Source organism: Roseovarius sp. EC-HK134, assembly GCF_902498815.1.
In the GTDB taxonomy this organism is placed as follows: domain Bacteria; phylum Pseudomonadota; class Alphaproteobacteria; order Rhodobacterales; family Rhodobacteraceae; genus Roseovarius; species Roseovarius mucosus_A.
This window is the reverse complement of sequence record NZ_LR701542.1, coordinates 228,999-275,463: the sequence shown is the minus strand read 5'-3', so window position 1 is coordinate 275,463 and position 46,465 is coordinate 228,999. Positions and strand designations below refer to the sequence as shown.

General features: G+C 58.9%; 43 protein-coding genes and 6 pseudogenes (1 of these 49 running past the window's edge). 29 read left to right on the top strand and 20 right to left on the bottom strand.

Annotated features, from left to right (window positions below; translation table 11 throughout):
* The 9 genes and pseudogenes from GC127_RS02665 to istA form a co-directional block, all read right to left on the bottom strand.
* On the bottom strand, positions 1-268 hold a 268-nt coding region (locus GC127_RS02665), incomplete at its 3' end, for a TRAP transporter small permease subunit (protein WP_151976067.1).
* Between the two features lie 495 nt (positions 269-763).
* Positions 764-1,006 (bottom strand): transposase, encoded by a 243-nt coding sequence (locus tag GC127_RS02660; RefSeq protein WP_085976982.1) that lies wholly within the window; start codon positions 1,004-1,006, stop codon positions 764-766.
* A gap of 18 nt (positions 1,007-1,024) precedes the next feature.
* Positions 1,025-1,245, bottom strand: a pseudogene (locus tag GC127_RS23050) (transposase); the annotation flags it as partial.
* Positions 1,246-1,703: 458 nt separating this feature from the next.
* Positions 1,704-1,994: pseudogene (locus tag GC127_RS02650) on the bottom strand (transposase); the annotation flags it as partial.
* A 68-nt stretch (positions 1,995-2,062) separates the two neighbouring features.
* Positions 2,063-2,359: pseudogene (locus tag GC127_RS02645) on the bottom strand (transposase); the annotation flags it as partial.
* A 16-nt stretch (positions 2,360-2,375) separates the two neighbouring features.
* On the bottom strand, positions 2,376-3,452 hold the full coding sequence (locus GC127_RS02640) for an IS110 family transposase (RefSeq protein WP_151976278.1): 1,077 nt from the start codon (positions 3,450-3,452) through the stop codon (positions 2,376-2,378).
* A 286-nt stretch (positions 3,453-3,738) separates the two neighbouring features.
* Positions 3,739-3,905: pseudogene (locus GC127_RS02635) on the bottom strand (IS3 family transposase); the annotation flags it as partial.
* 354 nt (positions 3,906-4,259) lie between these two features.
* A complete protein-coding gene (gene istB / locus GC127_RS02630; RefSeq protein WP_151976068.1) occupies positions 4,260-5,024 on the bottom strand; it encodes an IS21-like element helper ATPase IstB in 765 nt (254 codons plus the stop codon).
* The gene (gene istA / locus GC127_RS02625) at positions 5,021-6,466 is read right to left on the bottom strand and encodes an IS21 family transposase (protein WP_254699957.1); all 1,446 of its coding nucleotides are present in this window, start codon (positions 6,464-6,466) and stop codon (positions 5,021-5,023) included. The genes istB and istA overlap by 4 nt, the downstream gene beginning before the upstream one ends.
* A 963-nt stretch (positions 6,467-7,429) precedes the next feature.
* On the opposite strand from istA, the gene GC127_RS02620 reads away from it, so the two are divergent.
* The 3 genes from GC127_RS02620 to GC127_RS02610 all read left to right on the top strand — a co-directional run bounded on the left by GC127_RS02620 (position 7,430) and on the right by GC127_RS02610 (position 9,746).
* Positions 7,430-7,882, top strand: coding sequence for a hypothetical protein (locus GC127_RS02620; protein ID WP_151976070.1), 453 nt, complete (start codon positions 7,430-7,432; stop codon positions 7,880-7,882).
* A gap of 48 nt (positions 7,883-7,930) precedes the next feature.
* Entirely contained in the window at positions 7,931-8,362 is a 432-nt protein-coding gene (gene rnk / locus GC127_RS02615; protein ID WP_151976071.1) for a nucleoside diphosphate kinase regulator, read from the top strand.
* A 124-nt stretch (positions 8,363-8,486) separates the two neighbouring features.
* Positions 8,487-9,746 (top strand): D-amino acid dehydrogenase, encoded by a 1,260-nt coding sequence (locus tag GC127_RS02610; RefSeq protein ID WP_151976072.1) that lies wholly within the window; start codon positions 8,487-8,489, stop codon positions 9,744-9,746.
* A 32-nt stretch (positions 9,747-9,778) separates the two neighbouring features.
* Here GC127_RS02610 and GC127_RS02605 read toward each other — a convergent pair.
* A pseudogene (locus tag GC127_RS02605) lies at positions 9,779-9,871 on the bottom strand (FAD-binding protein); the annotation flags it as partial.
* A gap of 736 nt (positions 9,872-10,607) precedes the next feature.
* Entirely contained in the window at positions 10,608-11,087 is a 480-nt protein-coding gene (locus GC127_RS02600) for a hypothetical protein (RefSeq protein WP_151976073.1), read from the bottom strand.
* A 1,502-nt stretch (positions 11,088-12,589) separates the two neighbouring features.
* Here GC127_RS02600 and GC127_RS02595 point away from each other — a divergent pair.
* The 3 genes from GC127_RS02595 to gdhA all read left to right on the top strand — a co-directional run bounded on the left by GC127_RS02595 (position 12,590) and on the right by gdhA (position 15,439).
* Positions 12,590-13,063: a hypothetical protein gene (locus GC127_RS02595; RefSeq protein WP_151976074.1), complete on the top strand. Its 474-nt coding sequence runs from the start codon at positions 12,590-12,592 to the stop codon at positions 13,061-13,063.
* 87 nt (positions 13,064-13,150) lie between these two features.
* The gene (gene rnk, locus GC127_RS02590; protein WP_254699958.1) at positions 13,151-13,591 is read left to right on the top strand and encodes a nucleoside diphosphate kinase regulator; all 441 of its coding nucleotides are present in this window, start codon (positions 13,151-13,153) and stop codon (positions 13,589-13,591) included.
* Positions 13,592-14,086: 495 nt separating this feature from the next.
* Positions 14,087-15,439 carry an NADP-specific glutamate dehydrogenase gene (gene gdhA, locus GC127_RS02585; RefSeq protein ID WP_151976075.1) on the top strand — a complete coding sequence of 451 codons (1,353 nt, stop codon included), beginning with the start codon at positions 14,087-14,089 and terminating at the stop codon, positions 15,437-15,439.
* 629 nt (positions 15,440-16,068) lie between these two features.
* Here the strand turns inward: gdhA and GC127_RS02580 are convergent.
* Positions 16,069-16,641 (bottom strand): LuxR C-terminal-related transcriptional regulator, encoded by a 573-nt coding sequence (locus GC127_RS02580; RefSeq protein WP_151976076.1) that lies wholly within the window; start codon positions 16,639-16,641, stop codon positions 16,069-16,071.
* Between the two features lie 112 nt (positions 16,642-16,753).
* Here GC127_RS02580 and GC127_RS02575 point away from each other — a divergent pair, with 112 nt between their 5' ends.
* Genes GC127_RS02575 through GC127_RS02550 form a run of 6 tightly spaced genes read left to right on the top strand, consistent with a single transcriptional unit; the run spans position 16,754 to position 23,341 of the window.
* Positions 16,754-17,926 (top strand): acetyl-CoA acetyltransferase, encoded by a 1,173-nt coding sequence (locus GC127_RS02575; RefSeq protein ID WP_151976077.1) that lies wholly within the window; start codon positions 16,754-16,756, stop codon positions 17,924-17,926.
* Positions 17,927-17,930: 4 nt separating this feature from the next.
* Positions 17,931-19,475 (top strand): class I adenylate-forming enzyme family protein, encoded by a 1,545-nt coding sequence (locus GC127_RS02570; protein WP_151976078.1) that lies wholly within the window; start codon positions 17,931-17,933, stop codon positions 19,473-19,475.
* A 41-nt stretch (positions 19,476-19,516) separates the two neighbouring features.
* Complete coding sequence (locus GC127_RS02565) at positions 19,517-20,602, top strand: C4-dicarboxylate TRAP transporter substrate-binding protein (protein ID WP_151976079.1); 1,086 nt, start codon at positions 19,517-19,519, stop codon at positions 20,600-20,602.
* Positions 20,603-20,643: 41 nt separating this feature from the next.
* A complete protein-coding gene (locus GC127_RS02560) occupies positions 20,644-21,159 on the top strand; it encodes a TRAP transporter small permease (RefSeq protein WP_151976080.1) in 516 nt (171 codons plus the stop codon).
* Between the two features lie 45 nt (positions 21,160-21,204).
* Entirely contained in the window at positions 21,205-22,524 is a 1,320-nt protein-coding gene (locus tag GC127_RS02555) for a TRAP transporter large permease (RefSeq protein ID WP_151976081.1), read from the top strand.
* 37 nt (positions 22,525-22,561) lie between these two features.
* Positions 22,562-23,341, top strand: coding sequence for an SDR family NAD(P)-dependent oxidoreductase (locus GC127_RS02550; RefSeq protein ID WP_151976082.1), 780 nt, complete (start codon positions 22,562-22,564; stop codon positions 23,339-23,341).
* 108 nt (positions 23,342-23,449) lie between these two features.
* Here the strand turns inward: GC127_RS02550 and GC127_RS02545 are convergent, their stop codons facing one another.
* From GC127_RS02545 to GC127_RS02535, 3 genes are all read right to left on the bottom strand, one after another.
* Positions 23,450-24,616 carry a helix-turn-helix domain-containing protein gene (locus GC127_RS02545; protein WP_151976083.1) on the bottom strand — a complete coding sequence of 389 codons (1,167 nt, stop codon included), beginning with the start codon at positions 24,614-24,616 and terminating at the stop codon, positions 23,450-23,452.
* 224 nt (positions 24,617-24,840) lie between these two features.
* Positions 24,841-25,500, bottom strand: a complete 660-nt coding sequence (locus GC127_RS02540) for a hypothetical protein (protein ID WP_151976084.1) — start codon at positions 25,498-25,500, stop codon at positions 24,841-24,843.
* A gap of 182 nt (positions 25,501-25,682) precedes the next feature.
* On the bottom strand, positions 25,683-26,321 hold the full coding sequence (locus tag GC127_RS02535; RefSeq protein WP_199861155.1) for an autoinducer binding domain-containing protein: 639 nt from the start codon (positions 26,319-26,321) through the stop codon (positions 25,683-25,685).
* Between the two features lie 261 nt (positions 26,322-26,582).
* On the opposite strand from GC127_RS02535, the gene GC127_RS02530 reads away from it, so the two are divergent.
* Both GC127_RS02530 and GC127_RS02525 read left to right on the top strand, forming a co-directional pair.
* Positions 26,583-27,248 carry an acyl-homoserine-lactone synthase gene (locus GC127_RS02530; protein WP_151976086.1) on the top strand — a complete coding sequence of 222 codons (666 nt, stop codon included), beginning with the start codon at positions 26,583-26,585 and terminating at the stop codon, positions 27,246-27,248.
* Positions 27,248-27,775, top strand: a complete 528-nt coding sequence (locus GC127_RS02525; RefSeq protein ID WP_151976087.1) for a hypothetical protein — start codon at positions 27,248-27,250, stop codon at positions 27,773-27,775. Before GC127_RS02530 ends, GC127_RS02525 begins: the two co-directional genes overlap by 1 nt.
* A 413-nt stretch (positions 27,776-28,188) precedes the next feature.
* Here GC127_RS02525 and GC127_RS02520 read toward each other — a convergent pair whose 3' ends face one another.
* Complete coding sequence (locus GC127_RS02520) at positions 28,189-28,767, bottom strand: hypothetical protein (RefSeq protein ID WP_151976088.1); 579 nt, start codon at positions 28,765-28,767, stop codon at positions 28,189-28,191.
* A gap of 129 nt (positions 28,768-28,896) precedes the next feature.
* Here GC127_RS02520 and GC127_RS02515 point away from each other — a divergent pair, with 129 nt between their 5' ends.
* The 12 genes from GC127_RS02515 to GC127_RS02455 all read left to right on the top strand — a co-directional run bounded on the left by GC127_RS02515 (position 28,897) and on the right by GC127_RS02455 (position 40,184).
* Complete coding sequence (locus GC127_RS02515) at positions 28,897-29,211, top strand: hypothetical protein (protein WP_151976089.1); 315 nt, start codon at positions 28,897-28,899, stop codon at positions 29,209-29,211.
* Positions 29,212-29,257: 46 nt separating this feature from the next.
* Positions 29,258-29,869, top strand: a complete 612-nt coding sequence (locus GC127_RS23215) for a lytic transglycosylase domain-containing protein (protein ID WP_302848646.1) — start codon at positions 29,258-29,260, stop codon at positions 29,867-29,869.
* A 14-nt stretch (positions 29,870-29,883) separates the two neighbouring features.
* Entirely contained in the window at positions 29,884-30,165 is a 282-nt protein-coding gene (locus tag GC127_RS02505; RefSeq protein WP_151976091.1) for a TrbC/VirB2 family protein, read from the top strand.
* On the top strand, positions 30,152-30,448 hold the full coding sequence (locus GC127_RS02500) for a type IV secretion system protein VirB3 (RefSeq protein WP_368372777.1): 297 nt from the start codon (positions 30,152-30,154) through the stop codon (positions 30,446-30,448). The genes GC127_RS02505 and GC127_RS02500 overlap by 14 nt, the downstream gene beginning before the upstream one ends.
* Positions 30,438-32,816, top strand: a complete 2,379-nt coding sequence (locus tag GC127_RS02495) for a type IV secretion system protein B4 (protein WP_151976093.1) — start codon at positions 30,438-30,440, stop codon at positions 32,814-32,816. Before GC127_RS02500 ends, GC127_RS02495 begins: the two co-directional genes overlap by 11 nt.
* Positions 32,817-33,018: 202 nt before the next feature.
* Positions 33,019-34,131, top strand: a complete 1,113-nt coding sequence (locus GC127_RS02485) for a lytic transglycosylase domain-containing protein (protein WP_151976095.1) — start codon at positions 33,019-33,021, stop codon at positions 34,129-34,131.
* Positions 34,128-34,895, top strand: a complete 768-nt coding sequence (locus GC127_RS02480) for a type IV secretion system protein (protein WP_151976096.1) — start codon at positions 34,128-34,130, stop codon at positions 34,893-34,895. The genes GC127_RS02485 and GC127_RS02480 overlap by 4 nt, the downstream gene beginning before the upstream one ends.
* Positions 34,896-35,328: 433 nt before the next feature.
* Positions 35,329-36,342, top strand: coding sequence for a type IV secretion system protein (locus GC127_RS02475; protein WP_151976097.1), 1,014 nt, complete (start codon positions 35,329-35,331; stop codon positions 36,340-36,342).
* A 17-nt stretch (positions 36,343-36,359) separates the two neighbouring features.
* Positions 36,360-37,040, top strand: a complete 681-nt coding sequence (locus tag GC127_RS02470) for a virB8 family protein (RefSeq protein WP_151976098.1) — start codon at positions 36,360-36,362, stop codon at positions 37,038-37,040.
* Positions 37,041-37,045: 5 nt separating this feature from the next.
* Positions 37,046-37,780: a TrbG/VirB9 family P-type conjugative transfer protein gene (locus GC127_RS02465; protein ID WP_151976099.1), complete on the top strand. Its 735-nt coding sequence runs from the start codon at positions 37,046-37,048 to the stop codon at positions 37,778-37,780.
* A 2-nt stretch (positions 37,781-37,782) separates the two neighbouring features.
* Positions 37,783-39,207 (top strand): TrbI/VirB10 family protein, encoded by a 1,425-nt coding sequence (locus tag GC127_RS02460; RefSeq protein WP_151976100.1) that lies wholly within the window; start codon positions 37,783-37,785, stop codon positions 39,205-39,207.
* The gene (locus GC127_RS02455; protein WP_151976101.1) at positions 39,207-40,184 is read left to right on the top strand and encodes an ATPase, T2SS/T4P/T4SS family; all 978 of its coding nucleotides are present in this window, start codon (positions 39,207-39,209) and stop codon (positions 40,182-40,184) included. Before GC127_RS02460 ends, GC127_RS02455 begins: the two co-directional genes overlap by 1 nt.
* 174 nt (positions 40,185-40,358) lie before the next feature.
* On the opposite strand, the gene GC127_RS02450 is transcribed toward GC127_RS02455, so the two are convergent.
* The 3 genes from GC127_RS02450 to GC127_RS02440 are packed head-to-tail and all read right to left on the bottom strand — an operon-like array spanning position 40,359 to position 42,139.
* A complete protein-coding gene (locus GC127_RS02450; protein WP_151976102.1) occupies positions 40,359-40,982 on the bottom strand; it encodes a transmembrane anchor protein in 624 nt (207 codons plus the stop codon).
* Positions 40,983-41,001: 19 nt separating this feature from the next.
* Positions 41,002-41,730 carry a HupE/UreJ family protein gene (locus GC127_RS02445; protein ID WP_151976103.1) on the bottom strand — a complete coding sequence of 243 codons (729 nt, stop codon included), beginning with the start codon at positions 41,728-41,730 and terminating at the stop codon, positions 41,002-41,004.
* Positions 41,731-41,785: 55 nt separating this feature from the next.
* Complete coding sequence (locus GC127_RS02440) at positions 41,786-42,139, bottom strand: hypothetical protein (protein WP_151976104.1); 354 nt, start codon at positions 42,137-42,139, stop codon at positions 41,786-41,788.
* 85 nt (positions 42,140-42,224) lie between these two features.
* Here GC127_RS02440 and GC127_RS02435 point away from each other — a divergent pair, with 85 nt between their 5' ends.
* From GC127_RS02435 to GC127_RS02425, 3 genes and pseudogenes are all read left to right on the top strand, one after another.
* Complete coding sequence (locus GC127_RS02435) at positions 42,225-42,485, top strand: metal-sensing transcriptional repressor (protein ID WP_009817898.1); 261 nt, start codon at positions 42,225-42,227, stop codon at positions 42,483-42,485.
* Positions 42,486-42,495: 10 nt separating this feature from the next.
* Positions 42,496-43,386, top strand: a pseudogene (locus GC127_RS02430) (MFS transporter); the annotation flags it as partial.
* A gap of 486 nt (positions 43,387-43,872) precedes the next feature.
* On the top strand, positions 43,873-44,979 hold the full coding sequence (locus GC127_RS02425; RefSeq protein WP_151976105.1) for an AI-2E family transporter: 1,107 nt from the start codon (positions 43,873-43,875) through the stop codon (positions 44,977-44,979).
* 552 nt (positions 44,980-45,531) lie between these two features.
* Here the strand turns inward: GC127_RS02425 and GC127_RS02420 are convergent.
* Positions 45,532-46,465, bottom strand: the 3' end of a protein-coding gene (locus GC127_RS02420) for a type IV secretory system conjugative DNA transfer family protein (RefSeq protein ID WP_151976106.1). 980 nt of this gene lie beyond the right edge of the window; only the last 934 of its 1,914 coding nucleotides appear in the window; the start codon falls outside the window, past its right edge — the gene reads right to left on this strand; the stop codon is at positions 45,532-45,534.

The window sequence follows — 46,465 nt, the reverse complement described above, 5'->3', positions numbered from 1 at the left end:
CATCGACAATACGGGCCGGGGTCTCGGACAGATTGGCGGTCAGCAGATCCACCCGCACATGCGCCTGATGCCGCAGCGCATAGCCGCCGAGCAGCACAAAGTAGAAGCCGAACATCTGCTTTGTGACGTCAAACGCCCAGCGGGTCGGATCGTTGAGCACGTAACGCATGAATACGTCATAGATGATGAATGCCGCGAACACGATCGCCACCACAGAGACGATTCTGCCGACGGTTTCGTTAAGCCCGTCAATGGCGCGAATGATCATGGTTTCCTCCGCCAGTATGTGTCAGCATACTATCCGGACACGGGCAGGATACAAGGCGAGGAATTGAGAAGAAGAACTATTTTAGGATTGCAGAAAGACACGGTAACTACTCACGGTTCGTTAAGCCGGTGAGCGTCACTCGGCTCGCTTGACGTTTTCAAGCGGCTTCGGTGCAGGCGAGTCGGGCTTTTGTATTAAACATCGGGCTGAACGCTCCACGAAGATAGAAGCCATAGCTTCATATCCAAGCAACCAAAAGGGTAGGTAAAGCACCCAATCATCAAGATCTTGATCGTGCCTAAAATCACTTGGACCCGCTAATCGTAAGTGGCGGAATTCCCCGCCATCCAGTCTTGTACTCTCCGTGGATATCGAGCAAAAAATGGCATTTACCTGAGTCCAGCCGAACGGTTCTCCATCGGCGTATGCACTTGGCACCTTTACCGGCGGACAGGAACTGTCAGGCCTCTGTGGGCGGTTCGGAAATCATCGTCCTCAGGTTTGTCTGTACCAGCGCCGCTCTTCCAGAAAGTGCAAGTTGTGGGTCGAACGCACCGCCAGCGCATAGGGCTGACCACGATCCTCCAGCATGTGCGGGAACCCATAGTCCGAGCTATAGACCACATGGGTGAGGACAAAGGCGCTTGGCGCCCCCTCACCCAGCAGCTTTTCTGTCATTTCGCAGGCCATGGCCGACTTTGTGGCAAATATAACGTTTTCCGGCACACGCGCCTTTATGCACCGCTACAACTCGTTGGCCCAGTCCTTCGGCAGGTAAAGCCGCCGATCAAGCAGTGCGTGATTCCCGCGGCTGGCATAGGCGGCGAATACACCGATCTGGCATTCTCAATCCGGTCTGCCGTACCGGAATACTGTCGACCAACACCGACGGAGTGAGCCTCCTTCTTCAGAAACCTGGTATCATCGATGACCAAAACCCCATCGAGATCACCGAGCGCCTTTAGGCGCGTAGCTTCGAACCCGCCCAATCCGAAACGGAAATGGCACAACCATCCGATCAGAGAGAGTTTAATCTGAGGTCGTTCAAAACGCAAATTCTGTGGTTGCCGCCCGTCAGGCAAGAAGTTTCTGACCCCAGGGGCGTGTGATCGAGTCGTCTAATCGCAGCCAGAATTGCAAGCATTTTCTTTGCACCACCGGGCGTTGGACGGCGGGAGGTCGGTCTTCAGGTCATGCGTGAGACCAATGCGCCTGAGGCTCCGAGTGCGCGTCGTCGAAACGTTTGCCGGGTCAGGGTCGTCTTCGCGGTCGACACGTCGGTCGCCGCATGATGGGTCTTCGCGGAGGAGCCTTCCAATGTGCGAAACGCACTCAGCTGTTTTAGCTGGTGCAACTCGATCAGCGGAATGGCTCGACCTACGTCCCGGCAGGGACGCCTTCGCGCGCTCGCGACTTGAGCGCTATTGGTGACGTGTCAGGTTGCGGCCTTTGCGACCCGCACGAACGGGGTGTCATCCCGGAGCATTGCATGCATTATGACTGCGAGTTTTCGAGCCACCACGACGGCAGCGCGTTTGAAGCCGATGCGTCCCTTGAGTTTCAGCCCCCATGTCCGCAGATCGCTGTCGGCAAGACTGCGGGTCAGAATGACCGTTGCCGCCTCATAGAGAAGGCTTCTCACATGGCGGTCGCCGCGCCGGGATGTGTGACCGTCGTAGTCGACTTCCCCGGATTGGTATCGCCGGGTGGTCAGGCCCAGCCAAGCCCGACAGAGAGGTGGTTCGGTTGATCTGAACAGGTTCCGGGCGTTTTCTAAGTGGTTTTCCGCCTTTTTTATGCCGCTACCGCCTCGGGCATTGGCTGGTTGAAGTAGGCCTGATCGGGGGTTTTCCCGTCAAGCGATGAATTCGGGCGTCGGCTGTTGTAGAAGGCGAGATACCGTCCGATTCCGGCCCGGGCCTCGGACACGCTGGCATAGGCCCGCAGGTGGACCTCCTCGTATTTGATGGTCCGCCAGAGCCGCTCGACGAAGACGTTGTCGCGCCAGGCGCCCTTGCCATCCATGCTGATCTTGATCTCACGGGCGGCCAGCACCTTGATGAAGTCGGTGGATGTGAACTGCGATCCCTGGACGCCCTTCTAAGTGTCAAGCCGCGATTTGAGCCTGATTGATCTGTTTGTGACGTCGCGCGATGATGTTGAAGACTTCACGTGCGATGTATCGTTTCAGGCACCGAATAGCTTCCAGCTTTGAATGGCCTTGAGCTATTCGTCGCGCAACGTATTCCTTTGTCTTCGAATCCAGCCGTAACCGCCCAATTGCGATGATGTGGAGTGCGCTGTTCGCGGCTCGGTCGCCACTCCGGTTCAATCGGTGTCGTGTTGTTTTCCCCGAGGATGCAGGAACTGAGCTGACGCCGCACAAAGCAGCGAAGCTGGCTTCGGATCTGAGCCGTTCAGGATTGTCGCCTGCGGTCAGCAACAATTGAGCCGCGCTGGTAAAGCCGATCCCGCTGCATGCAATCAGATATGGGGCAAGGTCAGTGACGATTGCTTCGATCATGTCGTCCAGATCGGCGACCTCATCGTGCAGCTCAAGGTATCGACGTGCTAGCGATTTGAGCGCAATCTTGTAAGATTCTTCGACATCCCGAAACCCTGTCAAATCCGGACGCCAAGCTGCCAGTGTCCTGATCAATTGCATGCGGGTCATATTGCGCAAAAGATCACGTAGACGGTCAGGTGCGCAGATGATTGTGGTTTGGATGATCTGCAATGCAACCCGCCGGGCTTGAACAGCCGTTTTGCGGCAAACCCTTAATACACGCAGGGATTCTACCATCCCATCCCGGCTGCGCGGGGTTACCGTGCGCCGCTCTGCGAAGGCCGCGTGGGCAGCGCTCTGTGCATCGAAGTCATCGTTCTTGCCACGCCGCCTTCGGTCCAATTTGTCCGGCGCGGTCACCTCCAAGACGTCCACACCAGCGACCTGCATATATCGCAAAAGCCCGGCACCATAGCTGCCGGTGCATTCAATGCCAATCCGCTGCAAGTCTCCGAATGAGCGTATCCATGTCAGCATCAGCTTGTAGCCCTGCCGTGTTGTGGCAAAGCTCTGCGTTCCCAGCACTTGATCATTGTCATCCACAACAGCTGCAACATGAAGGTCTTTGTGCGTATCAACCCCGCCAACAACTGGGGTGGTTTGTTTGGATCTGGCTATAGGATCATCCTTCCCGGCAGTGGCAGACTTGCTTCGTTGACAAAAATGCACGGACAGGACAGTCATGAGACCAAATGGTCAGGCCCTTCTTGGTTCACGCGGCATCTTTGAGACAAAGCCTCACCGCAAGGCGTTCCCGGGCGGTCGACAGATCCAGGGAAAGACACGTGTCTGGTCGGTCGCTGTTTGGGTCAGACCAAACCGGAAAGCCAAGCGGCACCAACCCAGCGAACGGTCGATCGGTGTTTGAGTCAAACCACCCGAGAACTGGTGACCATCATAGACTATCCGTGTTGAAGATCTCGGGCGTGCCGTGACGAGCCAGCGCCTCTTCCACAGCTTCTATGCAAATTCTATGCAAAAATCGGCCTCCAGCGTGATCGACACGCGCCGCGTGAGCCAATCGAGCACGGCCGCCAGATAGATGAACCCACGCGCCATGGGGATGTAGGTTCTTTAATTGATCATCTGCGCTCGTCGATATTGTCGAGTGTATCGGCCACCTGCAAGGTTCTTTTTGAAGTCATCCCATTTGGTGCTTCATCTCGGCATCCAAGGCGTCGACCTCCCGACGGTGATATTCGCGATGCGTAGGGCTCGCATGTAGATCGCTCGGGTTTTGTCGATTGCCTGCCGCTGTGGTCGATACGGCAACTTTTTGCGGGCGCGGTATGTCGCGGCTTGCGTTTGGTTTTAGGCCTCCTTTGCCTCAAATTCGGTGCCATCTTTCCAGATAGCGTGCGCTCCCCAAATAGCTGGCACGTGCCATGGCGCATTGGCCCGGAGGGCCAATTCTGTTAGGTGTGATCAGGTGGCGGATCGGGCCTTTCGAGCGCGGCTTTGGCTGAGGCGATAGCTGTCGCCGTTCATCTCGAGAATGTTTACGTGGTGTGTCAGTCTGTCGAGGAGAGCGCCGGTCAGGCGTTCGGTGCCGAAGGTTTCGGTCCATTCGTCGAAGGGCAGATTGCTGGTGATCAGCGTGGACCCGCGCTCATAGCGCTGCGAGATCAGTTCGAACAAGAGCTCGGCACCGGTCTTGGACAGTGGCACGAAGCCCAGTTCGTCAATGATCATCAATTTGACGCCGGCCAACTGCTTTTGCAGCCGTAGCAGACGGCGCTCGTCTCGGGCTTCCATCATCTCGTTGACCAGCGTCGCGGCGGTGGTGAAGCTGACCGAGAGGCCCTTCTGGCAGGCCGCCAGCCCCAGCCCGAGGGCAACATGGGTCTTGCCGGTGCCACTGGGCCCCAAGGCGATGACATTCTCGCGTCGCTCGATCCAGTTGCATCGCGCGAGTTCCAGTACCTGCATCTTGTTCAGCTTGGGGATCGCCTTGAAGTCGAAGCTGTCCAGGCTCTTGGTCGCCGGGAACTTCGCTGCCTTGATACGCCGCTCGATCATCCGCCGCTCGCGGTCGATCAATTCCAGCTCGACCAGACGTGCTAGGAACTGGACATGATCCAGCCCTTCGGCGGCGCATTGGCGGGCGAGCTTCTCGTATTCCCGCAGGAAGGTGGGCAGCTTCAGCGTCTTGAGATGATCCGCGAGCAGGATCTTCGGGGTGTCGGTCATGCCGCATCCTCCGACATCAGGGCCATATAACTGGCCGCGGACGTGGTCTCGACGTTCGCCCGCGGCAGGTATGGATAGACATCGAGATCCAGCTTCGGCGGCCGTTTCTCGACGTGGCAGAGGACAAGGTGCTTGACGGCATCGAAGCCGACCGCGCCCAGTTGCAGGGCCTTCTTCACCGCAGCGTGGAGATCGTCGATGTCGAAGGTCTCGAGCAGGCGCAGAACCTGAACATACTCGCGGCGTCCTGCCTTGATCATCCGCGCTTCCATCAGGCGGCGCAGGGTCGTGAACTCCGACGGCAGGTCCCATTCCGCCAGGGGTGCCGCCTGGTCCAGGGCATTGATCTTCTGCTCGATCAGCGGAAGGTAATGCACCGCATCGAAGACCATGTCCTCGCGGTCGTAGCAGCGGGGATGACGGGCGATCACCTCGCCACCGCAGCCGATCACGACCATGTCGACATAGCCCCTGATCCAGACGTCGCGATGGCCGTAGGCGACCGGCACTGAATAATCGTTGGTCTTGTAGCGCACCAGCGCCTGCGAACTGACCCGTCCGGTGGCCTGATCGCAGGCATCGAACGGCGCCGCAGGCAGGTCGGACATCGCGGCCAAATCCCGCTCGAGGCGTTGGCCAATCGTCTCAGACTGACCTCGCAGGACATCCGCCTGACGTTTGAGACACTGCGCCTCCAGGTAATCGTTGAACGCGTCCCAGGTCGCGAACCGCGGGATCGGCACCATGAAGTTGCGGCGGGAATAACCGACCAGCCCCTCCGCGTTGCCCTTGTCATTGCCCTTGCCGGGCCGCCCGTAACGATCACGGAACAGGTAATGCGACAGGAACCCGCTGAAAAGCGTGGCCCTTTGACGTGTCCCGTCCGGCAGGATCTTCGCAACCAGACAGCGGTCGTTGTCGTAGAGGACCGACACCGGCACCTTGCCGAAGAACGCGAAGGCGTGAACGTGGCCATCCACCCAGGCCTCGGCAGTGGCCGCCGGATAGGCACGGACATAACAGGCGTCGCTGTGGGGCAGATCCATCACGAAGAAATGCGCCTTCTGCTCAATGCCGCCGATGACGACCACCGCCTCGCCGAAGTCGGCCTGGGCATGACCGGGCGCATGCGCCAGCGGCACGAACATCTCCCGGCCGCGCCGTTCGCGCTGTCGTATGTAATCCTTCACGATCGTGTAGCCGCCGGTGAACCCGTGCTCGTCGCGAAGCCGCTCGAACACCCGCGTCGCCGTGTGCCGCTGCTTGCGATGGACCTCCCGATCGCCGTCCAGCCAACCGTCGATGATCCCGGTGAAGCCATCCAGCTTCGGTCGCTTAACCGGTGCCGACCGCCGATATCCAGGTGGAACCGAAAACGCCATCATCTTGGCTACGCTATCGCGCGAGATGTTGAAATGCCGCGCCGCCTCACGCTGGCTCATGCCCTCAGCACAGGCCAGCCGAACCTTCCGATACAAATCCACAGTGAAAATCCTCCCGCCCTCCCTGTGACCAGAAAGGGTAAAGGTGGACGACTTTTACGCCGCCCGCAGCAGGCTCATCCCGCCGCTACCGTGGCCTACTTTCGCACCGCCGTTCTCAAAAATGCAGGAGTCGACACCACAGTGGCTGTGTGAAATGCGCCTGATATGGCGACGTAGAATCCCGATGTCCCTGAGCCAGCGATCGTTTACGGGTTTGAAAGCCGGTATCGTTCCGAACCGTTTCCAGCTTTCATACGCCGCGCGTGTCCGGTGCCACATACCTCCGCCCTGCATGAGAACGGGATCGTCGTGCAGAGAGGTGTGGTTTTGGTGAAAGATCATGGGATGCATGTCATCTTCCAACAACAAGGTACTTGAAACAATAACGTCGGGTTCCTGCGCGCATCCGGAAATCGAACTTGCACACTATCACAATTTGATTTCGTCAGATGGAACGACCATCTCTAATTTAGAAGATCAGCGTGATCTTTAGCAGCCCCACTGCGTGAAGCGGCACAAAAATGCCAGCCCCGCCCGGGGCTAACGGCGGTTCAGTATCTGCCCTGCAAAGAGCACGAACCCCATATGACAGCGGATCATCATGTTTCTTGAGATGGGGGTATGACACGCGCTTTCAACGGTTAAAGCCCAACTCAACTCTGGTTCGAGCCGTCTTTCCAAAAAGTGGGTCATTTAGGGCACAAAAATGCTGATCCGCAATTATTCACAAGTCAGGATTGACGCGTAAGAGCTCCAGACCTACTTTCTACGCTATGTTGGAACATGTAGATCATTTTCGCTTTCTACTTCTAAACCGCCCGTTCCCCCGGGCGGTTTAGACGCGTTCGCGCCTGCCATACTTCCCGGGGCTCCTCACAGTCATGAAACCTGAACGCGGCGAAATTCGCCCGAGGAGAAGCTATGTTCGATGTCAATCAGCCCGATCCGTCAGATATCCAGACCCAATACCCGCTCAGAATGCTTCGCAACACTCCCGCAACCATGCCAACCGCGGACTATCAAAAGCTACAGGAGCACCTTGAGGACTGCGAATGTGCCAGTCGTGCCGGCACAAGATTGCTTGCTTATGTGCTGGCCAACAAGTTGATGAATACGCGGCCCGCTGACGATGTGCATTACACCGATCTGGTGATTGGAGGGTCGTGCGTCACCTATGTCATTGATGGGACGGCACCCCAGACACGTCTGCTTGTCCACCGTGCTAGAACTGGGCAGCCCAGCGGAGTCATCCCCGTGGCCTCACTGCTGGGGGCTACCTTAATCGGCATGAGGACCGGGCAGCGTGCTCCGCTACTGCTTGAAGACGGCAGTATCGGCAGGCTTTTTGTGAAAGACGTTAGAAGTTCGATTTAGGTCTCTGGGCAAAACCCAAGACCATCACCAAAATAGGGAGAGTTAAAGATGTCTAGATCTATTCAAACAGCAAAAAGGCCGAGCAGACGGAATCCCAAGATAGTTCTCAATTTAGATGATCTGACGCATCTGGAGAGTTTGGCCGACGGCATGATGAAGCGTCAACCTGCAGTCGCAGACCGCCTATTCGACGAGATCGGGCGTGCGCGTATCGTGCCATCCTCAAAGATGCCCCGAGGCGTCGTCAGCATGGGCAGCGCCGTGACCTACCGTGACGAAACCACGGGGCAGGAAAAATCCGTTACGCTGGTCTATCCCGAAGAGGCAGATATCGCCAAAATGCGCGTATCAGTCATGACACCTATTGGTGTCGCGCTCTTGGGCTTGGCTGAGGGAGCCAGTTTCTATTGGGACACGCGGGCGAACCAGCGGCGCATTTTGACGATCCTAAGCGTTCACCAACCTTCTTCGGACCACTGAAGCTGTACGTCGAACTCGAAAGGCTCGATGGGCACCATCCTCGCAGAATGGTGCTCGTCTGCAATTATGTAATCGCGATGAGGGCATAATTTGCGCCTGAAGCTGCGGACGAAAGGTATTTGCTATGAAAGTTGTTGTCATGGGTGCGGGCGTTATCGGCGTCACCACCGCATACTATTTAGCGAAGCAGGGCGTTGAGGTTGTGGTGATTGATCGCCAATCCGGACCTGGGCTTGAAACCAGCTACGCTAACGCGGGACAGCTGAGCTATGGCATGACCTCTCCGTGGGCGGCCCCCGGAATCCCGATGAAAGCCGTCAAATGGATGTTCATGAAGCGCCGTCCGTTGTTCATCTGGCCGCTGATTAGTCCGACGATGTGGAAGTGGTGCGTGCAGATGGTCCGCAACTGCAACGAGGATGCCTACCGCATCAACAAGGGACGCATGGTACGTGTGTCTAGCTATTCGCGGGATGTTATGCCTGATTTGATCGCCGAAACGGGCATTGAATACGATGGCCGCCAACTAGGCACGTTGCAGTTGTTCCGCACCGCAAAACAGCTCAAGGCATCGAAGGCCGACCAAGACGTTCTGACCGAATACGACAGCCCCTACGAGGTCTTGGACCCCGAGGCTTGCATTGCCGTTGAACCTGCACTGGCGGAAGTCCGTAACAAGTTCGTTGGTGGTCTGCGCTTGACCGCTGACCGCACCGGTGATTGCCGCATGTTCACCATCGCTCTTACTGAGAAGTGTGTCGAGATGGGGGTGGAGTTCCAGTATGGCCAGTCGATTAAATCAATCGCTGTCGTTAGTGGCAGGATTGCGGGCGTCGATACCGAAATCGCGGGCCGGATTACAGGCGACGCCTATGTCTGCGCCATGGGCAGCTACGCTACTGGCGTACTGAATCCGATCGGTATCAAGCTGCCGGTCTATCCCGTGAAAGGCTATTCCGTCACACTGCCGGTGACGGATGATGCCTATGCGCCTCAGTCTACTATCATGGATGAGACTCATAAGGTGGCAATCACCCGTCTGGGCGACCGCATTCGCGTGGCAGGGCAGGCGGAGATTGCGGGTTACTCCAACCGACTTGGCCCACATGCCACGAATACTGTCAAACACGTCATTGGCGATCTGTTCCCCAAGGGAGGTGATATTTCCAAAGCCGAAGGGTGGACAGGTCTTCGCCCGATGACGCCCGATGGCACGCCCGTGCTCGGATCGACGCAATACGACAACCTGTTCCTGAACACCGGCCACGGTACGCTTGGTTGGACCATGGCTTGCGGTTCCGGGCGCGCGGTTGCCGACGTCGTGTTGGGCAAAACGCCAGAGATTTTAATGGATGGGCTGACTGCGGAAAGATATTCCCACTAAACTAGGGGTGTCAGCAAACTGTGTTGGTCGGCTACCTTGCTTTCTTTCCTACCGGCGAGGTGCAGGATTGCGCCCGAAATGCCGACAGCGACATAGAGATCGGGGGCGAGGACCTTGCCGGTCTGTGACGTAGTTGCTTGGTCTCGGGGACCAGCCCGCTTCCATTGATCAATTTGCTTCGCCTTCTCACTTTTTCAAGATTGGAGAGTTATCTTGAAACTGATGCATGTAGACGCCAGCTCTAAGGGAGCACACTCAGTGCGCCCTGTCCAAATACTTTGCCGAGCAGTTGCACGACCGTGTGCCAGACCTTTTGATAGATTATCTCGATCTTGCAATCGAGCCACCGGCTCACCCGACCGTGCAGTTTACGCGCGCGATCTACACCACGCCGAATGATCGGACTCCAGAGATGGTTGCCGAAGTGGCAGCTTCTGATCAGTTATGCCACCGTGTGTTGACCCCGACGCATTCGTGTTCGTCATGCCAGTGCAACCAGCATCAGCGGTGCTAGACGGGACGAAGTAATCAAGGCTGACGACAACGGCGCAGAGCGTTATGCCGACCAGCGCTCCAAGACCGGCGCGTAGCGGTTCGCCCGCGCGAAATTCGGCCATGGCGGGACTTAGATTGAGAAGGATCGACATGTTGTGGCACCTTTGACTTGAAACTGCCCAGACACAAGTATGCTCAACATTTGAGCGAAAAATTTATACCATGCCTATTCAAGAGCGAAAGGAAATCTCTTGATCGTGTGGCTTCCAGAGCGTCTGCTAAAGAGAATTAGGTCCACCTGCGACGGGTAATTCCAGCAAACCTGGGCAAGCGGACCTGAGTGAAATCGCGTAGAATATTCCTAAATCAGGATTGCTCCACTTGGTGAACGACACTGAAGAGATGCACTTGCCGGAACGATCCGTCCGCTTGAAGGAAAGGTGCGGTCTCACCCGTTTCCATCCCGGTCAATGTTGCACCAAGCAAAGACGCCATGTTAATATCGTCTTGTCTCGGGTTGTAGTTTTCACAATATACCAACCGCCCATTTTGCGTTCGGAGCCTGTCGATTGCGAACGTGATCCGAGATCCCCCGATCGCAGTCGAGCGCAAATGAGAGGCTGCAGCTAAGTCCAGCGCATAGTTTAATTTCCTGCGCAGAAGACGCGACAATGCCAAGTAGAAACCCTTATCTACATGGACTGCGTGTTCCAGGTACGCTGTAAGGGCGCGTCTATCGCGCTTTGAAAGCCGGCATTCGCCCGAATGTGATTTCAGAATTTCATACTCGCTTTTTTCGTTGGATTTTGTGTCGAGGACGAGTCCGCTGTAATCGGAATAGGCCATTTCAACCTCCTTGGGCGACAAGAATGTCGCCACGGCATTTGAGTGTTAGTTGGTGTTGGAGGTCCCGGAGCAGCGACACTGAGCGCGTATATGAACCCACTCCGGGCAGCGTGCGCGTTGGGACAATGTTCCAGAACAAGAAGAAAGGCTTAGTCATGGTGCAACACTCCTTCGAGTGGGTTGTTTACCCGTAAACGCTGGGTCGCCAATTCCATCGAATCCGCAGGCGATTTCGTACCGATGCATCGCGATATCTCACAGGGTTGGATCATCCCCGGCGGCGTGAGCCGCAGTCATCGTCCGCCCTTGCCATTTCTTGACTGCTGCCCGCATCCACCGCCTGAACGGAACGGTAACCATTAGCCCAAAGGTACGTCTATTCAGGGATGCGCGTACATCGAGAGGCTCAAATGCAAACATATGGTCGTCCATTCGTAAGAGGCCAAACCTTCGAACATTTTCAACGCGCCAACCAATTGCCGACACGTTCGAGATGACTTGCTTTGAACGGTTTGCGATGGCTGTTCGATCGATTCCCCGAAGCACGGCAATAATACTATTGCCCGCTCGGGGTTACCTGCGGTTTAGCAGATTTCCCGCGTACTGCAGGAACCTCTTATGGATCGTGAACATCACCATGCCATCCATATGGCCGCTTCGTGAAGACAATGCAACATTGGGAGTAAGATTGCAGGCGTCGACACAGAGATCGCCGACCGCATCACGGGTGGCGCCTACATTTGCGCCATGGGTAGCTATGCCTAGGGCGCGCTGAACCTCATTGGGATCAAGCTGCCAGTCTAGCCCCGTGAAGGGATATTCCGTCACCTATCCGGTGACGAATGATGCCTTCGCGCCGAAGTTTACGATCATAGATGAAACCCACAAACGTGCGATAGCCCGTTTGGGTAGCAGCACTCGCATGGCAAGGTGAACGGAGATTGCAGACTATTTTAACCGACACGGCCCACATGCCACGAATACAGTCAAAGACGTCATTGGCGATCAGCTTACCCGGCGCGGAGACACTTCCAAAGCCGAAGGTTGGACCGGTTTTGCGACCGATTACACCTGATGGCACGCCTGTTCTGGGGTCGATGCAATATGACAACCTGTTCATGAATACCGGCAGTCATACGATTGGCGCCAATTCTCGGGTGGTTTGACTCAAACTCCGATCGACCATTCGCTGGGCCACAGCTGGGCGATGTCGCGCAAACAGATTGTCCGGATCCGGGCAAAGTAGTCGGCTCAAAGTCAGAGGTGCCCTATCGGCGTGTGCAATAGGCGGGGTTTTGTCGGTTCAGGAAATAGGTGTTGACAGACAACCGGGTACGTCTACCGTGGGTTACATGGTAGCGAACATGAATCATATCCGGTTTCCTGTTCTGAACCGCCGGGCTCCCCGGGCGGTCGACGCATAGCGTTCTTCCCTACCACCCGGGGCTCTTCAAATCCTTGAAAAGTGTAGGCAATATATTGCCGCTCCCGGGAGTAAGACTATGTCCACAACCAATACCAATACCCATAAACATCACGGCACCGGTGCGCCCTGGCCGAACCGGAAATGCCTCACTAGACGAAGCGCGTTCTCGCTGACCCGCAGTGACCGGACGTCGCTTGAACGGCTACTGCTGGACAGGGCGCTGTTCGAAACACCCTACCCGATCATCCTGACCGGCTTTCTGCGTCACAAGCTACGCACCGCGATACCGGCCCGCGAACCGGCCTCCGAGGATCTGGTCACCGGCGGCTGTCATGTGGTGTACATGATCAGCGGCGGCGGTGTTCAAAGCGGTGTCCTGACATTTGACCTGATGCAGCGCCCCGGTGTCATACGGGTCGCCTCGATGCTGGGCGCGACCATGATTGGAATGCGTCGGCACCAGCGTGCCCCGATGCTGCGTGAGGACGGAACCGTCGACACGCTCGTGATCCTCGAAACCTTACCGCATCAGGATATTGCGGCGGTCTAGGCCGCCCAATTCGCTTCAGGCCAGCGCTATCCAATCCATGAATTTCTTAAACGCGCTTCAGCGCATTGCACGCAAAGGAACAACACCATGCAAAAATCCATGACCCAGTCGAACCTGCTGCGCCGCCGCCCCCGACTCGACCTCTGCCAGGAGGATTTCAACATCCTAGAGTCACTCGCCGAAGGCGGGTTTCGACGCAATCCAGACCTTGCGAATCGCTTGTTCGATGAACTTGATCGCGCGCGTATAGTACCCGCGAAAAAGCTCCCACCCCATGCTGTTTCGCTTGGCCGGACAGTGACCTATCGCGACGAAACTACCGCGCATGAAAGCACTGTCAGGCTGGTCCTGCCAGAAGATGCCGACATCTCACAGCAACGCGTTTCGGTCATGACCCCCATCGGCGTCGCACTCATCGGTCTCTCCGAAGGTGCAGTCTTCCACTGGCAGACACTAGAAGGCGAGCGTCGCGCGCTGACCGTACTCAGGGTCGCTTCGGGCAATCCTGAGGACGAGCTTTCCCTCTAGTGCATGGTTGATGCCGGGCGCGTGACGTGCCCACTTATCTGCTATCTGGCACCGTAACTCCGCCTCCGACCGATCCGGGCTGCATCCTTGGAGGTGCAGCCAGCGCCCCCGGCAATTCAAGAAATTTATGAATCAGCAATCTTGCATAACATATCCGTCCTGCGGGGAAATGGCCTTGACCTGCAGAATCTGCCGCAAGATGGGACTGTTGCATTAATCGATTGCCGCAGCGATCTTCGCGTAATTAGACGATCAGGCATCGGCGCATCACCCGCGCCCAGAAACCTATTGCTATCGGCATCGGTTTGGAGGCCGCACAACTTGAACCATCTAACCGCGACCTCATGACATACCTTTCTCGACCTCATCCTGATTGAGAACGCCTTGCACAGCGGTTGAGGATCAAATAACTGGCTCTATGGTTGGCATAAGACAACTTATCTGCCCGCGCATCCATCACCCGACCAAAATTGTCCGCGAAAAGTGACTAAATCAATGAACAATATCGATGAAAAACTGCACCCAATCTTTGCGGAAGTGATGCGGCGCAATGCCGGTGAGCCTGAATTCCACCAAGCCGTACACGAGGTGATGGAAAGTCTCGGGCGCGTCGTCGCAAAGAAGCCGGACTACCTCGAGCACGCACTCATCGAACGGATCTGCGAACCCGAGCGCCAGATCATCTTTCGCATTCCATGGGTCGACGATCTGGGGAACGTCCAGATCAATCGCGGGTTTCGCGTTCAGTTCAACTCGGCTCTTGGCCCTTACAAGGGTGGAATGCGCTTCCACCCGTCCGTTAATTTGGGCATCATCAAATTTCTCGGTTTTGAGCAGATATTCAAAAACGCGTTGACTGGACTGCCGATCGGTGGTGGCAAAGGCGGTACGGATTTCGACCCCAAGGGCAAATCCGATGGCGAGATCATGCGGTTTTGCCAATCGCTCATGACCGAACTGCACCGCCACATAGGCGAACAGACGGATGTTCCAGCAGGCGACATCGGTGTGGGTGGGCGTGAAATCGGGTACATGTTCGGCCAATACAAACGACTAACAAACCGCTATGAATCCGGTGTATTGACTGGAAAGGCCATTGCCTACGGCGGCTCCCGCGCCCGTACTGAGGCCACCGGTTTTGGCAATGCCTATTTCACTAAGGCTATGCTCGAGACCCGTAACACCGAGTTCGACGGCAAGCGCGTGGTGGTGTCGGGCGCGGGCAACGTTGCCATCCACACCATCGAAAAAGTGCAATCGCTTGGCGGCACGGTCATCGCCTGTTCGGATTCAAGCGGCTATATCATAGACGAGGCGGGGATTGATCTAGAACTTCTCAAGGAAGTCAAGATCGTCCGCCGCAAACGCATCTCGGAGTATGCACGGCTGCGCGGCGACGTGCATTTCTTACCAGTGGGCAAAGGTTCGATCTGGGATATCCCCTGTGAGGTGGCGATGCCTTCGGCCACGCAGAACGAACTGTCAGGCAAGGATGCGAAATCCCTAGTCAGGAACGGCGTGCTTGCTGTAAGCGAAGGTGCCAACATGCCTTGCGCACCTGAGGCGATCCGAATCTTGCGCGAGGCCGGCATCCTGTTCGGGCCGGGCAAGGCGGCGAATGCCGGGGGCGTTACGACCTCGGCATTGGAAATGCAGCAGAACGCCAGCCGCGACCGCTGGAGCTTCGAACAGACCGAACAGCGGTTGGCGCAGATCATGAAGAGTATCCACGACCGATGCGCTGAAACTGCCGATGAATACGGCGCTCCCGGGGATTATGTTCTGGGCGCCAACATCGCAGGTTTCGTCCGAGTTGCCGAAGCGATGCGGCTGCTTGGAGTAATCTGAGTCGGCCCCGCAGGATGGCGAAAGACAAGGGAGATCTCTTATTGGCCCGGCAGCTTCCGCTCACAGGGGAGCAGGTTCTAAGGCAAGCAAAGATCGCCTAGGCTTCCGCGCCGCAAGACCTCGATGAAATTTCCGGTCGCCGCAAACATGCAGCGCACGTGGCGGTATCTGCTTGCGGTCACACAGTGCAGCGCTTCGGTTTCTGAGAGTGTTTGCAATTCGGCAGATGCCAGCGGTTTGTCATCTCCCTTGAATTTTAAGGTGCTCGATGCAAACAGGGCGCTTTCGCTATCGTCGAAATGACCCACCAGCTATCGCGCGATAGGTCTTTCTGACTTTATTTTTCGGGCCGCTGATGTGGTGCAGGCGATCGGCGTCATCGGTCAGCAGCAAAGTCCCGATGCCTGCTTGTCCAAGCGGCCAATGGTTGAGATCGCTGGATTGCGGCGTCTCCGGCGCGCTGGCGGGATATAATGGTCTACTGTGCGCGCATATTTGTGCGAGCACATCACGCCCAGAGGCTTATTCATCAGCACGGTCAATGCCCGCAAGTGGATCGAGTGCTTTAATCCCGATTGTCATGCGGCGCGACAAATCCGCACTATGAATAACCCCTGGCTTGTATGATGTCAGATCGAAACAATGATCTGCGATACGAGCTCGGCGGTGTTGCTGACATCGAACTTCCGCATCAGCTTCGCGCGGTGAGACTCCACCGTGCGGACCGAGATGCCGAGTTGCTCGCCGATTTTCCGAGACGTCATTCCCTGACCAATAAGCGGTGCAATTTCGCGTTCACGACCGGTCAGGTTCACAGACTGGTACTGCCTCTTGTCCTGGATGCGGTCGAAGCTCCAGATCATGAGCTTGAACGGATCCTCGGGCGTGAGCGTGATGCCCCTGGCACGTGCCCAGAAGAGCTCCTTCTTCGCCGTCTGCATGAATCGCTCGTCTTCGTAGAGCGTGGTGGCCCCCTTGCGCAGCGTTTCCTCGCAGTTTTCTCCGATGCGCTTGAAATCGGCGATGGTCGGGTAGAGGAGCTGGACAGACTTGTTGACAAGCTGGACTCGTGCAAAGCCGAACAGCGTCTCTATGGCGCGGTTGATCTCAACGATCCGCCGATATCGCACCATGATCTGAGCAACAGGCGATTCGCGAAAGGCCAGGAGACCGGCCTTCTCGGGTGTCGATGTGTCGATCATGAAGCCTCCCCCCGACCCATCTATCAGTAGAACTACTGAGATATACGCGTAGTTCTACGAATACCACCTAACAGTTGTGCGTGATACCATTTTCTTCGAGGAGGACTTTTTCATGACTAGGCGGATTTCCATCATCGGAAGTGGGCACTCGAAGTTCGGGCGCCTGGACAAGAACCTCGAGACATTAATCGTCGAGGTCACGCGAGAAGCAGTCGAGGAGGCAGGTGTCGATCCCGCCGATATCGACGCGGTGTTCCTGGGTCACTTCAATTCGGGACTGGTGACAGACGGCTTTGCCTCGTCCCTGATCCATCAGGCTTACCCTGAACTGCGCTTCAAGCCTGGCATGAGGGCGGAAAACGCCTGTGCATCCGGCTCTGCGGCGATCCATGCCGGCATGAACTCGATCCTGGCGGGCAAGTCGAAGACCGTGCTCGTGGTGGGTGCAGAGAAGATGACTCACCGCTCGACGCAGGACGTTACCCTCGCCCTCGCAGGTGCAGGTTACCAGAACGACGAAGAAGAAAAGAAGCTCAGTTTTCCCCAGGTTTTCGGTGTTGCCGCGCAGGATTACACCAGCCGGTACGGAAGTCCGCTGGATGCGATGGCGCGGATCTCCGTCAAGAACCATGCCAACGCCATGCGCAATCCACTGGCGCACATGCAGAAGGAATTCACCTTCGAGGAGACATCTCAGGTCACCAACAAGAACCCCGAGATCGCGCCACCACTTCGCTTGACGGACTGCTCCTTGGTCACCGACGGAGCTGCGGCGGTGATCCTTACGACCGAAGAGAATGCAGCCTGTTTCGACAAGGCCGTCCGCTTCCGCTCCGCCGTGCATGTGAGCGATTTGATCCCGATGTCGAGCCGCGACTTTCTTGCCTTTGAAGGGCCCGAGCGCGCGTTTGCCAAGGCATTCGAGGAGGCCGGTCTGTCACTCGGTGATGTTGATTTCGCAGAAGTCCACGACTGCTTCACCATCGCGGAACTACTGACCTACGAAGCGATGGGGCTCATGCCCAAAGGGCAGGGCGGCAAGGCACTTGAGGAAGGTATCGTATACCGGGACGGGAAGCTTCCTGTGAACCTCTCGGGCGGCCTGAAGGCAAAAGGCCACCCGGTCGGTGCGACGGGTGTGTCGATGCATGCCATCTCCTACCGTCAGCTGACGGGACAGGCGGGCGACATGCAGCTCCCCGATGCAGGCGTCGGACTTGTCTTCAACATGGGTGGGTCAGCGGTGGCCAACTACGTCTCGGTCCTGGAAGCGCAGAAATCCTGAAAACATGAACATCGCAAAATGGCTTCACCAGACGGCTCTCGTGCGTCCCGATGCTCCGGCCATCCGGCTCGGGAAGCGCCTGCACGCGAACTATGCCGAGTTCGCCTTCCACAGCTGGGCTATCGGAAGCCACCTGCAGTCCCAGTATGGCATCCGACCGGGTGATCGCGTGGCGCTCTTCGCCAAGAATTGCGCCGAATACCTCGAGATGCTCTATGGCGTGATCTGGATCGGTGCGATCGTGGTTCCGATCAACAACAAGCTGCACCCGCGGGAAGCTGCCTGGATCATCGGGAATTCGGAAGCCAAGCTGGTCATAACCGAGACAGGTGATCTGTACTCCCGTCCTGGTGATCTGGATGTCGCATGCCGTGAAGTCGGGATCCGTGCACCGGAGTTCGCGGGCACTATCGGCCGGTCGCATGCCGACCAGTATCGCCCTCCGGTCGATGCCGAAGAGGATGACATCGCGTGGCTGTTCTATACGTCGGGCACAACCGGCCGTCCCAAGGGCGTGATGACAACGCACCGGAACCTGCGCATGATGGCGACGAGCTACGCGCTGGATGCCGACCTCGTATCCTGCCGCGACCATTCCCTCTACGCGGCTCCCATGTCGCACGGGGCAGGGCTATACAACTTCCAGTTCGTGCGCGCCGGTGCCTGTCATGTCATCCCAGAATCGCAGGGTTTCGATCCTGCTGAAATCCAGGCCCTCGCCCAGTCGCTGGGCAACCTTGTCTTCTTTGCGGCGCCGACAATGGTGATGCGACTGGTCAGGCATGCAGAGCAGACCGGTTATCGCGGGGAGGGCATCCGGACCATGATCTACGGCGGCGGACCGATGTACCTGGCGGACATCACAAAAGCGCTGGAGACTTTCGGGCCGCTTTTTGTCCACATCTACGGGCAGGGCGAGTCCCCGATGACCATCACTGCAATGCCGCGGGATGTGGTTTCCGACAGGATTCATCCTCGCGCCGATGCTCGCAGGGCGTCTGTCGGTATTGCCCAGTCATGTGTCGAAGTCCGTGTCGTCGACGATAACATGAAGAACAAGCCGACGGGAGAAGTTGGCGAAATCATCGTGCGCGGCGATACGATCATGAAGGGTTACTGGAAAAACCAGAAAGCAACCGACGAAACCATCGTCGACGGATGGCTCAAGACCGGCGACCTCGGAGCGATGGACAGCGAAGGGTTTCTGACCCTGACGGACCGGTCAAAGGATGTCATCATCTCGGGCGGCACCAACATCTATCCCCGGGAAGTGGAGGAGGCTATCCTTGAACATGACGGTGTTTACGAGGTGTCGGTGATCGGCAGCCCCAACACGGAGTGGGGAGAAGAGGTCGTGGCCTTCGTGGTGATGAACGACTGGGCCACTTGCGACAGGGATGCGCTGGACACCTGGTGTCGAAGCCGTATCGCCTCGTTCAAGAAGCCCAAAAAATACGTGTTCGTTCACGAGTTGCCGAAGAACAGCTACGGCAAGGTTCTGAAGACCAGTCTACGAGAACGTCTCGCGGTTGCAGAAGAGGATCTGTGACGAGACAACCGGAAAAATCCAAGAAGTAAGGGAGGAACCAAATGAAGCGCAGACATTTCCTGGCAACGAGCGCGGCCGCCGCTGGCGGTGCGTTCGTGATGGGTACACCGTCGATCCTGCGGGCGGCGACGTCACTCAAGTTCGACAGCTACGTGTCCGATACCGCCGGACCGTCCTGGATCGACAGCTGGTATCTCGACGAGCTCGAGAAACGGACCAACGGCGAGGTGGAAATCCGCCGCTACTGGTCGGGATCGCTGAACAAGGTCGGCGAGCATCTCGGGGCGGCCCGTGATGGCACGTCCGAAATCACGCTGATTTCGCCCGGCTACTACCAGGCGGAGCTGCCGGTGACGCGCGGCCTCGAGTGGTACTACCGCATGAACTACGCCGACGCACTCCAGCGGGTATGCCGCGAGGTATACGAGAACTACGAACCGCTGCGCGCTGAATGGGAGCAGCGGCATCGCTCGAAGGTTCTCTACTGGACTAACTGGAACTATGCGCCGCTGGTCATGCGCGAACCCATCGAATCCCTCGAGGACCTCAAGGGCAAGCGTATCCGCGGATACGGTGTTGCGACTGACGTCATCGAGGCGCTTGGCGGAACCGCCATCCCGATGGCGGCGGGCGAGGTCTACCAGGCACTTGAACGGGGCATCCTTGACGGGGTGTATGGCTTCGACTTCGTCACCGCTGTGGCCTACAAACTTCATGAAATTGCGCCGAACTTCTACGATATCGGCGATGGCCCCCACGCGCCCGCGGCAACGATCATGAACAAGCAGGTCTACGATGGACTACCCGATGACGTGCGGACCGTTTCGGACGAGATTGTCGGCGAGATCTACGGCGGCAAGTTCACCGAGATATACGAGGATGTGCTGGCCAGCTACGTGGAGACGGCGACCTCGGAAGGCGTGACGCTGAACAAGGTATCTGACACCGAGAAGCAGCGCGCTCGCGATCTCGTGCAACCGGCCCAAGTCAACAAATGGGTCGAGGAGACCGCGCCCCAGGCAGGCATCGACGGTGAAGAGATGCAGTCGATGATTTCGGATGCGATCTCGAAATATGATCCTGAAGGCACGCTCAGGCGCCCGTATGAGATCAGCCAAGAATCGTAAACACGTCGAACGATAACGCGCGACCGCTCACGAGGTAAATCATGAACCTAATCAGGAAAATCCTGAAATTGATCTCCGATGCCTTCGGAGCGGTCGCGATGCTCTTCCTTGCTTTCCTGATGTTCGGCATCACGGCAGATGTCATCACACGGGCAATCACCGGCAATCCGATCTCCGGCGTCTTCGAGATGTCCGAGCTCAGCCTGGTGATGATCGTCTTTCTCGGCGCAATGTGGGCTCAGAACGATCATGCGCATATCCGGGTCAACATCCTGACCAGGAAGCTGTCCGGGCTTCCGCACCGGATCGCGATGGCGTTTTCCTGGGGATGCGGAGCACTCGCACTCTTCATGTTCGCATGGTCCTCCACCCAGGAGGCAATCTATTCCGTCTCGATCTGGGAATTCCGCTGGGGCTACATCCAGTTTCCGATCTGGTGGACCAAGGTTGGCGTTGCTGTCGGGCTCTGGCTTGCCGCGATCCAGATGACTTTCCATGCGGTTACCGCCCTCATTCACGATGAGGCGGAAGAGACGTCGAGCGTAGCAGAAGCATGATCCGCCACTGCCCGCGCTGCCCGCGCTGCAACTGAGAGGTACCCCATGGATCCGTCACTGGCGCCGTATATCGCGGTCGCGCTCATCTTCTTCTTCATGGCCTTCGGCGTCCCTGTCTTCGCGGCTCTCGCATTGTCCGGGGCGGCGGGGATCATCATGGTCGAAGACTTCGCGGTCATCATGACACGTCTGAAGTCCCTGCCGTACTCGACCACGGCCGTCTACACCCTGGTGATCATTCCCCTGTTCATCCTGATGGGGTCATTTGCCCATCATGCCGAGGTCGGCAAGAAACTCTTTCAGGTCTCGAGCAAATGGGTCGGACATCTTCCCGGCGGTCTTGCGATGGCGTCGATCCTTACGAGCGCGGGATTTGCTGCCACATCGGGTTCATCGGTTGCTACCGCGGCGACGGTTGGCAGCGTTGCCCTTCCCGAGATGAAGAAAGCCGGGTACGAGCCGTCTCTTGCTGCGGGCGCGGTGGCTGCGGGTGGCGTTCTCGGCGTTCTGATCCCGCCGAGCGTCCTGCTGATCTTCTACGCGGCGCTGACGGAGACCTCAGCGGGAAAGATGCTGATTGCCGGATTTGTACCGGGACTGCTGACCACCGTCGTTTTCATGATCGGCATCTACTTCATCGCAAAGAACGGCGCCTCGCGGAACGCCGTGACCCCACGCGCCGGTTGGGGAGAGGCTGTCGTCGGAACCGGCAAGGCCTGGCAGGTACTCATTCTCTTCATGGTAGTGATGGGTGGCATATACCTTGGCCTCATGACGCCGACCGAAGCCGGTGCTCTGGGCGCGTTCGCCGCCTTTCTCATGCTTCTGTCACACCGCGGAGCGTGGAAGGAAGGCATACTCGGGAAGATAACCGAGAGCTTCCGCTCGACAATCGACACCACGGTAATGATCCTTTTCACGATCATCGGGGCGGGAGTATTCTCATACTTCCTGACGCTCGTGCAAGTGCCCAACCAGCTCGCCCAAGCAGTCGTCGATTCAGGCCTTCCGCCATATCTCGTTATCGCCTGCCTCCTGCTGGTCTTCGTTCCTCTGGGCATGTTCCTGGATGCGTTCTCGATGATGGTGATCGCGATCCCCATCATGTTTCCGACCGTGCGCTCACTTGGTTTCGATCCCATCTGGTTCGGTATCCTCACGGTGAAGATGTGCGAAATCGGTCTGATCACGCCACCGGTGGGGCTGAACTGCTTTGTCATAGCAGGGATCGACAGAGAGACACCCTTGCCGACGATTTTCCGAGGAGCCCTGTGGTTCGTCGCCATGGAATTCGTCACGATAATCATCCTGTTCGCATTCCCGGGTATCATCACCTGGCTGCCGAACATGATGGTCATGAACTGACTTTGCCCGGGCATAGCCCGGCACCTGGGAGGAAATTATGCTGACATTCGCAACGGGACCCGCTCTGATCACCGGTGGAGGCTCCGGCATTGGCCGGGCGACGGCGGTCATGCTGGGAAAGGCGGGCGTTGCAGTCGTCGTGGCCGATATCGATCTGGCATCGGCCGAAGAGACTGCCGCCATCATTACGGGAGAAGGCGGCAACGCGATCTCCGTCGGTCTGGACGTCACGGATGTCGATGCCATCGACGGTGCCTTCGAGACGGCTGAGAATTGGAAGGGGACGGTCTCGATCCTCGTCAACAGTGCGGGCATCCTTCGTGTCCAGCCGTTCGATACCTTCTCCCCGCGGGATTTCAACGACGTCATGAACGTGAACGTCACGGGCAGCTTCCAGTGCGCTCAGCGTGCATCCTATGGCATGATGGAAGCTCGGTATGGCCGGATCATCAATCTGTCGTCGGTTTCAGGTTTTCGCGCCGGTGTGGGTCGTACGGCCTACGGGACATCGAAGGCCGCGGTCGCCCAACTCACCCGGCAGATGGCCCTCGAACTCGGCCGCTATGGTGTAACCGCAAACGCGGTTGCGCCGGGCGCCACGATGACCAACATGACCGCTGCCGCCTACACAGACGAGAACAAGGCAGAATTCCTCAAAATGATCCCGTCGGGCTTCATCGCAGTGCCTGAAGATATCGCGCCGTCCATCGTTTTCCTGGCGTCAGAGCAGGCGCGCTACGTTAACGGGCATACGATGCCGGTAGATGGTGGATACCTCGCCTCCGGGATGACTCAGACGGCCGGTCTCGAGGTCTGAACCGCAACCACTTATATGCAATTAGTTTCAAATCGCAACTCTCACGCGTTGGTTCCTTCCGAACAGTTGTAACAGACCGATGTCGTCGAGGACATAGAGCCCATCAGTTTACTTTGCCAAGGACACGTCGGTACGGCGCCGCTTCAGAGCTGCAAGGCCTGCATTTATGTCAAGCCTTTGTGCATTGGCTCGACGTACCATCTCGCGCATGAAGCCACCCGAGTTGCGGACAGGATATTTGGGATGATCTCGTCCCGCATCAACCAGAAGAAGGCAGAGCGCCAATCCGTGATCGTCCAAGGTGCTCTGACCCTCAAACCAGACTGACGGATGGATATCGAGCATCGGCAATAATTGCCAGGCCGCCTCGATGATGTCGTGGTCTCTGAGTGGTCGGCTTTGTTCCCGGCGGGCATCAAGCATCATGCGTAGGCCGTCGCCAGCAATGTCGTACAGTGTCTCAGGCGTCAAAGTGGGTGACACGGGGCAGGGCAGTGATGGCGGCGCCTCACTGTCTGCAAATTCCTCGCGTTTTGTAGAGTTATCCACAGCACTAGGCTGCTCTACATTTTGAGAGTCTTCCTTGGTGTTCTGTATAAAGGGCCGGAAGTTTTCCGCTGGTTCGCCGGAAGAAAGCCCGTGTTTTTCAAGCCAGTCGTCGATGCGGTCGCACAACTCGGAACTTGCCTTCAGGTGGGCGGTAAGCCGGTCCATACCTAGGCGGCTCAACGCATCGCTGCGTGGCCAGCTTGCGAAACTGGCAAGAATATCTGCGACCTGCGGATCCTCAGTGGCCCGGGAGGGCAGGGCGGAGATGGCACGCTTCATGTGCCGCAAGTGCAGGGACCGAAGATCTTTCAAGGTGCGCAAATGCTTCCGTTCCGCGCGGAGCCGGTCGCGAAGGGCAATGAACTCCTCCAAGCGCGCGATCAGCGGCGTGAGGATCAAGCCGAGACCGGCGCGGCCATAGCGAGCCCCGTTCGCCGCGACGCGTTTGACGATCAGGCCGAGCCTTGCCAGCGCGGCCTCATCCGAGCGCAACTGGCGCGGCGTCTTGCCAAGTTCGACCGCTGCGAGGTCTTGCGTCCCAAAGAACACCGGTTCGCGGTGCGGGGAGATCCAGTCGGAGGCGCGGGTGCGCCCGATGATGTAGTTCAGCACCGCGAGGCGCGCCGGGCGCAGACCGATATGCGGGGCTATCTCCGAGAGAAGCGCCATTAAAGCGCCTTTGGTCCAGACGTCCGGCAAGGCCGGGTGGTTTCGAGTGGAGTTCATATCTTGTCCTTGTCAGTATGGGACAAGGCCGCAACAGGGCATTCGCATCCCGGCAAGAGATACGTTTTTTCTTTGCCTTGACCGTCGGGGCTGCTAGAACAGGGTCACAGTTTGAGTTGACCTATCGGAACGCCAATTCCGTTGCTCTTTGAGCCCCTCGCATGGTTGCCGCCTTGCGGGGGTTCTCTTTTCTGGGGTGTCGAGTCCTTCTATGGGGTTTGGGATCAGTAATTGACCTGCTCAGAGCCGTAAGTGCCCTCGTGATCTTCCCAGTCGACAAAGACGGCACGGACCCGGATGCTCGGGCAGGTGGCCCCGAAACCTTCGTCGCCCTGGAAGGCTGGCGGTAGGTCGCCCGGGGAGGCGATACGCCATCGAAACTGTCCGGTGCTGTCGTAAGAACCATGCCGGATCAGGTCCGTGCGTCGACAATGCTCGCCTTCGCCAACCACCCATTGGGACAAAGAAGCGTCAAACACATCAATGGAGCGGATGAAGGCGAAGGCGGACCCGCTGACATCGATATCAGCACCATGTCCGACAGCCTGCGCGAGATGGAGCCCTTCCATCTGGGGGGCCGGGGAAACTGCTGGCCCGGGATTGACCCCCGCCAGCCTGTAAAGGCGCGCGACCGGATCCGGCGTTTCAAGCGCCGCGCGCATCGGGCAGCGCCAGATCTGCAGTGGTGGCTCGACCGGCCAGGGAGTGATGCGGCGGATGAACTCCGCACGCGCCCGCGCACAGGGAACCGACGCAGGCCAACCGCCTGCGAGGCATAGGAGGATCGCACAATCGATCTGGTAGCCTTGTGCGGCGGCAGGTTTGGCAGCAAGCGGTGTAAGCCCGATCGCGATGATCGCGGCAGTTGACAGAAGCCGCCTCATAACAGAGCGCCGCCGCTAAACTGTTGTCGTATAATAAGACTTATGTTAACTAGGTCATGAATGCTGACGTATGTGTTTTAAGTTCGAGTAGAACTAACCCGGGAGCCACTCGTTATTATGCAACAACGCTCTGGAAACAGAAGTACGCACCTGCCGAACCGCGTTGTATTGTATTTTCTCGACTAATCTATGAGCTTCGCTCGCAGTGCAGCGGCGACGGCCCAACTGTTTGTCTTTCGGCCGCTCCGATCCCGTGCAGCTTTCAATCGAACCTTTGCTGCTGAACTGGAAATCCCGATCTCCTCTGCCGCCTGGTCAATCGTCATATCATTGGCCAGACATTGCAGAACTTCCAGTTCCTTCGGAGAAAACATCTGCTTGGCATTGCAGGCGTCGATGAACTGGTCAAACCAGATGGCCAGACGCACCAGCTCGTCATCAGTCAGTTCGCGATCGTCTCTGGCCACACTCAGGACTGATTTTCTGGTAGGATATCCGCGGCTGAACATCGCCCCGTAGATCAAACCATGGCGCCGTGCCTTTCTGAACACGCCGGCAACATCCGGGAGGCGCACTTCAGACCACCGCTTGTTCCCGTTCTTCGCGAGGCCCCAAAGGAAAGCAGGATCCTTCAGGTGGTAAGAATTACTGTCGTATTCCTCCCTCCAAGCCTCCGGATAGGTACTTTCAATAAACTCCGGGCCCTTCCTGGTATGATTAACCATAATGAAAAACCCTTCGGTCCCGATGGAGAGGACCGGTTCTGCGTTCTCCTTGAACAGCTGATCTGCTGCGAGAACAGGCAAAAGCTCATCTGACATCATTGTTTACCGGCACAATTTTAGCGTGTCTGGAGGAACAATATATTGGCCAGCAATGTCAATGTCCTCGTTCAGGCACCTGACCTGTGGTCAGGTACGTGGGTATCAGAGGGAAGAACCTGACCTGAGGTCAATTTTTGGGTCGTTGAATTGCCAAACCTGACCCCAGGTTTGATCTTTCAACGTTCCCGCTCAAACCCTTGGACGACCCGCTCGGTCTTGTGCAGTTAAAGGACAATCGCGATCAGGAAGCAGGTTCTAATGTTCACAGATCAAACACCCGCCAGACCCAAACTCAGGGTGAATACCATCATGCAAGCCGTGCGCGCACGGGTGAACAATTGCCAGATCTCCGTGCTAAGCGCCGCTGAGGATCGAACAGGATTGATACCTGCCTTTCTCAAACTGCGTAAACAGATCTTTGTCGATCACCTCGGCTGGAACATTCCCCATAGCGCCGTCTTTGAGGCCGAACAGTATGACCGCCCGGACAGTGTCTATGTCGTTGTCCATGACGGCTCAAGCGTCCTCGCAGGGGCACGACTACTTAACACCACCAGCACTGATCCAGATGGCAGGTTCTCATATATGATACGGGACGCCTACCTTCACCAGCTTTCCGGACTACCCTCCGCGATCTGCGACGCGGCCCCAACTGTCGACCCAAAGGTCTGGGAACTGACCCGGCTTGTCACCTACCCCGGCATCCAACTCAGCGAACGCATCCTGCAGGCGACCGATCAGTTTCTGGCAAGTGTCGGCGCCGAGCAATGTCTCTTTCTGGGCTCCCCTGCGTTCATGCGCATGGCCAGTCGCATGGGTTATGCGACGCGCAAACTTGGTGCCGTTCAGCACAATCAGGACGGCAGCTTTCTTGCATTCTCAACGAATGTTCTGACCCCTCACTCACGAACAGGAACACAGTGATGTATATATCCAATGCTTACCCGACGGCGTCTCAATCCATCACCGCGTCTGAGGCGCTGCTGGCAACAATCGGTCTGGACCCTTGCGATCTGCTGAGGTTTGCATCGGGCAATGATGTCTCTGGTCCCGGGGATGTTGGATTTGGAACCGAGCTCTCGTTGGAGGTCGAGCACAAGATCATCATGTCCGTTAAGCTCTGGTCGAAATTTTGTGCCAACATGGCGGAGCGATACGTGAAAGAATTTGTGGACATGCCGATTATCTTGATCAGCAATCCGTCCCCCGAAATGTGCCGGAGATACAGCATCCCTGACAGTCGCGATTTCCTGTCCAGAACGCTTGGCCGGATCATCGAGAATATTGGGCCTGACTATGTGGTGGATGTCGTGGATTGTCACCATGATCCGCTGACAGACCCGCTTCTGGCGGCACAGGCCGGACATTGGGTTGAGTCCTTCTCCAAACTGTCCCAAGAGGTCGCCGTTCACTGTGGCCACCAGATCGCCGGGCCGCCTCCGAAGAACTGATGGGACGCAAGGCGGTCAGACATCGGTTGCGGCTCCCACATGACCCAGCACATGAGCGCGTGGATGGGCTTTGAACCTTCGTCCAACGCCAGAACAGAGGTCTTGCCGCTCATCAGTGCCGTCCCGGCACCTGTACGCCCGGATCCCTTGCGCCCAAGTGTGCGCGCGGCGGCCCGCAACACACCGTAACGACCAGTGTCTCGCAGGATCCTCGATATGTGCATGAAACTACTATTCGCAGAGCCCGTCCGGGAGGGACTCATTGAGATTTCCGGCGACACACATGTTGTTTGGCGCGATTACCGGTGGAACACGGGTCAGGTTGTCAGGTGGTGGTTCATGGAAGCCGAAGAGGTCCTCGCCTCCGATATCCTGATCCGACCAATCAGAATGAAATCCAAAGGCAGTCAGGATCAGTAAGAGATCCATTCCGAATGCTCGATGTCACCCTCGTAGTTTCCAAATTCGATCATGACCACGCGATGAGCAAAGTTTCCCGGTTTATGGGGGTCCGGATAGAGCACGAGCTGATCATTGTCCGAGACAAACGCATTCGGCCAAGGTGTCGCTGACCGGTTTTCGAAGATGATGTTTCGGCAGCCACTGTTCACATTATCACAGGAGCGAAATGACCAACTCCAGCGTCGGTCTCCATTGCGATCCTCGAAAGCGCGACCCTCAAACCAATGAATCTGTATCCGGTGGAGCCAGGCATACTCAGGCAGGGAAATATCCAGCTCCGTTTCCTGTCCCGGCGTGCCAGGACTCGTCGAGGCCGCAGCGAAAGTACACACCCCGAACGGTGGCAAGACAGGAATCGGCGTAATGCGCTGGATCATCGTCTGATAGGCATGGGTACAGACAGGACCTGGCGGAAATCCCCCAGCCATACACAGAATGATCGCGCAGTCGATGTCATAAGCCAATGCCTGTCCTGTGGATCCAAATACCGCAACAGATCCGATCGCCACCGTCATCATGAGTTTTTTCACAGCACGCTCCTTGTCCGTTTCGGCAATTATTCATCAATATGATATTTTCTGCAATATGTTGTATTGACTCATTGTGTCTTTATGCCATTAATGACTCGCACTAGAAGGGCTTTCACTGGGAGAGTCCAAATGCCGATAGCGCGCAATCAGATCCTGATCACCATCGATGGTGTCAAAGACCTTCAGGAGAGGGGCATTGCATTCCGCTGCCGGTATGAGCTCGTGGGGTTCACGGACGATGGCAAGCCGCGCTATCAATGCATCTATCTGCGTGCGGGCGAGCCAGAGGCCATCCTTGTGTCCACCCGCATCACACCGCTTGGACCTGAGCCGCGGTATTTCAACATCTGGCCGGGTCTGTTCAAACATCATCTCGAATTTGGCGACGGGCGCGATCTGCGCTTTGACCCTGATTACCGCATCGCCTTCGAGGGCGACGGCTGACGTCATTGTCTTTGGCGCGGACGGCTCGGCGCGCATATCCGGCTGGGTGTTCCACGGTGAACGCCCAACCTGGGCCAGCTTCGATCACTCGGCTGGGACAGCACACGCTCCCCGCCCACCTAAGAAGACACCGCGACCGGAAGAGGCCACAACGGCTCCTTCGCGCGTGGGAATTCTGAAGCTCATTCGCGCAACCTCCACGCGCCACCAGAGTCACCACGCACTGACCCGATCTGGTCTGAGGGCCAGAAGTTGGCACATCCTCTTTCAAGCCATGATCGAGGCCGAAAGCAGCTACAAACCGACTGCTGTGAGCCCGAAGGGGGCCTATGGTCTCGGCCAACTCATGCCGCAAACCGCACGCTCCCTTGGCGTTGACCCGCGCGATGTCGCACAAAACCTTGATGGCGCGGCACGCTACCTGCTCGCGCAGCTGTCGGCCTTCCAGGACATTGACCTCGCACTTGCAGCCTATAATGCCGGACCTCACCGAGTGGTCGAATATTCCGGTGTCCCGCCGTTTGCTGAAACCCGCGCCTATATCGCGCGCATTCACCGCATTCGCAATCGACTGACGGGCCAGCCTGTTTCGCAGCCCCCCGTCCATCTCGCAAACCGGAAACCCGAGCGCCCTCCGGTCCACATCGACCTCAACTGATCAAGAGAGACCCTATGCCGAGATCTCGACTACGTCGTCTTTTGCCCATTGTTGCAGTTCTTGCTGCCGTGGCAACACCCGCGGTCGCGCAAGACCTGTCTCCTATACAGACCATGTTGGAAACCGTCGAGGCGGCGCTGACCGGGCCGATCGGCATCGCCGTGTCCACCCTCGCCGTTATCGGCACCGGCTTCATGTGCATGATGGGACGGCTCAACTGGGGTTGGTTCGCCTCTGTGATTATCGGGATTGTGTTAATCTTCTCCGCTGGTACCATTGTCGATGGGTTCACCTGAGCCCATGGCAGAGCAATCCTCCCTCTTCCAGGGTCTAGCAAGGCCGCCAAAGTACCTAGGCCTCCCCGTCGGATACCTGGTGGCTCTTGCGACGGGGGTTGTTCTGCCATTCATCTGGACAGGATCCCTGATCTTTTTGCCTCTGGGGATCATCGCCTATCCGATCCTCTGGTTTGTCGCCGACAAGGAGCCGCATTTCTTCGAAGTGCTGCGCGTGTCTTACGGCATGGTACGCCCGACGAAGAACCGCCGTCTACACGGAGGTGACAGCTTTGGCGTTTGATGCAGGTCTCCTCTCCAACCCCGGCAACGCTCTTTTGGGCGCTGGCGGCCGTGATTTCACGCGCGAGAGCTATCTCGCCGAGCATCTGCCCTACTTTGCACTGGCAAGCGACGATGTGATGGTGCTGCGCGAGGGCGACCTGATGGCCACCCTGCGTCTCGACGGGCTCAACCCGATGACGACAGAGGACGCGCACCTCGATGCGCTCAAACGAGCGGTGGCCGCCATTGTCGCCCAGACCGGCAATGCCTTCGGCTTCTACATCCACCGCTTCTCCGTGCCGCAGGACCTCGTAATGCGGACCATTGAGGGAGGCGGCTTCGCCGCCGCGATCGACGCCCACTGGCAGGCTCATATCAAAGACCTCCGGCCGGCCAAGCGCCAGCTTTATCTCAGTGTCCTCCGGCGACCCGACATCTCGGCACGCATTCCGCTTTTCCGCAATCTCGCCCGCAAGGCCTGGATCAAGGACCGCGCGACGCGCATGCAAGAACTGAACGAGGTCATGAGCTTCTTCGAAGTGGCGCTCGCCTCGGCCAACCCTGTCCGACTGACCCGCACGGGCGGCGAGTGGCTGGGGTTTCTCAATACGCTGAATGCAGGCAGCTTCTCGCCCGTAGCCGTCTGCCAGAGCGCCCTGCCCCTGTCGCATACCCTGAGCACTTGCCGGGCCACGTTTGGCGGCAACGTGGTCACCCTGACCGATGTCGTTACGGGCGCGGTCAAATACGGCGCTCTCTTCTCATTAAAGAGCTATCCGGCCCTCACGGACGTCACGCTCCTCGACGCGCTCGACCTGCCCCTCGACATCGTTCTCACCAACTCCTTCAACCCGATCCCGAACAACATCATGGCCGAGCGCATTCAGCGGATCATCCGGCAGATGCAGGCCTCCGAGGATGCCGCCGTGTCCTTGCGCGATCAACTGGGCCAGGCGGCCGATGACCAGGAGGCAGGACGCATCGCCTTTGGTGATCATCACCTCTCGATCGCGGTCTATGCGTCGGACCGCGACACGGTTGAGCGCGCCGCGGCGCAAATCAAGCGCGTCGGCCAGGAGATTATGGCAGTGATCGTGCGCGAGAGTATGGCGCTGAAGGCGACGTATTTCGCGCAAAGCCCCGGCAATTTCGGCTACCGGGCCCGCAAGACCCCAATCTCCTCCATCAACTTCGCAGATTTCGCCGCGCTTCACGGCAGCGTCGAGGGACGAGGGCCAGGCCAGTCGCCCTGGGGCCAGACCATTTCAGTCCTGCCGTCGGTCGGTACCTCAGGTTATCGCTTCAATTTCCACGAGGCAGGAAGTCCGGGCAAAGAACCCACTGTCGGCCATACGCTCGTGCTAGGGCGCACTGGCAGCGGCAAAACGCTGACGGCGGCCTTTCTTGCGGCCCAATCCCAACGGGTCGGCGCGCGCCTCTTTTTCTTCGACAAGGATCGTGGCCACGAGATGGCAGTCCGCGCCCTCGGGGGGCGCTACAACGAAATCCGCGCGGGCGTGGCGACGGGTCTCAACCCGCTGATGACCGAGATCGACGAGCGGGGCCGCGCCTGGCTCTCGGACTGGCTCGCGACACTTCTCACACGCAATGGCGCGCTCACCGGCGAGCAGTCGCGCCATATCCAAAGCGCCGTCGGCCAGAACGCCGAGGCGGGCGCCGCCCTGCAGCGCTTTGCCAGTTTCGAGACTCTGTTCCAGTCGCTCGATGACGAGGGCGAGTTGCAATCCCGCGTTGCCGAATGGGCTCCTGGCGGGCGCTACGGCTGGGTCTTCGACGAGCCTGTGCACGGGCGCGGCCTCAAGATGTCGGGCGACATCATCGGGTTCGACATGACCGAGATTCTGGACATGACCATCGAGCGCATGGCGGTCCTCTCCTACATCTTCCGCCAGATCGAGCGACTGGTGGAAGACCGCCGCCCCACCATCATCGTTTTAGACGAGGCCTGGAAATTACTCGACGATCCGTATTTCGGGGCGCGGCTGGAGAACTGGCTGGTGACCCTGCGCAAGATGAACTGCGTCGTGATCATGATGACACAATATCCAAGCCAGTTGCAGGGCAGCCGCGCAGGCAAGACCATCGTCGAAACGGTGCCAACCCAGATCCTCTTCCCCAACGATCGGGCCACCATCTCGGATTACGACTTTCTACGGGTGAACGCCAAGGAGGCCGCCCTGCTCGTCCAGCCCACCTTAGGCCAACGCATCGCGCTTGTGCGCTCGGCAGGCGACAGCGTCTTCGTTGATGCCGATCTCTCCGCACTTGGCGACCTCCTTCCCATCCTTTGTGGCGGCGCCACGGGCGAGGCGCGCGTTCCAGCCGATTGGCGCACCAACCCCGATTTCTGGAGACATGTGATATGAGCTTGAAACCCCTCCTCGTACTTTGCGCCACTGCAGGCTTTCTTACCGCCTGCGAGACATATACCGAAAAAACCTCACCATGCCTCATGCGGAGCGGCGACACACAGGTCAGCCGCACGGCTCTCTCGTTCTCAACCAAGGGCGGCGTGGGCCCGTCCGGCACCAAGTCGGATTGCACCTTCGCGCCCCTGCCGCGCCCAAGATGACACGCGCCACGCTCATATCTGCCGGGCTTTGCCTTGGCCTCAGCACCCTACCAGCACTCGCCCAAGGCGTGCCGACGCAGGACAATTCCGCAGTCGGCCGCGCCATCGCACGGGTAACGGCGCTCGCCGAAGATTTGAGCGTCCAGCAAGAAAAGGACCTGACCGAATCCTCGCTCGCTGAAGTCCAGGCCGACCAACTGCGCGTCCTCGAGGGAATGACCGCCGCGATCACCGGCCCGGGCTTCGACATCCGAGCGCTCGAGGGGAATGCGGATTTCGGGGGGACGGCGGTCTACCCCAATACCGACCCAAACCCGATGGTGCGCCGCCTCTTCGGCGAGACCCGCGAGACGGTCGAGAGGATGATCGTCGAGGTGGCTGGCGAGTTCGTAGGCGCGCCCGGTATTGTCCGGGCCGGGCTCTCACCCACGCAATGGCGTTGCCTCTTCCAGGCCCTGATCAAGCAGGAAAGCCGCTTCAACCTCACCGCCGAAAGCCCCGTCGGCGCCTATGGGCTCACCCAACTCATGCCCGGCACGGCCACCGACATGGGCGTCGATCGCTTTCAGCCGATTGACAATCTCCGCGGTGGTGCACGCTACATCACCACCCAGCTCAATCAGTTCGGCAACATCCCGCATGCGCTCGCAGCCTACAATGCAGGTCCGGGCCGGGTCGTGGACTATGGCGGCGTGCCGCCCTTTGCTGAGACCCAGGGCTATGTCCGCAATATCTCAAAGTTCTACAACGAATACCTCGCCGTGGTGGGCGGCGCCGACGCGCTCGGCACGCTTTCTCCTTCCGATTTTGCGCTGGCCGAGTATGCCAACATCTCGGAGGCAGGTGTCTATTATGCCGCGAGCAGCCATGCCACCACAGAACAGGTCATCAACCGGCTGCGCGCGATCATCCTGCAGATCGACGCGCAGCAAGGCGCCAAGGCGGCCTGGGAGCTCAACACCTACGCCAAGGCCGAGATCGGCCGCATCCTCAACCTCCGAGTCCGGCTGATGGCCGCAGGTCAGCAGCGCGCGGCGGCCTACGCGCAACATCTTGTCGCGGACAGGCTGGCCGAGCGCGACTTCATGCATATGGGAGTTCCCGAATGAGACGACTTCTCATGACCGCCGCCGCGGTCGCCACGTTCGGGCTCTCGGGGCCCGCCATGCCCCAGGGCGTTCCGACCTTTGACGGTGCGCAACTCGGCCAGCTTGTCGCCCAGCTTGAACACATGGCCGAGGATCTGAACGTCCAGATGCAACAGCTCGCCACAATGAAACTCGAACTCGAAACCCAGCTGTCGCAGTTGACCAATCTCGACGCGCAACTGGCGTCGCTGATCGACGGTAGTGGGCTTGGTGAGCTTTTTGCCACGGTCAAAGAGTTCCGTGCCCTACGCGGCAAGCTCGTCGCTCCTCTCAATACGGCGGAATCGCTTGCCAGCGGTGATTTCCTGAGCGGCTTCAATCCCGGCGTTGAACTGTCTGCTTCCGTCGAGCGGGTGCTGTCGGGCAGCGGTTTCACCTCGCAGCGCCTGAACACGCTCTCGGGCTCAGACCAGCCCGCCGACAACCGCATTGCCAATTCCGCTGGCGCGAGCGCAATGCTCTCGATTGCAGCACAGGAAAGCCATGAAGAGGCCGGGCAAAGCCTCGAGCGGCTCGAGACCATGGTCGGGCTGATCGATGATCAGGACGGGCTCAAGACCGCCGTCGATCTCAACACCCGCGTCACCGCCGAGCTTGGCATCATCCTGACCCAGATCTGGCGGCTGGAAGCGGCGCAAGGCGTCAGTGCTGGCCAGCTTGGCGTGGTTGATGCCGCGACCCTCGCAGACGAACGCAAGTTCCGCTCGATGGCGGTGGATCCATAAGAAGGAGACTATCAATGACGATAATGTCCGCAAAGACGCTCTGTACCTTGACGGCTCTCCTGTTGGTTGGACCACTCCCAACATTTGCCGATTCATCGACACCAGGTTCTACTGCACAAAGGTCCTTCTCCTCCATGACGGTTGCACCGGACGAGGTTGGGGCTTGTCGCGCCCCAAAACCTCCCATGGACCTCGCTGAGACGGCCTATATTCGGAATGGCTACCGCGCAATCATGAGACTGATGGCTGCTGAGAAATGGCACGAAACAAAGTCGTGTGAATGCTTTATGAACACTATTTCGTGGGAGGAAGTTGTCGAGAAGTCGGACGCATTCAGAGTTTCCGAAGACGTCCGCCGACCTTTTGATGTGTCCGACCTGAGGCTAAGAGCCGATGCGATGTTGGCTCGGCGTGATGAGGCCTGCGCAAACTAATGGGCATCATACGTGACATTCTGGATCAGGTAGATGTTGCGGTGAACACCGTGGCGCAGGACGGATTTATCTCTTCGGCAGCCTCGGTCGGCAACGTCATCTCGGCGGGCGCGACACTCCTCCTTGTGGTTCTGGGTATCAACGCGGTGATGCAGCTTCGCCCCCTGCCCTTTGGCGTCGGCTTTGCCTTTGGCATGAAGGTAGCCGTGGTGGGAGTATTCGCGCAGAGCTGGGACAATTTCAGCGTGATCTATGACATCGTCACGGACGTTCCAGAGAACATTGGCGCAGCCATCCTCGATTTGACCGCAACCGGCGACGAGGCTGGTATCTATGAAAGCCTCGACAGCATGGTCGCGCGCATCACCGCCTATGGCGACACAATCGGTGACCGCGCAGGCTGGGTCTTCGGGGCGGTCCTGGGCGCCATCTTCTTCGTCCTCTCGGCGGTTTTTGCCGCCGTCACCGCCGGGATCATCGCCTTCGCGCGCATCGTATTCGCGCTGATGATCGTGATCGCCCCCTTCATGATCGTGACCTCGCTCTTCAAACCGACGCAGTCGCTCTTCGAGGCCTGGACTCGCGCCACCATCGGCTATGCGCTCATGCCGGTCGCCGCCGCCGGGGCCGCGGGCATCATCGTCGCTATCGCCGAGGCGATTGGGGACGCTTCCGCCGATCCGGGCGATGTGGAGACCGTGAGCCTCATCCTGCCCTTCCTTGTCATCCTGATCCTCAGCGCCGGGATCATGGCCTCCGTGCCGTATATCGCCTCCAACCTCACCGGGGTCGTGGGCATTGCGTCCAATGCCATGGGTCTCACCGGCCTTGCGCGCCAGGGGTTCGTGAACACGCGCCAATATGGCACCGGCACGGCCGCGCGCCTCGTCACCGGCAAATCCCCGCACGAGTTGAATCAGGCCGCCAATACCGGCGTCATAAGAACCGGCGAGCTCATCCGCCAGAGCCCCGGCGCGCTCCTTTCCGCCGCCAAATCCTTCCGCAAACCCTGATTTGAAAGACCCAAGACTTGAAGAAGACCATAACCCCTTCCGCGAGCCAAGACCGCGACGCATTCGAGGCGGATTTCATCTACGGGCCAAGGCGGCGTGAACGCTTTGCGTGGTTCGTCGCGACGGCAGGCGTGCTGGTCGGCGTCGCAGGCATGGTCGCGGGCGCGAGCCTCTTTCCGCTCAAGACGACCGAAACCTTCGTGGTCGTCGTCGACAAGGAAACCGGCGAGATGGACCGGGTTGCCGCGGTCCAGGCGCTGACGCTCTCGGAAAGCGACGCCATCATCCAGGCCAATCTCGTAGCCTATGTGGATGACCGCGAGACCTATGACTTGACCGATGGCGAGAGCCGCATCAACTCGGTCCTCGACCGTTCCGACGGTGATGCTGCCCGCACATTGCGCGATCTCTGGTCCTCGACCAATGAGGACTACCCGATCACCGTCTATGGCCGCGATGCCAAGATCGAGGTGGTGATCAAATCAGTGAACCAGATCGAGCGCGGCGTGGCCCAGGTTCGCTTCACCCGCACGCTGCGCCGTCCCCGCGACACGCGCACCGTGACCCGGTCTTACGTCGCGACCGTCGGCTACGACTTCCAACCCGAAACCCGCCAGCGCCTTCAGGACGTCTGGGCCAACCCCTTGGGCTTCGTGGTGTCCTCCTACCGCGTCGATGCCGAGACGCTGGAGAACTGACAAACATGAAATCCTTCCCCGCGCTCCTCACCACGATTCTTGTAGCGCTTGCCCTTCCTGTTGCCGCAAACGCCGAGGCCACACCGCAAGGCGGCCCGCTCGACACTCGTATCCGCACCGCCGTCTACAATGAGAACCAGGTCTACCGGATCGAAACGGACTTGCGGCATTCGACCACGATTCACTTCGGGGCGGGGGAACGGCTTATAGCGGTGATCGTTGGCGACACCGAAAGTTTCCAGGTCGATCCGATCCCCGAGCTTGGCAATGTGCTCACGATCAAGCCGCATGTGGCGCAGGCCTCGACCAACATGACGGTGATCACCAACCGCCGCACCTATTCTTTCCACCTGCGCGAAGGCTCGATCCCGAACCGGTCGGCCAAGTTCTTCGAGGTCCGCTTCCGCTACCCCGATGAGGAACGCCGCGCGGCCGCTGCCACGCAGCCCAAGGGATTCGAAGCCCCGCGCAATTACAACTACCGCGTCTCGGGCGAGGGGGATTTCCGCCCCAGCCATATCTATGACGACGGGCGCTACACCTACTTCGTCTTCCCGGAAAACGCCCGTCAGCCTGCCCTCTTCAAGGCTGACGACCAGGGCCGTGAGCGCACGGTCAACTGGACGCAAGCCGGCAACACCGTCCGCGTGCTCGGGGTGAACACCTACTGGACGTTGCGGATCGGCGACGAAGCGATCTGTGCGATGCGCGACGACGGCGCGATTTACGTGAGCAACTGACCATGGCCGACCAAACCCCTCCCGATCTTCAGGACCGTCTCGACCAGTTCAGCCAGCGCGGCAAATCCAGACGCCGCAGCACCAGCCTCGGGGTCGGCGCGCTCGCCGCCGCCCTTGCCCTTGGTGGGACTGGGGTCGCGTATTTCCTGGCGACCGGCCTTCAGACACGCGACAGCGCGCTCGAGACCTCCGATGTCGAGACCTTTCAGGACCGCCGCCCCGGCACCGGCGGGCGGTTGGAGTTTCCTCCCGACGAGACAGAGCAACGGGCGAATGATGCGCTGATCACCGTCGAGGAGGCCCTTGATGTGCCCGCAGTCTCGGCACCAGAACCGAGCGCCGAGGTGCTGGCCGAGATCGCCAAGCTCCGCGAGGCCCTCGCCGCCAGCCAGGCCGTCCGCAACTCGGAAATCCAGTTCGCCGTCGCGGATCTTCGGGAAGCCTTCGACGAGCAGAAGGCCGCGCTCGAAGCGACCCTAACCGCAAAGGAAACCGAACTCGCCAACCTGCAGCGCCAGACCGAGACCCGCATCGAAGGTCTGCAGGCCATGCTCGATGCCGAACGGGCGCAGCGCAAGGGACTCGAGGCCGAGCTGGACCGCGAAGGGCTGATCGCCGATCAGCGGCTTCTCGAAGAACGCCGCCGGCAGGAAGAGGAACAGCGTGAGCGTGAGGCCGAGCGGGTTGCCGAAGAACTTCTGACGGCGCAAATCAAATCTCCCGCTGTCGTCTATGCCGACGGTCCACGTGGCGGCGCGAGTGGCGCGGCGGCGGCCGATCCCGCGGTCGCTGGGACCCGAGCATCCGCCCTCTCGGGCAATGAGCAGTTCCTGCAGAGCGCGCGACCGCTCGAAGTGCAGGAGGCGGCTCGCCTCACCCACCCCGAGCGCACGCTGACCCAAGGCTCGGTCATTCAGGCGGCGCTCCAGACCGCCATCAACAGCGACTTGCCCGGCTCAGTGGTCGCGATGGTGTCCGAGCCGGTTCCGGCCTTTTCCGGGGACCGGATCCTGATCCCCCGCGGCTCCCGCCTTTTTGGCCAATACCGCTCCAGCATCGAGATGCACCAGAAACGCATCCTGATCCTTTGGACCCGCATCCTGACGCCGGACGGCACCTCGATGGAAATTGCCGCCGTGGGCGGTGATCAGCTTGGCCGCTCCGGCCTGACAGGCCTCGTCGACACCAAGTTCGCCGAGCGCTTCGGCGGCGCGGCGCTGATTTCCGTGATCGGAGCAGCACCGGCCGTCGCGGCAGAAAGTGCCAACAATGAAACCACAAGCATTGTTCTGGGCGATGTCGGCAGCGACCTGCAGGACGCGGTTGGATCGGTCATCGCCGATCAGGTCTCGATCGCGCCCACGATCTATGTCGATCAGGGAACCTCGGTCACCGTGCTCGTAGATAGAGACGTGTTGATTTACTGATGGATCAGGCGTCGCCAACGTCCTACCTCGAGCGCTATCTCAACCCGTTCCGCGACCTTCTGCGACGCGACGACGTGGTCGAGATCGCGATCAACCCGGACGGCAAGGTCTGGCTCGAGGTCGCGGGTGACGCCACCATGCGCCACGAAGGCCAGACCGTGGATCGCACCACCGCGCTCAACATGGCTCAAACCATTGTCGGCGACGCCAAGGCCCGCGTCTCTGAAAAGAACCCCCTCGTCTCCGGCAAAGTGGACTATGCAGGCCGGCCCCTTCGGGTCCAGGTCGCCGTGCCGCCCGCCATTGATCGCGGCGCCTCGATCACCATCCGTCTCTTCGCTTCCGGCAGCATCCGGGACTACGCCCCGGCCTACCTCTTCGGCAAGGCCGTCTCGCTCGATGCCCTCCGCGCCGAGAAGATGAAGAATATCGCCACACTCGCCGAAAAAAACCTTGAGGCAGCACTTCAGACCCTGGTCGAGGCGCGACTCAACGTCCTGATTAGCGGTGGCACCTCGACCGGCAAGACCACCTTCGCACGGCACCTTCTGACCTACGTGGGCGAGCCCGAACGGCTGATCACCATCGAAGACGCCTTCGAGCTTTTCCCCGGCCAGTCGAACACCGTCGCCCTCCTGGCTGACCGCGGCGCCGGGTCGCAACGCAGCGCTAACGCCCTCCTGCAGGCTTCCCTCCGAATGCGCCCCGACCGGATCATCGTTGGCGAGCTGCGCGGGGCCGAGGCCCTGACATATCTCGAAGCGATCAACACAGGTCATGGCGGGTCGGTCTCCACCATCCACGCCGAAACCGCGGAACTCGCCATCGACCGGCTGGCAATCATGGTGCTTCAGGCCGGGACCCCGCTGACCTTTGCCGAGGTGCGCGAATACATCCGGAAATCCATCGATGTGATCGTCCAGCTCGGGCGGGCCGAGGGGGCGCGGGGGATTACGGAGTTCTATTTGCCGGGCTGACGGCAATTTTCTACAGGATGGGCGGGAAACGGCATGTGAGGTTGCGGCATTGCATGCGCAGCAAAGTGCACAAGCGGCCAGTCGCCACGCGAACAGTTATCGATGCAACCCGTTAATCCAAGCGCACAAAGGTAGCTGGGACCGGCTTCATCTGCGCTGCAGGCACGGAATGGTTCAGTACGTCTCAACGATACTGCTGTATTCACCGCGCACTTGGATCGTCATCGTTATGGGCGTGCTGTCGCGGTTGCGCCAGAACCAGCCGTGATCACCAGCGAATGGCGCTTCGATTGTGCCTTCACCTTCTGTCTGGCCAGCACCACGTTCATAGTCGACAGACTCCCCGCCGCTGTGGGCATGCAGGTCAAAATTGACCCGTCCGCCAGTTGCGGTCCACGCGTAGGTGACCGTGTTGCCAGCCTCCATTGTCATCTTGATCTCGGCCGTGTCACCGGGTTCCAGAACGAAGGTGACTTCATCCTGCCAGGCTTCCTGCGCATGGGCGGCACCGACGAACAGGCCGAACACGCTGTCCAGCAAACTGGACGATTGGTCCAGCGCGCGCTGTTCATCCAGCAAGCGATCTGCCTCGGCCTCTTCGGCCAGCTGAACCTTGATCTCGCCCATTTCGGTCAGGCCCAGAACGCGGCCAAGGCCTGTGGGGTCGATGGCATATTCGGCGGGCAGGTAAACCGTGACCATGATCGCAACAGCGCCGATGCCTGCGATGATGGTGGAGCGGAACAATTGCGCCTTGGTTGGCAATTCTTCGATGTTTGGTTTGGGTGCATTATGCATGTGACTATCCGTTCTTTGTTCAGGTTGAAGCGATGTAACCGGCGACCTGATAGGCCGTCAGCCAGATGCCAAGGCCCATCATTACGATGTTTGCGACGGTGGCTTGGCGCATGAAGTTGGGGTGCCGCCGCCAGTAGCCCATAATGATCAGGATCACGGCAAGGGCGAGCAGCTGGCCCACCTCGACCCCGACGTTGAAGGCCAGAAGGTTCGCCAACAGACCGTCCTGCGGAATCTGGTATTCAAGGATCTTCGTGGCCAGACCTGTGCCGTGAAACAGCCCGAAGATCAGCGTTGCGACCTTGGTATTGGGCTGGAAGCCGAACCATTTCTGGTAATAGCCAAGGTTGTCGAGCGCCTTGTAAACCACCGACAGCCCGATGATCGCATCGATGATGTAAGCGTTGATGCCCCAGCCGTACCAGACGCCCAACAGCATGGTGACCGAATGGCCGATGGCAAACAGGCTGACATAGATGCCGACATCCTTCATCCGATAAAGGAAGAAGACGACGCCGAGCAGGAACAGGATATGGTCATACCCCGTGACCATGTGTTTGGCCCCGAGGTAGATGAAGGGAATGATCTTCACCCCCCAGATTTCCTGAATGTAGCCCGCGTCACCAGCGGTGACGTTATGGGCAAAGGCCTGGGCCGCAGTCAGCATGAAAGCTGCGAGCAAGATTAAGGTCAGCGTAATCGGGCGGCTGGGTGCCACGGCGCGCAGGACCCGCGAAGTCGAGGTCATGGATTTGTCTCCAGTATGTGATTGATGGAAAGGTCGTGCCGCAACGCGGCCCGCATCATGCACGTGGAGGTCGGTCGATCATATAACTGCGATGTGGTCCTGCCGAGGAAGCATGGAGATGCCAGACATCACGGCTGTCCCATACATCGTTCGTCATCGCGGCCAGCGCCAGCACAGCCGGACTATGGTCATGATCAGCCACATCATGGCTATGGCCATGTAATGCCCATGCCAAGTCTTCGTGGAAGCCGTGGGTATGCCCATGTTCCGCGATCATCGCGCGATGATCTGCAATGACATCGAACACCGTTGGCGCATGGTCCGTCGCAGGTGCGATCGACCACACGACCAGCGCCAGACACAAAAGTGCCGACCACGCGGTTCGTCCGAAAGTTCTCAGCCGTTGCACGGGAATTCCTGACTGCTCGATCCTGTCCGCAGCATGTTGTTCATGCCATCTTGTTCTATCCCCTCGGGGGGGATAATTCTGTTCTATGATAAAGCCCCATCCCCATGCAACCCACCCTGCTTTGATCGCTCGGCTCAAACGCGCCGATGGGCACCTGCGTGCAGTGATCGAGATGATCGAGGCAGGCAAACCCTGCGTCGAGATCGCGCAACAGATGCAGGCGGTCGAAAATGCAGTAGCCAATGCAAAGCGCGCCCTGATCCATGACCATATCGACCATTGCCTCGATGCAGACCAATCCCCTGCGGATCGTGAAGAACTGAAAGCGATCTCGCGCTACCTTTAGGACCGCCCCCATGCTGCAAGTCCTTGCCGACCGGACCTACCGTCACCTCTTCGCGGCACAGGTCGTCGCATTGCTGGGCACGGGTTTGGCAACCGTCGCACTTGGCCTGCTGGCCTATGATCTGGCGGGCGAGAATGCCGCGATGGTGTTGGGCACGGTCTTTGCGATCAAGATGGTGGCCTATGTGGGCGTTGCACCTGTCGCCGCTGCTTTTGCCGACAAGGTGAACCGGCGCGTGTTTCTGGTGGTGCTTGATCTGGTGCGGGCGGGTGTGGCGCTATGCCTGCCCTTCGTGACGGAGATCTGGCAAGTTTATCTGCTGATATTCGTGCTGCAATCCGCCTCAGCCGCCTTCACGCCGACGTTTCAGGCAACCATCCCAGACATCCTGCCGGACGAGGCCCGATACACCCGCGCGCTGTCACTGTCGCGACTGGCCTATGATCTCGAAAATATCGCAAGCCCTTTGCTGGCGGGGCTACTGCTGGCGATGGTCAGCTATAATGCGCTGTTCCTGGGCACGGTGGCAGGCTTTGCCGCCTCGGCCATGCTGATTATCTCGGTCATGCTGACCAGCCCCAAACCCTCCGCACCACGCGGCATCTATGACCGAACGACGCGTGGCATCCGCATTTACCTTGCCACACCACGTCTGCGCGGGCTGCTGGCGCTGAACATGGCCGCAGCGGCCGCAGGCGCGATGGTGCTGGTCAATTCTGTTGTGCTGGTGCGTGGCACGCTCGGGCTGGATGCATCCGCCCTTGCATGGACGCTGTTCGCCTTCGGGGCGGGGTCGATGGCTGCTGCACTGTTCTTGCCACGTGTGCTGGACAGGGTGGCTGATCGTGGAGTGATGATCGGTGGTGCTATGCTGATGGTCGTCACGCTTGCCGCACTGGCAGGTTTTCCTGGTTGCGTAAAAATTACAGAATTTAGATGAAAATCTTCAATTACAGCAGCTTCGGAAGCGTCAGAATACGCGGAAAATGACCAAGAGGTAGTGACTGTGAACCATCCCTCTCAAGAGGATCAGACTGCGTCAGGCCGGACGGCACGCTTGAGCCAAAAACACCGATGATGCAGGTTTTCGAAGAAACAATCGTGGAACTTCATGCCACAGGCGCCTGTGCAAGTGGAGGGAAGCTTTCTGTAGCCGGCGCAGCAACCCTGACTTGCACGACCTGCCTTCACGCTCTGGACCAGATGCATCCGACTGGCTCCGGCCCGGTGGATTATGATGCACCCCATCCGTCTATATCCGTGTATCATGTGTCTGCACCACAGATCAGCTCACCCGGCATGGCGTCAGATGATCCCGTCAAAGGCTGTGCGCCCAATTTATGGATCAGTTTGATCCCGATCATCGGAGATGAGTTTCGTGGAGAGCATGGACAAGACAGCCACAACCAACAGGCTTTTGACGGCGATCGTTATCCTTATGACCCTGTCCGCGATCTATTTCGCAAAAGACGTGGTTCTGCCCGTTGTTCTGGGCTTCATGTTGGCGCTCTCGCTGGGCCCGTGGGTGCGCAGACTGTCGCGCCGGGGCGTGCCCGCACCGCTGTCGGCGGCGGTTATGATATTAGGGCTTGCGGGGATGATCGCGGGCGCCGTCCTGCTGTTGGGCGGATCAGTCGCCAGCTGGTTCGACGAGATCCCCCGCATCTCCTTTGAACTGCGCGAAAAACTTCGCGGGATTACAGCGTCTCTGGCTGCGGTGCAGGATGCCTCGAAACAGGTCGAGGATCTCGCCAAGGGTGGCGAGGATGCCGCCGCCACGGTCGTCCTGCAACAACCTGGCCTGTTGACCACAGCCGTCAGCAATCTGGCCAGTTTCGTCACCTCCCTCACCGCGGGTCTGGTGCTAGCCCTGTTCCTGCTGTCGGCAGGCAACCTTTTCTACGTCAAGATCGTGGAATCCTTTCCCCGCTTCGGCGACAAGAAGCGCGCCCTCACGGTCATCTACGAGATAGAAAGACGGATGTCGCATTACATCGTGGCGATCACCGTGATCAACGCCGTGCTGGGGCTTGCCATCGCCGCCGCCATGAATCTGTTGGATATGCCCTACCCCTTCGTCTGGGGCCTCGCGGCCTTCTGCCTCAACTATCTGCCATTTCTCGGGGGCGTCATCGGCACGATCGGGGTGGGTGCCTTTGCCATCGTCCATTTTGACAGCCTCTACTATGCCATGCTGGCCCCCATCGCCTATCAGGCGCTGACCGCGATCGAGGGGCAGGTTCTGACGCCGATGCTGCTGGGGGCCCGCCTGCAACTGAATACGGTTGCCGTATTCCTGACGGTGATCTTCTGGGCCTGGCTCTGGGGCATTCCCGGCGCATTGATGGCGGTGCCGATCCTCGTGCTGATCAAGGTGATCTGCGATCACGTGCCGGCGCTGGCAACTTTCGGCAACTTCCTCAGCGGACGCCCCATCGAACCCATTCCCGACGAACCGGCGAGCGAAGATCTGACGCAGACACCGCGGGTCTGACACCACTGACCCCTCCGTGCAGCCGACCAAGCGATCAGCCCGTCTATGTAAATTAGGACGTCAGCAAGTCATACCTGTAAGCGACTTGTACGCAACCTGCTGCAATCGATACGAAGACCACCAGGCCGGTGGTCGGGAGCACCCATTCGGTGATTGAAGGCCAAGGATTATCGCCGAAAACATAAAGCCAGAGCGCGCCGGAACGACGCCGAGCACGCCGTAGGCGGCGGCCGGTGCAATAAACAGGGCCCACGCGACACCAGCCAGCAGGTATCCGTATCGAAGCCTCATACCCTTTTGCTCATGGTCCTGAAATTTAGCGGTTCACATGTTGCTAAAAGTAGATCATGTTTCCTGAAGCCGCTCCGATCAACTGCCCACGGGTCCGTTTCGTCCGATCTGCCAGCATCCGACCATCGAAAATGCTGCGAGTAGAACGAATGGCAGCAATGCGACAGCCGCACTGCGGCATCTTCGGGACAAACGAACGGCGGCTCAGGGCCGATCGCGTCAGCACCTTCGTGACAGGCCAATCACGGCATGCTCAGGCCCTCACCCGCCCAACAACTCCTCGATAAAATCTTCCTGCCGGTCGAGCGCCGCCTCCCATTCCTTCGGCACACCCGCTTCCCGCTCGAGCGTCTCTGGCTCAGGTTGCCCGCGCCCGCCCTCGAGCGCCATCACGCTCATCGCCCGCGCTTCACGGCGTTGCGAACGATCCCGCACAGGCGCGCGTTCTGCAGGTTTCCGCGGTTCATCCTCACGGGCATCTTCATCAGCGTCGGCACCCCAAGGCCCCACGCCCTGCACACTCGGCGGGTACGGGAACGGCTTGCCCTCCTGGCGCGCCACCATGTCCTTGAACAACGGATCGTCATAATACTTGATCCGGCTCGCCTTGATCGGATGCTGGGGCGAGGCAAGAATGATCACCTCATCGGGGTCCATTAGGCGCGCTTCAGTCTCCGACAGTAGCGGCCGTTCTTCCAGCCGCGCTGAGGTCGAGGTTGCGCCGAGGAAGCCCTTGTTGCGGCCATACATCCGGGTGACTGCCTCGCGCGTGGTGCTGCCAACGGCGGCTGAGACCTCTTTCACGGTCCGCTGATCACGCGGGGTGATATACAGCTTCAGCCCTGCCCCATTCTCGAGGCTCTCTCGGCCCTCGGGCCCATAGATGCGGTCGAGCGAGGCCAACGACTGCGCGATTATCGCGACGCGACCGCCATAGCTCGCGAGCGAATGGATCGCGCGTTCGAGATAGGGCATCGCCCCCATCTGCTGGAATTCGTCGATCATCATCATGACGGGCCATGGCTCGTCCGGGCGGGGTTCGTTGAGCCGGATCGAGGCGATGAGATCGGCGAACATCAGGCGCAGGAGCGGCGCCAGGGTTGCGATGTGATCTTCAGACACAGCGATGTAGAGCGACTGCGGTGTCTTCCGGAAGGTCGAGAAATCAAAATCACTCGCCTCTGTCGCCGAGCGC

Coding starts and splice junctions, on each gene's coding strand:
- istB (WP_151976068.1), bottom strand. CDS start 5,024: ATGACCGACACCCCGAAGATCCTGCTCGCGGATCATCTCAAGACGCTG.
- istA (WP_254699957.1), bottom strand. CDS start 6,466: ATGAGCCAGCGTGAGGCGGCGCGGCATTTCAACATCTCGCGCGATAGC.
- GC127_RS02620 (WP_151976070.1), top strand. CDS start 7,430: ATGTTCGATGTCAATCAGCCCGATCCGTCAGATATCCAGACCCAATAC.
- rnk (WP_151976071.1), top strand. CDS start 7,931: ATGTCTAGATCTATTCAAACAGCAAAAAGGCCGAGCAGACGGAATCCC.
- GC127_RS02610 (WP_151976072.1), top strand. CDS start 8,487: ATGAAAGTTGTTGTCATGGGTGCGGGCGTTATCGGCGTCACCACCGCA.
- GC127_RS02600 (WP_151976073.1), bottom strand. CDS start 11,087: ATGGCCTATTCCGATTACAGCGGACTCGTCCTCGACACAAAATCCAAC.
- GC127_RS02595 (WP_151976074.1), top strand. CDS start 12,590: ATGTCCACAACCAATACCAATACCCATAAACATCACGGCACCGGTGCG.
- rnk (WP_254699958.1), top strand. CDS start 13,151: ATGCAAAAATCCATGACCCAGTCGAACCTGCTGCGCCGCCGCCCCCGA.
- gdhA (WP_151976075.1), top strand. CDS start 14,087: ATGAACAATATCGATGAAAAACTGCACCCAATCTTTGCGGAAGTGATG.
- GC127_RS02580 (WP_151976076.1), bottom strand. CDS start 16,641: ATGATCGACACATCGACACCCGAGAAGGCCGGTCTCCTGGCCTTTCGC.
- GC127_RS02575 (WP_151976077.1), top strand. CDS start 16,754: ATGACTAGGCGGATTTCCATCATCGGAAGTGGGCACTCGAAGTTCGGG.
- GC127_RS02570 (WP_151976078.1), top strand. CDS start 17,931: ATGAACATCGCAAAATGGCTTCACCAGACGGCTCTCGTGCGTCCCGAT.
- GC127_RS02565 (WP_151976079.1), top strand. CDS start 19,517: ATGAAGCGCAGACATTTCCTGGCAACGAGCGCGGCCGCCGCTGGCGGT.
- GC127_RS02560 (WP_151976080.1), top strand. CDS start 20,644: ATGAACCTAATCAGGAAAATCCTGAAATTGATCTCCGATGCCTTCGGA.
- GC127_RS02555 (WP_151976081.1), top strand. CDS start 21,205: ATGGATCCGTCACTGGCGCCGTATATCGCGGTCGCGCTCATCTTCTTC.
- GC127_RS02550 (WP_151976082.1), top strand. CDS start 22,562: ATGCTGACATTCGCAACGGGACCCGCTCTGATCACCGGTGGAGGCTCC.
- GC127_RS02545 (WP_151976083.1), bottom strand. CDS start 24,616: ATGAACTCCACTCGAAACCACCCGGCCTTGCCGGACGTCTGGACCAAA.
- GC127_RS02540 (WP_151976084.1), bottom strand. CDS start 25,500: ATGAGGCGGCTTCTGTCAACTGCCGCGATCATCGCGATCGGGCTTACA.
- GC127_RS02535 (WP_199861155.1), bottom strand. CDS start 26,321: ATGTCAGATGAGCTTTTGCCTGTTCTCGCAGCAGATCAGCTGTTCAAG.
- GC127_RS02530 (WP_151976086.1), top strand. CDS start 26,583: ATGTTCACAGATCAAACACCCGCCAGACCCAAACTCAGGGTGAATACC.
- GC127_RS02525 (WP_151976087.1), top strand. CDS start 27,248: ATGTATATATCCAATGCTTACCCGACGGCGTCTCAATCCATCACCGCG.
- GC127_RS02515 (WP_151976089.1), top strand. CDS start 28,897: ATGCCGATAGCGCGCAATCAGATCCTGATCACCATCGATGGTGTCAAA.
- GC127_RS02505 (WP_151976091.1), top strand. CDS start 29,884: ATGCCGAGATCTCGACTACGTCGTCTTTTGCCCATTGTTGCAGTTCTT.
- GC127_RS02500 (WP_368372777.1), top strand. CDS start 30,152: ATGGGTTCACCTGAGCCCATGGCAGAGCAATCCTCCCTCTTCCAGGGT.
- GC127_RS02485 (WP_151976095.1), top strand. CDS start 33,019: ATGACACGCGCCACGCTCATATCTGCCGGGCTTTGCCTTGGCCTCAGC.
- GC127_RS02480 (WP_151976096.1), top strand. CDS start 34,128: ATGAGACGACTTCTCATGACCGCCGCCGCGGTCGCCACGTTCGGGCTC.
- GC127_RS02475 (WP_151976097.1), top strand. CDS start 35,329: ATGGGCATCATACGTGACATTCTGGATCAGGTAGATGTTGCGGTGAAC.
- GC127_RS02465 (WP_151976099.1), top strand. CDS start 37,046: ATGAAATCCTTCCCCGCGCTCCTCACCACGATTCTTGTAGCGCTTGCC.
- GC127_RS02460 (WP_151976100.1), top strand. CDS start 37,783: ATGGCCGACCAAACCCCTCCCGATCTTCAGGACCGTCTCGACCAGTTC.
- GC127_RS02455 (WP_151976101.1), top strand. CDS start 39,207: ATGGATCAGGCGTCGCCAACGTCCTACCTCGAGCGCTATCTCAACCCG.
- GC127_RS02450 (WP_151976102.1), bottom strand. CDS start 40,982: ATGCATAATGCACCCAAACCAAACATCGAAGAATTGCCAACCAAGGCG.
- GC127_RS02445 (WP_151976103.1), bottom strand. CDS start 41,730: ATGACCTCGACTTCGCGGGTCCTGCGCGCCGTGGCACCCAGCCGCCCG.
- GC127_RS02435 (WP_009817898.1), top strand. CDS start 42,225: ATGATAAAGCCCCATCCCCATGCAACCCACCCTGCTTTGATCGCTCGG.
- GC127_RS02425 (WP_151976105.1), top strand. CDS start 43,873: ATGGACAAGACAGCCACAACCAACAGGCTTTTGACGGCGATCGTTATC.